This window comes from Pseudomonas sp. BF-RE-21 (genome assembly GCF_019947305.1).
Lineage (GTDB): Bacteria > Pseudomonadota > Gammaproteobacteria > Pseudomonadales > Pseudomonadaceae > Aquipseudomonas > Aquipseudomonas migulae.
Genome location: NZ_JAGYGF010000028.1, coordinates 1 through 55,930, shown reverse-complemented (window position 1 = coordinate 55,930; position 55,930 = coordinate 1). Strand labels below are relative to the sequence as shown.

61 protein-coding genes and 1 pseudogene (1 of these 62 cut by a window edge) are annotated in these 55,930 nt (G+C 59.9%); 55 read left to right on the top strand and 7 right to left on the bottom strand.

The genetic code is table 11. The features are described 5' to 3' along the window. From pseI to KGB25_RS18350, 44 genes are all read left to right on the top strand, one after another. Positions 1-141 carry the end of a pseudaminic acid synthase gene (gene pseI / locus KGB25_RS18565; RefSeq protein WP_223436165.1) on the top strand. 912 nt of this gene lie to the left of the window's left edge, so the window shows 141 of its 1,053 coding nt (coding positions 913-1,053); its start codon lies beyond the left edge, outside the window; the stop codon is at positions 139-141. Positions 142-369: 228 nt separating this feature from the next. Further along, positions 370-1,296, top strand: coding sequence for a ketoacyl-ACP synthase III (locus KGB25_RS18560; RefSeq protein ID WP_008035244.1), 927 nt, complete (start codon positions 370-372; stop codon positions 1,294-1,296). An 86-nt stretch (positions 1,297-1,382) separates the two neighbouring features. Beyond that, positions 1,383-2,675 (top strand): motility associated factor glycosyltransferase family protein, encoded by a 1,293-nt coding sequence (locus KGB25_RS18555; RefSeq protein WP_223436163.1) that lies wholly within the window; start codon positions 1,383-1,385, stop codon positions 2,673-2,675. Further along, positions 2,672-2,947 (top strand): hypothetical protein, encoded by a 276-nt coding sequence (locus KGB25_RS18550; protein WP_008044607.1) that lies wholly within the window; start codon positions 2,672-2,674, stop codon positions 2,945-2,947. The genes KGB25_RS18555 and KGB25_RS18550 overlap by 4 nt, the downstream gene beginning before the upstream one ends. A gap of 244 nt (positions 2,948-3,191) precedes the next feature. Continuing rightward, positions 3,192-4,037 carry a flagellin domain-containing protein gene (locus tag KGB25_RS18545; protein WP_008044606.1) on the top strand — a complete coding sequence of 282 codons (846 nt, stop codon included), beginning with the start codon at positions 3,192-3,194 and terminating at the stop codon, positions 4,035-4,037. A 72-nt stretch (positions 4,038-4,109) separates the two neighbouring features. Continuing rightward, a complete protein-coding gene (locus KGB25_RS18540; RefSeq protein ID WP_008044605.1) occupies positions 4,110-4,475 on the top strand; it encodes a flagellar protein FlaG in 366 nt (121 codons plus the stop codon). Positions 4,476-4,557: 82 nt separating this feature from the next. After that, positions 4,558-5,991, top strand: a complete 1,434-nt coding sequence (fliD, locus tag KGB25_RS18535; protein WP_223436161.1) for a flagellar filament capping protein FliD — start codon at positions 4,558-4,560, stop codon at positions 5,989-5,991. Between the two features lie 129 nt (positions 5,992-6,120). Beyond that, positions 6,121-6,516: a flagellar export chaperone FliS gene (gene fliS / locus KGB25_RS18530; protein WP_008044602.1), complete on the top strand. Its 396-nt coding sequence runs from the start codon at positions 6,121-6,123 to the stop codon at positions 6,514-6,516. Positions 6,517-6,526: 10 nt separating this feature from the next. Then, positions 6,527-6,823, top strand: a complete 297-nt coding sequence (locus KGB25_RS18525; RefSeq protein ID WP_008044601.1) for a hypothetical protein — start codon at positions 6,527-6,529, stop codon at positions 6,821-6,823. Positions 6,824-6,996: 173 nt separating this feature from the next. Beyond that, on the top strand, positions 6,997-8,472 hold the full coding sequence (locus KGB25_RS18520; RefSeq protein ID WP_008044600.1) for a sigma-54 dependent transcriptional regulator: 1,476 nt from the start codon (positions 6,997-6,999) through the stop codon (positions 8,470-8,472). A 110-nt stretch (positions 8,473-8,582) separates the two neighbouring features. Continuing rightward, positions 8,583-9,806 (top strand): sensor histidine kinase, encoded by a 1,224-nt coding sequence (locus KGB25_RS18515; RefSeq protein ID WP_411740539.1) that lies wholly within the window; start codon positions 8,583-8,585, stop codon positions 9,804-9,806. Positions 9,807-9,811: 5 nt separating this feature from the next. Next, positions 9,812-11,197, top strand: coding sequence for a sigma-54-dependent transcriptional regulator (locus KGB25_RS18510; RefSeq protein ID WP_223436159.1), 1,386 nt, complete (start codon positions 9,812-9,814; stop codon positions 11,195-11,197). A 214-nt stretch (positions 11,198-11,411) separates the two neighbouring features. Then, positions 11,412-11,741: a flagellar hook-basal body complex protein FliE gene (fliE, locus tag KGB25_RS18505; protein WP_008044594.1), complete on the top strand. Its 330-nt coding sequence runs from the start codon at positions 11,412-11,414 to the stop codon at positions 11,739-11,741. A gap of 15 nt (positions 11,742-11,756) precedes the next feature. Beyond that, entirely contained in the window at positions 11,757-13,544 is a 1,788-nt protein-coding gene (gene fliF / locus KGB25_RS18500) for a flagellar basal-body MS-ring/collar protein FliF (protein ID WP_008044586.1), read from the top strand. Next, positions 13,537-14,556, top strand: coding sequence for a flagellar motor switch protein FliG (fliG, locus tag KGB25_RS18495; protein WP_003184041.1), 1,020 nt, complete (start codon positions 13,537-13,539; stop codon positions 14,554-14,556). Before fliF ends, fliG begins: the two co-directional genes overlap by 8 nt. Before the next feature lie 7 nt (positions 14,557-14,563). Then, positions 14,564-15,364 (top strand): flagellar assembly protein FliH, encoded by an 801-nt coding sequence (gene fliH, locus KGB25_RS18490; RefSeq protein ID WP_192226040.1) that lies wholly within the window; start codon positions 14,564-14,566, stop codon positions 15,362-15,364. Continuing rightward, positions 15,354-16,712, top strand: coding sequence for a flagellar protein export ATPase FliI (gene fliI, locus KGB25_RS18485; RefSeq protein ID WP_192226042.1), 1,359 nt, complete (start codon positions 15,354-15,356; stop codon positions 16,710-16,712). Before fliH ends, fliI begins: the two co-directional genes overlap by 11 nt. A 6-nt stretch (positions 16,713-16,718) precedes the next feature. Next, positions 16,719-17,168, top strand: a complete 450-nt coding sequence (gene fliJ / locus KGB25_RS18480; protein WP_008024572.1) for a flagellar export protein FliJ — start codon at positions 16,719-16,721, stop codon at positions 17,166-17,168. 214 nt (positions 17,169-17,382) lie between these two features. Beyond that, entirely contained in the window at positions 17,383-17,682 is a 300-nt protein-coding gene (locus KGB25_RS18475; protein WP_223436157.1) for an STAS domain-containing protein, read from the top strand. A 5-nt stretch (positions 17,683-17,687) separates the two neighbouring features. After that, positions 17,688-19,391 carry a SpoIIE family protein phosphatase gene (locus tag KGB25_RS18470; RefSeq protein WP_223436155.1) on the top strand — a complete coding sequence of 568 codons (1,704 nt, stop codon included), beginning with the start codon at positions 17,688-17,690 and terminating at the stop codon, positions 19,389-19,391. Positions 19,392-19,421: 30 nt separating this feature from the next. Beyond that, the gene (locus KGB25_RS18465; RefSeq protein ID WP_223436153.1) at positions 19,422-19,790 is read left to right on the top strand and encodes an Hpt domain-containing protein; all 369 of its coding nucleotides are present in this window, start codon (positions 19,422-19,424) and stop codon (positions 19,788-19,790) included. A gap of 82 nt (positions 19,791-19,872) precedes the next feature. After that, entirely contained in the window at positions 19,873-21,252 is a 1,380-nt protein-coding gene (locus KGB25_RS18460) for a flagellar hook-length control protein FliK (RefSeq protein WP_223436151.1), read from the top strand. A 226-nt stretch (positions 21,253-21,478) separates the two neighbouring features. Then, positions 21,479-21,979 (top strand): flagellar basal body-associated protein FliL, encoded by a 501-nt coding sequence (gene fliL / locus KGB25_RS18455; protein ID WP_008039807.1) that lies wholly within the window; start codon positions 21,479-21,481, stop codon positions 21,977-21,979. 9 nt (positions 21,980-21,988) lie between these two features. Further along, positions 21,989-22,957, top strand: coding sequence for a flagellar motor switch protein FliM (gene fliM / locus KGB25_RS18450; protein WP_008024584.1), 969 nt, complete (start codon positions 21,989-21,991; stop codon positions 22,955-22,957). Positions 22,958-23,026: 69 nt separating this feature from the next. Then, a complete protein-coding gene (fliN, locus tag KGB25_RS18445) occupies positions 23,027-23,485 on the top strand; it encodes a flagellar motor switch protein FliN (protein ID WP_008039811.1) in 459 nt (152 codons plus the stop codon). Next, the gene (gene fliO / locus KGB25_RS18440; protein WP_223436149.1) at positions 23,486-23,929 is read left to right on the top strand and encodes a flagellar biosynthetic protein FliO; all 444 of its coding nucleotides are present in this window, start codon (positions 23,486-23,488) and stop codon (positions 23,927-23,929) included. Further along, positions 23,929-24,687, top strand: a complete 759-nt coding sequence (gene fliP, locus KGB25_RS18435; RefSeq protein ID WP_008039813.1) for a flagellar type III secretion system pore protein FliP — start codon at positions 23,929-23,931, stop codon at positions 24,685-24,687. Before fliO ends, fliP begins: the two co-directional genes overlap by 1 nt. Then, positions 24,684-24,953, top strand: coding sequence for a flagellar biosynthesis protein FliQ (gene fliQ, locus KGB25_RS18430; protein WP_008024593.1), 270 nt, complete (start codon positions 24,684-24,686; stop codon positions 24,951-24,953). The genes fliP and fliQ overlap by 4 nt, the downstream gene beginning before the upstream one ends. A gap of 3 nt (positions 24,954-24,956) precedes the next feature. Then, entirely contained in the window at positions 24,957-25,742 is a 786-nt protein-coding gene (fliR, locus tag KGB25_RS18425; protein ID WP_207285368.1) for a flagellar biosynthetic protein FliR, read from the top strand. Between the two features lie 3 nt (positions 25,743-25,745). Beyond that, positions 25,746-26,885: a flagellar biosynthesis protein FlhB gene (gene flhB, locus KGB25_RS18420; RefSeq protein ID WP_008039815.1), complete on the top strand. Its 1,140-nt coding sequence runs from the start codon at positions 25,746-25,748 to the stop codon at positions 26,883-26,885. Positions 26,886-27,141: 256 nt separating this feature from the next. Further along, positions 27,142-29,271, top strand: coding sequence for a flagellar biosynthesis protein FlhA (gene flhA, locus KGB25_RS18415; protein WP_008039816.1), 2,130 nt, complete (start codon positions 27,142-27,144; stop codon positions 29,269-29,271). Positions 29,272-29,282: 11 nt separating this feature from the next. Continuing rightward, complete coding sequence (flhF, locus tag KGB25_RS18410) at positions 29,283-30,611, top strand: flagellar biosynthesis protein FlhF (protein ID WP_008024604.1); 1,329 nt, start codon at positions 29,283-29,285, stop codon at positions 30,609-30,611. A 116-nt stretch (positions 30,612-30,727) separates the two neighbouring features. Further along, positions 30,728-31,558: a flagellar synthesis regulator FleN gene (fleN, locus tag KGB25_RS18405; RefSeq protein WP_008001746.1), complete on the top strand. Its 831-nt coding sequence runs from the start codon at positions 30,728-30,730 to the stop codon at positions 31,556-31,558. Continuing rightward, complete coding sequence (gene fliA, locus KGB25_RS18400; RefSeq protein WP_007894214.1) at positions 31,555-32,295, top strand: RNA polymerase sigma factor FliA; 741 nt, start codon at positions 31,555-31,557, stop codon at positions 32,293-32,295. Before fleN ends, fliA begins: the two co-directional genes overlap by 4 nt. 167 nt (positions 32,296-32,462) lie before the next feature. Then, the gene (locus KGB25_RS18395) at positions 32,463-32,834 is read left to right on the top strand and encodes a chemotaxis response regulator CheY (protein ID WP_008006721.1); all 372 of its coding nucleotides are present in this window, start codon (positions 32,463-32,465) and stop codon (positions 32,832-32,834) included. A gap of 22 nt (positions 32,835-32,856) precedes the next feature. Further along, the gene (locus KGB25_RS18390) at positions 32,857-33,645 is read left to right on the top strand and encodes a protein phosphatase CheZ (protein WP_223436147.1); all 789 of its coding nucleotides are present in this window, start codon (positions 32,857-32,859) and stop codon (positions 33,643-33,645) included. Between the two features lie 54 nt (positions 33,646-33,699). Next, positions 33,700-35,970 carry a chemotaxis protein CheA gene (locus KGB25_RS18385; RefSeq protein ID WP_223436145.1) on the top strand — a complete coding sequence of 757 codons (2,271 nt, stop codon included), beginning with the start codon at positions 33,700-33,702 and terminating at the stop codon, positions 35,968-35,970. Between the two features lie 50 nt (positions 35,971-36,020). After that, positions 36,021-37,151 carry a chemotaxis response regulator protein-glutamate methylesterase gene (locus KGB25_RS18380; RefSeq protein WP_008024614.1) on the top strand — a complete coding sequence of 377 codons (1,131 nt, stop codon included), beginning with the start codon at positions 36,021-36,023 and terminating at the stop codon, positions 37,149-37,151. Next, a complete protein-coding gene (locus KGB25_RS18375; RefSeq protein WP_008024616.1) occupies positions 37,151-37,891 on the top strand; it encodes a flagellar motor protein in 741 nt (246 codons plus the stop codon). Before KGB25_RS18380 ends, KGB25_RS18375 begins: the two co-directional genes overlap by 1 nt. A gap of 15 nt (positions 37,892-37,906) precedes the next feature. After that, a complete protein-coding gene (gene motD / locus KGB25_RS18370) occupies positions 37,907-38,797 on the top strand; it encodes a flagellar motor protein MotD (RefSeq protein ID WP_008024618.1) in 891 nt (296 codons plus the stop codon). A 39-nt stretch (positions 38,798-38,836) separates the two neighbouring features. Beyond that, on the top strand, positions 38,837-39,625 hold the full coding sequence (locus tag KGB25_RS18365; RefSeq protein ID WP_008039835.1) for a ParA family protein: 789 nt from the start codon (positions 38,837-38,839) through the stop codon (positions 39,623-39,625). Position 39,626: 1 nt separating this feature from the next. Then, positions 39,627-40,571: a CheW domain-containing protein gene (locus tag KGB25_RS18360; protein ID WP_223436143.1), complete on the top strand. Its 945-nt coding sequence runs from the start codon at positions 39,627-39,629 to the stop codon at positions 40,569-40,571. Positions 40,572-40,645: 74 nt separating this feature from the next. Continuing rightward, on the top strand, positions 40,646-41,131 hold the full coding sequence (locus KGB25_RS18355) for a chemotaxis protein CheW (protein ID WP_008024622.1): 486 nt from the start codon (positions 40,646-40,648) through the stop codon (positions 41,129-41,131). Then, complete coding sequence (locus KGB25_RS18350) at positions 41,132-41,524, top strand: DUF2802 domain-containing protein (RefSeq protein ID WP_008039837.1); 393 nt, start codon at positions 41,132-41,134, stop codon at positions 41,522-41,524. Positions 41,525-41,944: 420 nt separating this feature from the next. On the opposite strand, the gene KGB25_RS18345 is transcribed toward KGB25_RS18350, so the two are convergent. Both KGB25_RS18345 and KGB25_RS18340 read right to left on the bottom strand, forming a co-directional pair. Then, complete coding sequence (locus tag KGB25_RS18345) at positions 41,945-42,274, bottom strand: EscU/YscU/HrcU family type III secretion system export apparatus switch protein (protein WP_008026830.1); 330 nt, start codon at positions 42,272-42,274, stop codon at positions 41,945-41,947. Next, positions 42,271-43,845: a flagellar hook-length control protein FliK gene (locus tag KGB25_RS18340; protein WP_223436141.1), complete on the bottom strand. Its 1,575-nt coding sequence runs from the start codon at positions 43,843-43,845 to the stop codon at positions 42,271-42,273. The genes KGB25_RS18345 and KGB25_RS18340 overlap by 4 nt, the downstream gene beginning before the upstream one ends. Positions 43,846-44,041: 196 nt before the next feature. On the opposite strand from KGB25_RS18340, the gene ccmA reads away from it, so the two are divergent. The 10 genes from ccmA (at position 44,042) to KGB25_RS18290 (ending at position 51,434) form a co-directional block, all read left to right on the top strand. Then, positions 44,042-44,677, top strand: coding sequence for a cytochrome c biogenesis heme-transporting ATPase CcmA (ccmA, locus tag KGB25_RS18335; RefSeq protein ID WP_008026825.1), 636 nt, complete (start codon positions 44,042-44,044; stop codon positions 44,675-44,677). Then, positions 44,674-45,342, top strand: coding sequence for a heme exporter protein CcmB (gene ccmB / locus KGB25_RS18330; RefSeq protein WP_008026823.1), 669 nt, complete (start codon positions 44,674-44,676; stop codon positions 45,340-45,342). The genes ccmA and ccmB overlap by 4 nt, the downstream gene beginning before the upstream one ends. A gap of 78 nt (positions 45,343-45,420) precedes the next feature. Beyond that, complete coding sequence (locus KGB25_RS18325; protein ID WP_008026821.1) at positions 45,421-46,176, top strand: heme ABC transporter permease; 756 nt, start codon at positions 45,421-45,423, stop codon at positions 46,174-46,176. After that, positions 46,173-46,349, top strand: a complete 177-nt coding sequence (gene ccmD / locus KGB25_RS18320) for a heme exporter protein CcmD (protein ID WP_008026820.1) — start codon at positions 46,173-46,175, stop codon at positions 46,347-46,349. Before KGB25_RS18325 ends, ccmD begins: the two co-directional genes overlap by 4 nt. Further along, entirely contained in the window at positions 46,346-46,801 is a 456-nt protein-coding gene (ccmE, locus tag KGB25_RS18315; protein WP_008026817.1) for a cytochrome c maturation protein CcmE, read from the top strand. Before ccmD ends, ccmE begins: the two co-directional genes overlap by 4 nt. A gap of 3 nt (positions 46,802-46,804) precedes the next feature. Further along, on the top strand, positions 46,805-48,796 hold the full coding sequence (locus tag KGB25_RS18310) for a heme lyase CcmF/NrfE family subunit (protein ID WP_223436138.1): 1,992 nt from the start codon (positions 46,805-46,807) through the stop codon (positions 48,794-48,796). Continuing rightward, positions 48,796-49,350: a DsbE family thiol:disulfide interchange protein gene (locus KGB25_RS18305; RefSeq protein WP_223436136.1), complete on the top strand. Its 555-nt coding sequence runs from the start codon at positions 48,796-48,798 to the stop codon at positions 49,348-49,350. Before KGB25_RS18310 ends, KGB25_RS18305 begins: the two co-directional genes overlap by 1 nt. Further along, positions 49,347-49,820: a cytochrome c-type biogenesis protein gene (locus tag KGB25_RS18300; RefSeq protein ID WP_008026812.1), complete on the top strand. Its 474-nt coding sequence runs from the start codon at positions 49,347-49,349 to the stop codon at positions 49,818-49,820. The genes KGB25_RS18305 and KGB25_RS18300 overlap by 4 nt, the downstream gene beginning before the upstream one ends. Then, positions 49,813-51,015, top strand: a complete 1,203-nt coding sequence (ccmI, locus tag KGB25_RS18295) for a c-type cytochrome biogenesis protein CcmI (protein ID WP_223436134.1) — start codon at positions 49,813-49,815, stop codon at positions 51,013-51,015. Before KGB25_RS18300 ends, ccmI begins: the two co-directional genes overlap by 8 nt. 14 nt (positions 51,016-51,029) lie before the next feature. Further along, entirely contained in the window at positions 51,030-51,434 is a 405-nt protein-coding gene (locus tag KGB25_RS18290) for a hypothetical protein (RefSeq protein WP_008039842.1), read from the top strand. Between the two features lie 56 nt (positions 51,435-51,490). Here KGB25_RS18290 and KGB25_RS18285 read toward each other — a convergent pair whose 3' ends face one another. From KGB25_RS18285 to KGB25_RS18265, 5 genes and pseudogenes are all read right to left on the bottom strand, one after another. Then, positions 51,491-52,066, bottom strand: a complete 576-nt coding sequence (locus tag KGB25_RS18285) for a PIN domain-containing protein (protein ID WP_223436131.1) — start codon at positions 52,064-52,066, stop codon at positions 51,491-51,493. Continuing rightward, the gene (locus KGB25_RS18280) at positions 52,063-52,530 is read right to left on the bottom strand and encodes a helix-turn-helix domain-containing protein (RefSeq protein WP_008026802.1); all 468 of its coding nucleotides are present in this window, start codon (positions 52,528-52,530) and stop codon (positions 52,063-52,065) included. Before KGB25_RS18280 ends, KGB25_RS18285 begins: the two co-directional genes overlap by 4 nt. Before the next feature lie 81 nt (positions 52,531-52,611). Further along, positions 52,612-52,881: pseudogene (locus KGB25_RS18275) on the bottom strand (LysR substrate-binding domain-containing protein); the annotation flags it as partial. 39 nt (positions 52,882-52,920) lie between these two features. Then, positions 52,921-53,640 carry an SDR family oxidoreductase gene (locus KGB25_RS18270; RefSeq protein ID WP_008026798.1) on the bottom strand — a complete coding sequence of 240 codons (720 nt, stop codon included), beginning with the start codon at positions 53,638-53,640 and terminating at the stop codon, positions 52,921-52,923. A 186-nt stretch (positions 53,641-53,826) separates the two neighbouring features. Further along, positions 53,827-55,032, bottom strand: a complete 1,206-nt coding sequence (locus tag KGB25_RS18265; RefSeq protein WP_223436129.1) for an MFS transporter — start codon at positions 55,030-55,032, stop codon at positions 53,827-53,829. 214 nt (positions 55,033-55,246) lie between these two features. On the opposite strand from KGB25_RS18265, the gene KGB25_RS18260 reads away from it, so the two are divergent. Next, positions 55,247-55,864 (top strand): hypothetical protein, encoded by a 618-nt coding sequence (locus KGB25_RS18260; RefSeq protein WP_192226075.1) that lies wholly within the window; start codon positions 55,247-55,249, stop codon positions 55,862-55,864. The last annotated feature ends 66 nt before the right edge of the window (positions 55,865-55,930 follow it).

Sequence of the window (55,930 nt, the reverse complement as noted above, 5' to 3'; positions counted from 1 at the left end):
GAGCCCTTTTCTGTCGCTAATCTGCGAGCCATTCGTCCGGGGCTGGGGTTGGCTCCAAAACACGCGGAAACCCTTCTGGGCCGCCGTGCCCGTAAGGCTATCCCGCGCGGAACGCCGCTGGACTGGTCGTTGGTCGAATAACCCCTTATGGTGCCGATTCGGCAAAATAGAGTGACCTGCGAGTCATAACGCGCATCTTCACTGTATTGTATTAATCGGGAAGGTGGCGCCTGGCCTGTTTTTGGCCCAGTGATAGCCTTTTATTCTTCCCGCTGTCGCCTCAATGAGGCGGCGTTTTTCTCCGTTTGTCGGCGCCCCTCGAATCATTACGAGCGGTGGTATTGGGCTGTTTATTATTGGGAAGCCGTAATGATTGGCATAAAAAGCATTGCGAGCTACGTTCCTGTAGCCGGCGTGGACAATTACGCACAAGGTGCAAAATTCGAAAAGGATGAAGAATTCATCCTGGGCAAGATCGGTTCGGCCTTCCTGCCGCGCAAAGACGCTGGTCAGGAAACCTCGGACCTGTGTGTCGAAGCAGCCAATGCGCTGTTCGCCAACAATCCGGACTTGAAACGTGAAGACATCGACGTACTGATCGTCGTCACGCAGAACGGCGACGAAGAAGGCCTGCCGCACACCGCCGCCATCGTTCAGGACAAACTGGGCCTGCCGACCACCGTCGCCGCGTTCGATATTTCCCTGGGCTGCTCGGGCTACGTCTACGGCATCTACGCCATCAAGGGCTTCATGGAAGCCGCAGGCTTGAAGAATGGCCTGCTGATCACCGCAGATCCGTACTCGAAGATCGTCGACCCGGAAGACCGCAACACCACCATGCTGTTTGGCGATGCCGCCACTGCAACCTGGATGGGCGAAAACGCACCATGGCAACTGGGCAAGGCCAAGTTCGGCACCGACGGTTCCGGTGCGCCGCACCTGAAGGTGACCGACGGGGTGTTCTTCATGAACGGCCGTCAGGTGTTCAACTTCGCGCTGCTGAAAGTCCCGGCGCACTTGCACGAACTGCTGACCGATTCGCAGCTGACCGCTGATGATATCGATGCGTTCTGCATTCACCAGGGCAGTGCCGCGATTGTCGACGCCGTAGCGCGCCGCTTCGAAGGCGAGCCGGAGAAGTTCATCAAGGACATGGTCGAGACCGGCAACACCGTTTCGTCGAGTATCCCGTTGCTGCTGGAGAAACACGTACTGGACTCCACCTGGAAACGTGTGGCGTTGAGCGGTTTCGGCGTTGGTTTGTCATGGGGCTCGGCGATTATCTATCGCCCTTGATCCTTCAAAAGCCAGGCATAAAAATAGCGTTCAAGGTGTAACCTTGAGCGCTATTTTTTTTTTGCCCGAATGAAAAGCGAGGCTCCATGAGCGAGTTGTTTGAGCGCAACGGCGAGTTGATTCAGCGGCGTTGGCCCAAGGTCTGGCATCGACTGTCGGTGGAGAACAGCACCGAGTTGCGCGCTGATCTGGTGGACGGCCAGGGCTCGACATTGAGCATCAATGGCATTCAGTTGACCAGTCGCCATGACCGCACTCGCGAAGCGTTGATTCAGGCCGGCAGCCTGCCCGTCGACAGTCCGGTGGTGCATGTCTATGGCACCGGGCTGGGGGATTTGCAGCTGCAATTGCTGGAGCGAACCGGGCTTGAACGGTTGTACGTGCACATTCTGAACGGCGCGGTGTTTTCCCTGGTGCTGCAACTGCTCGATCAACAGTCGTGGCTCGCCGATTCACGAGTGGTGCTGCTGTACGCCGGCGATCTGGCGGAAATCCAGTTGCCGTACTTCGCGCTGCCTTCGGAGCTGGTGCTGGCGGACGACTACAACGCCAAGATCCGCGACCGGCTGATCAGCGAAACCCATTTGACCTTCAACAATCGCGAATTCAATGCCGACAATCCGGAGATTGCCGAGCGTTTGCAGGCGAGTGTCGAGCGTGTTCGCGCCGATGCCGATGCTGCGGAGCTGTTTGCCACCTGTTCCGGCAGGGAAGTGTTTGTCATTGCCACCGGACCCAGCCTGGAACAGCACTTCGACACGCTGCGCGCGGTACGCGAACAGGCGCAGCGGCCGTTGTTCATTTGCGTCGATACGGCCTACCGACCGCTTATCGAGCATGGGATCAAGCCGGATGTGGTGGTCACGATTGATCAGCGCATCTCGACGCGACATTTGCCGTGCGATGCCTCGCGCGATATCACGCTGGTCTACATGCCCATGGTTGATCCTGAGGTCTTGGGAGGCTGGCAGGGCAAGCGTTACGTGGCCTATTCCGCCAGCCCTGTCTATAGGGACATGCGCGAGCAGTTGCCCAAGGCCCAACTGTTTGTCGGTGGCAGTGTGATTCACCCGGCGGTGGACCTGGCGGTACACATGGGGGCCAGCCAGATCACGCTGTTCGGCGCCGATTTTGCTTTTCCGAACAACAAGACCCACGCTGGCTGGAATGACGGTGACCTTGGGCCGAACGTGGGCGCCGCCCGGCACTGGGTGCTCGATGGCCACGGTCAGCGAGTCAAGACGCAGCTCAATTTCCGCAGTTACTTGTGCGAGCTGGAACGGTACATCGCCGGGCATCCTCAGATGGCTTTCTATAACAGCAGTCGGGCAGGGGCGATGATCGTCGGCACGACGTTTCATCCGGAGCTCACGCGATGACTGAATCCTCCCTGATTGCCGAGGCGCTGCAGTGTTCTGTTTTGTTCCGTCTGGGGCGAGATGTCGAAGCGGCGCTGCTCATGGTCCAGATTTGCAGTGATGTGCAATCCGCAATGGGGCACGAGACTGTCGAGGTCCAATCCCGCTGGACGGCGTTGCTCTCCGACATGCAGGCCTGTCAGGAGGCGCAGGATTGGTTGGCGCTGGCCGATTATCTTGATTATGAGTTGCCCCAATTGCTGGAAGCGGCCACGGCCGGTCAAGGCTTTTGACAATGTGCCGGTACAGGCGAGTCCTCGCTGTCCCGTTACCGGCATTTCCCTGACGTCACTTTTTTGGATTGGCTTGCCGCCAAGCCCTTGTTTTATGGGGGGTGGCAGTGTGATGGCAAATTTTTTTCAAAATGGCCTAAAGCAACCTGCATTCGCGACGATAACTATTACGAAGGTTCTCTAGGCCATACCCGGCGGTTGCCAGGGCCGGAAGCCGCAGTACCCAACCAACGAGGAATTCGTCATGGCTTTGACAGTAAACACCAACACTACGTCGCTGAACGTTCAGAAGAACCTGAACCGTGCTTCGGACGCGCTTTCGACTTCGATGACTCGCCTGTCTTCCGGCCTGAAAATCAACAGCGCCAAAGACGACGCCGCCGGCCTGCAAATCGCTAACCGTATGACCTCGCAGATCCGTGGTCAGACCATGGCTATCAAAAACGCCAACGACGGTGTTTCGATCGCTCAGACCGCTGAAGGCGCTCTGCAAGAGTCGACCAACATTCTGCAACGTATGCGTGAAATTGCACTGCAATCGCGAAACGACTCCAACGGCACTGCTGACCGTACCGCTCTGGACAAAGAATACCAACAGTCGGTTGCAGAACTGACCCGTATTGCTCAGTCCACCAACCTGAACGGCAAAGCGCTGATCGACGGTACTGCTGGCGCGATGGAATTCCAGGTAGGTTCGAACACTACTTCCGACAACCAGATCACTCTGACCCTGTCGACCAGCTTCGACGCCAGCGCCCTGGGCATGACCGGTACTACCATCTCCGGTACTTCCAACTCGGGTAACCACAACTCTGTATTGTCCGCGATCTCGGCCATCAACATTGCCCTGGACAAAATCAACTCCACTCGTGCTGACCTCGGTGCTGCTCAGAACCGTTTCTCCACCACGATCTCCAACCTGCAGAACATCAACGAAAACGCCAGTGCTGCACTGAGCCGCGTACAAGATACCGACTTCGCTGCTGAAACTGCACAGCTGACCAAGCAAAACACCCTGCAACAAGCTTCCACTTCGGTTCTGGCCCAGGCCAACCAACTGCCATCCGCTGTACTGAAACTGCTTCAGTAATAGCTGGGTAAGTTTTGGCGGGGGAGTGCGCACGCGCGCTCTCTCGCTTTTTCAATTTAAGAGGTGATGGACATGGATATGAGCGTGAAGCTGAACTTGTCTTATCCTGCCGCGAAGCCGGCGACGACTGTTGCTGAACAATCGGTGGAAAAGCCTCGAGCCGATGCTGCCACCGTGGCAACGGTCAAGGATGAATCAAAAGACGCGCAAAGCGAGCAGGACAAACTGAAGATGGCCGTTCAGGAAATCGAAAAGTTCGTTCAATCGATCAAGCGCAATCTGGAGTTCTCGATCGATGAACCTTCAGGCAAGGTTATCGTTAAAGTGATCGCCAGTGAGTCGGGTGAAGTGGTTCGCCAGATCCCCAACGAAGAAGTGCTCAAACTGGCCAATAGTTTGAATGATGCAAGCAGCCTGTTGTTCAGCGCTAAAGTCTGACAGCTGGCACGAATTTTGTTGCTATGTTCTTTTGGGCGTTGTAATGGTCAAAAGGCCGGCGACACACTGAAGGGAGTCCCACATGGCAAGTCCAATTCTACCGGGTCTGGGGTTAGGCTCCGGTCTTGACACCACGGCTATCGTCAAAGCTTTGGTTGATGCTGATAAATCGGCCAAGCAAACCCAGATCAACCGGCAGACGAACACCAATACATCGCAGATTTCCGGTGTCGGGACCCTCAAGAGTGTGTTGGCGAATTTCCAGGCCGCGATCAAAAACCTTGGTGATACCAAGACCCCTCAGTTCCTGGGTTACAACGCCACGAGTTCCGATCCCAAAGTGCTGACCTCTGTCGCCAGCAACTCGGCGGTCAACGGCACGTATGTCATCAAGGTCAACTCCCTTGCGACTTCATCCAAGGTGGCGACCGCTGCGTTTCCCCTTGGCCCTACCAGTGCCATTCAGGACGGTACGCTCAATATCACTCAAAATGGCATTGCCCGACCGGTCACCATTCCTCCTGGTGCTACGTTGCAGACGGTGCGGGATGCGATCAACACCCAGCAAGGCGCCAATGGCTTCAGTGCCAACATTGTCACTGACTCCTTCGGTTCGCGTCTGGTCCTGGGCTCTACCGCGACCGGTTTGAATTCCGATATCACGCTCAGTGGTATTCCGGGCCTGGAAATTACCGCGGGCCAGAAAATGGGTCCCACGCCTGATGGGACTTCGGCGGGTGCCATCGGCGAACTCGCTGCGAATGCCAGCTTTACGGTTGACGGGCTGGCTATCTCCAGCAAATCCAACACTGTGGATAGCGCCATTTCCGGCCTGACACTGAATCTGGTGACGACGGGTACTTCCACTGTGACGGTCGGGCCGAACAGTGACGGTTTGAAAAAATCGATCCAGGCCTTTGTCGACGCTTTCAACCAGGTGGTCAGCACCGTCAGTACGCTGAGCAAGCCTTCCCTGGATAAAGATGGCAAGCCAACCATTCCCGCGGCATTGACCGGTGACTCGCTGGGTCGCAGTGTTCTGGCGTCGATCCGTGAGCCGTTGGCAAGTACCGGTGCTGGCGACAAACTGACCGTGCTTTCGCAGTTGGGTATTACCACTAACCAGAAAACCGGTGCGCTCGATTTTGACAGCACCAAGTTCTCTGCGGCGATGGATACGCAGAAACTGGGTGGTGAAATTCAGAAGCTGTTCCTGGGTGATCCTGCGGCGACTGGCGATGCGGCCAAGGGGCTGCTGGAGCGAATGAATTCGGCGATTACGCCTTATACCGTTACTGGTAACGAAGGCATCCTCGATGCGCGTTCGGCCAGCCTGGCGAAGGTTAAAACCAACCTGGCCAGCCAGCAGGAGGCATTGGATCGTCGAGTCGCGACTCTGACAACCGTGCTGACCAAGAAGTACAACGACATGGACACTCTTGTCGGCAAGCTCAAGGCAACGGCGAGCAACATTACCTCGATGTTTGAGGCGATGAACGCACAGAAAAAAGGCTGATAGCGCGTAGGCGCCAAAAGCCCGGCAGCGAATTCCGCTTGTCGGGCTTTTTTTGTTTCGATCTAAAGATTTTTGACGCGGTGTCGATACACTGGCTATACGAATCACAAAGTTTTGATGAGGTACAGCATGAACCCGATGTTAGCCCTTCGGCAGTACCAGAAGATTGGTGCTCAGGCCCAGACTTCCGAAGCCAGCCCCCATCGCCTGGTGCAAATGCTCATGGAAGGTGGGCTGGATCGCATCGCTCAGGCCAAGGGTGCCATGGAGCGCAAGGATATTCCCAACAAAGGCATTTTCATCGGCAAGGCGATCGCGATCGTCGGTGGCTTGCGTGAAGGCCTGGACCTGGAAAATTCGATTGAGTCTGTAGGTGAGCTGGACAAGCTGTACACCTACATGATGAAGCGCCTGGCAGAAGCCAACGTCAAAACCGATCCAAAGATTCTCGACGAAGTCGCCGATTTGCTTCGCACAGTCAAAGAAGGCTGGGATGCTATCGCCGCGCCGGGTCCGCAGTTTTAAGGAGATCACCATGAGTCTTGTATTGCAGCGTATCGAACACACCCGTGATGCCCTCGTCGGTGCCTTGGCCGAGCGCAATTGGGAAGCCATCGGTGAGTTGGATCTGGCTTGTCGTTCCTGCATGGAAGACGTCTTGAGTGAAGCTTCGGTAGACGAGGCCGCCTTGCGTGACAATCTTGAAGAGTTGCTAGGGGTGTATAAGCAGCTTCTGGAGGCGGCGACAGGGGAGCGACAAGCAATAGTTGATGAGATGTCGCAGATCCATCAAGCACAGAACGCTGCAAAGGTTTACCATCTGTTTGGTTAATTAATCCTCAGTTAATCCAAACATAGTGCGCCATAAATTTGACTGTGCACGGTTTTTTGACTTAACTAGTGGCTGGTTCCAGATTTCAGGCGTCTACAGGCATAACGTGTCTGCAAGCGTCTAGCTTGCCCCATCATTTCGGGCATTGAGTTGACTAGGGAAGTTGCTATTGCATGTGGCGTGAAACCAAAATTCTGCTGATTGATGACGATAGCGTCCGCCGCCGCGACCTGGCGGTGATTTTAAATTTTCTTGGCGAAGAAAATTTACCCTGCGGTAGCCATGACTGGCAGCAGGCTGTCGGCTCTTTGTCATCAAGTCGTGAAGTGATCTGTGTCCTCATCGGGACGGTCAATGCTCCTGGTGCACTTCCGGGCTTGTTAAAGACACTCTCTACCTGGGATGAGTTCCTTCCGGTTTTGTTAATGGGCGATAATTCTTCCGTTGACTTGCCAGAAGACCAGCGTCGCCGAGTGCTTTCGACCCTCGAAATGCCACCCAGCTACAGCAAACTGCTCGATTCGCTGCACCGTGCCCAGGTCTATCGAGAGATGTACGACCAGGCCCGCGAGCGCGGTCGTCATCGCGAGCCCAACCTTTTCCGCAGTCTTGTCGGCACCAGCCGGGCGATTCAACACGTCCGTCAGATGATGCAGCAAGTTGCCGACACCGACGCCAGCGTGCTGATCCTTGGCGAGTCGGGGACTGGCAAGGAAGTGGTCGCGCGCAACCTGCACTACCATTCCAAGCGTCGTGACGCGCCGTTCGTCCCGGTCAACTGCGGGGCGATCCCGGCCGAGTTGCTGGAAAGCGAATTGTTCGGCCATGAGAAGGGCGCGTTCACCGGGGCGATCACCAGTCGCGCCGGGCGTTTTGAGCTGGCCAACGGCGGCACGCTGTTCCTCGACGAAATTGGCGACATGCCGCTGCCGATGCAGGTCAAGCTGTTGCGCGTGCTGCAGGAACGCACTTTCGAACGCGTGGGCAGCAACAAGACCCAAAGCGTCGATGTGCGCATCATTGCGGCGACTCACAAGAATCTCGAAAGCATGATCGAGATCGGCACTTTCCGCGAAGATTTGTACTACCGCCTGAACGTGTTCCCGATCGAGATGGCACCGCTACGCGAACGTGTCGAAGATATTCCGCTGCTGATGAACGAGTTGATCTCGCGCATGGAGCACGAGAAGCGCGGTTCGATCCGTTTCAACTCCGCAGCGATCATGTCGCTGTGCCGTCACGGCTGGCCGGGCAACGTTCGCGAACTGGCCAACCTGGTGGAGCGCATGGCGATCATGCACCCGTACGGGGTGATCGGTGTGGTCGAGTTGCCGAAGAAATTCCGCTACGTCGATGACGAAGACGAGCAACTGGTCGATAGCCTGCGCAGCGATCTTGAAGAGCGCGTGGCCATCAACGGTCACACTCCGGACTTCACCGCCAACGCCATGCTGCCGCCGGAAGGCCTGGACCTGAAAGACTACCTTGGTGGTCTGGAACAGGGCCTGATCCAGCAGGCGCTGGATGATGCCAATGGCATCGTGGCGCGCGCTGCCGAGCGGTTGCGGATCCGTCGTACCACGCTGGTAGAGAAGATGCGCAAGTACGGCATGAGCCGTCGCGATGGTGATGAACAGGCGGATGATTGACGCCTGTTTTTCAAGTCGTTCATTTGTAGGCGGTTTTTTTTAGGCACGGGTATTGCTACATCCCTCGCAACGTTCCGTTTAACTGACGGTCAGCCAAGCGAGAGAGCCCGATGCCCCAAGCCGCCCAGATGTCTCCTGTCCCTGATGCTTCGGGACAAACGTCGTCCGTAGAGCAGGCAAGCCGGCTTGGCCTTGAGCAGGCTTTCGCGTTGTTCAACCAGATGTCCAGCCAGTTGACCGACTCCTACAGCATGCTCGAAGCCCGGGTCACCGAGCTCAAGGGCGAGCTGGCGGTGGTCAGCGCTCAGCGCATGCAGGAGCTGGCGGAAAAAGAACGCCTGGCCAACCGCCTGCAAAACCTCCTCGATCTATTGCCCGGCGGCGTTATCGTCATCGACGCCCAGGGCATCGTGCGTGAAGCCAACCCCGCTGCTTGTGAATTGCTCGGCCTGCCTCTCGAAGGCGAGCTGTGGCGTCATGTCATTGCCCGATGCTTCGCGCCGCGCGAAGACGACGGTCACGAAATCTCGCTCAAGGACGGTCGGCGTCTGTCGATCGCCACCCGCTCGCTGGATGCCGAGCCCGGCCAGTTGGTATTGCTCAACGACCTGACCGAAACCCGTCATCTGCAAGATCAACTGGCTCGCCACGAACGCCTGTCTTCCCTCGGTCGAATGGTTGCCTCGCTGGCTCACCAGATTCGTACGCCGTTGTCCGCCGCATTGCTTTACGCCAGTCATTTGACCGAGCAAGAACTGCCGGTTGCCACGCAGCAGCGTTTTGCCGGGCGCCTTAAAGAGCGTTTGCATGAGCTGGAGCATCAAGTGCGCGACATGCTGGTGTTCGCTCGTGGCGAGCTGCCGCTGACCGATCGCGTCACGCCGAAAATGCTGATGCAATCCTTGCAGGCAGCGGCGCTGACCCATGTGCAGGATTTGCCGGTTCGCTGGCAGTGCGACAGTCATGCGGGTGAGTTGCTGTGCAATCGCGACACGTTGGTCGGGGCGATTCTCAATCTGATCGAGAACGCGATCCAGGCCAGTGCCGGCGACGTTCGCTTGAAAGTCCATCTCTACACCCGCGACAACAACCTGCGTGTCTGCGTCAGTGACAGCGGCAGCGGCATCGATACGAAAGTGCTGGCGCGTTTGGGTGAGCCATTTTTTACCACTAAAACCACCGGGACCGGCCTTGGCCTGACCGTGGTCAAGGCCGTGGCTCGTGCCCATCAGGGAGAATTGCGGCTGCACTCGCGGTTGGGTCGCGGCACCTGCGCGCAGGTGATTCTGCCGCTGTTTTCTGATGAAAAGCGCAGTGCTCAGGGAGTGGAGTGAACGACATGGGGATCAAGGTTTTACTGGTCGAGGATGACCGCGCATTACGCGAAGCACTGACCGATACGTTGTTGCTCGCAGGGCATGACTACACAGCTGTGGGGTCGGCCGAAGAAGCGCTGGACGCCGTTGGAGCCGAGGCGTTCAACCTGGTGCTCAGTGACGTCAACATGCCGGGCATGGACGGCCATCAACTGCTCGGATTGCTGCGCGCTCGCCAACCGCAGTTGCCGGTGCTGCTGATGACGGCGCACGGCGCCGTAGAGCGCGCGGTCGATGCGATGCGTCAGGGCGCGGCGGATTATCTGGTCAAGCCGTTCGAGCCCAAGGCTTTGCTGGATCTGGTTGCGCGGCATGCGCTGGGCAACCTCGGCGCTGCCGACAGCGAGGGACCTGTAGCGTTCGAGCCGGCCAGTGCGCAGTTGCTGGAATTGGCCGCACGGGTGGCGCGCAGTGATTCGACGGTGTTGATCTCCGGTGAGTCCGGGACCGGTAAAGAAGTGCTGGCGCGTTACATCCATCAGCATTCTCATCGCGCCAGCCAGCCGTTCATTGCGATCAATTGCGCGGCGATTCCCGACAATATGCTCGAGGCAACGCTGTTCGGTCACGAAAAGGGTTCGTTCACTGGTGCCATCGCGGCGCAGGCCGGCAAGTTCGAGCAGGCCGACGGCGGAACCATTCTGCTCGACGAAATTTCCGAAATGCCCCTGGGTCTTCAAGCCAAGTTGCTGCGCGTGTTGCAGGAGCGCGAAGTTGAGCGGGTCGGCGCGCGCAAACCGATCACGCTGGATATTCGGGTCGTCGCCACCACCAACCGTGACCTTGCCGGTGAAGTGGCGGCAGGGCGTTTCCGCGAAGACCTTTACTATCGCCTGTCCGTATTTCCTTTGGCCTGGCGTCCGTTGCGCGAACGCACCGCCGACATCCTGCCGCTGGCCGAGCGACTGCTGACCAAGCACGTCAATAAAATGAAGCACGCGGCGGCGCGACTGTCGCCCGAGGCGCAGGCGTGCCTGATCGGCTATCCGTGGCCGGGCAATGTGCGGGAGCTGGATAACGCGATTCAGCGTGCATTGATTCTGCAGCAGGGCGGTGTGATCCAGCCGCAGGATTTCTGCCTGGCCGGGCCGGTTGCCTGTGCGCCGTTGCCGGCATTGGCCGCCGTGCCGGTGCGGGGCGTGGAAGTCGAGTCCGAGTCTGCCGGTGCATTGGGTGACGACCTGCGTCGCCGCGAATTCCAGATGATCATCGATACCTTGCGCTCTGAGCGGGGTCGTCGCAAGGAAGCGGCAGAGCGTCTGGGCATCAGCCCTCGCACCCTGCGCTACAAACTGGCGCAAATGCGTGATGCCGGAATGGATGTTGAAGCTTACCTGTTCGCCACCTGATTTTGCTTTGTGGGAGCGAGCCTGCTCGCGATGGAGTCAGGAGCGACGCGTTATCGTTCACGACCATCGCGAGCAGGCTCGCTCCTGCAGAAGTTTGTGAGCTGATAAAGGGCTTTTGTTCTGGGCGGCCACGGAGATGGCACCCTTGTTGCTAACACCTCACTACCCGCCGAGTGAGTGTCAAAAAATTGCGGGTCGTCAATGAGAGTAGACCATGAGCCAAGGTATTGAATTCAATCGGTTGATGCTGGACATGCGTTCCATGCAAATGGATGCCATGTCTGCGCCGAAATCGACTGCCGCCGTCCCTGAATTGAGCGGCAGCAGCTTTTCCGACATGCTCGGTCAGGCCGTCAATAAAGTGAGCGACACCCAGCAGGCTTCCAGTCAGTTGGCCAGTGCCTTCGAGATCGGCAAGAGTGGTGTCGACCTGACGGACGTGATGATTTCCTCGCAGAAGGCCAGCGTGTCTTTTCAGGCGTTGACCCAAGTGCGTAACAAGCTGGTTCAGGCATACCAAGACATCATGCAGATGCCGGTTTAAGGACGAGATTGAGTCATGGCAGAAGCAGTCGCCGATAATGTTCCGGCCAAGGCCACTCCGATAGACGGCAAACCGCCGCTGTTCGGCTTGTCCTTCCTGGAAAACCTCTCCGAGATGACCATGTTGCGTCAGGTGGGCCTGTTGGTCGGCCTGGCTGCGAGCGTGGCGATTGGCTTCGCCGTGGTGTTGTGGTCCCAACAGCCGGACTACCGGCCTCTGTACGGCAGCCTTGCCGGTATGGACGCCAAGCAAGTCATGGATACCCTGGCTGCCGCAGACATTCCCTATACCGTTGAACCGAACTCCGGTGCCTTGCTGGTCAAGGCCGATGACCTGTCCCGTGCGCGCCTGAAGCTCGCGGGCGCTGGTGTCACTCCCAGCGACGGCAACATCGGTTTCGAGATTCTCGACAAGGACCAGGGGCTCGGCACCAGCCAGTTCATGGAAGCGACCCGTTATCGTCGCGGCCTCGAAGGCGAACTGGCCCGGACCATCTCCAGCCTGAACAACGTCAAGGGTGCCCGCGTGCACCTGGCGATTCCGAAAAGCTCGGTGTTCGTACGTGACGAGCGCAAGCCGAGCGCTTCGGTGCTGGTAGAACTGTATTCCGGTCGCTCGCTGGAGCCGGGTCAGGTGGTGGCGATCATCAACCTGGTCGCGACCAGCGTTCCAGAACTCAGCAAGTCGCAGATCACCGTCGTCGACCAGAAGGGCAACCTGCTCTCGGATCAGGCGGAGAACTCCGAACTGACCATGGCCGGCAAGCAATTCGATTACAGCCGTCGCATGGAAAGCATGCTCACTCAGCGTGTGCACAACATCCTGCAACCGGTGCTGGGCAACGACCGCTATAAAGCCGAAGTCTCGGCGGACGTGGATTTCAGTGCTGTCGAGTCGACCTCCGAGCAATTCAATCCGGATCAACCGGCGTTGCGCAGCGAGCAGTCGGTCAACGAGCAACGCACCGCCAGCAATGGCCCGCAAGGCGTACCGGGTGCTCTGAGCAACCAGCCGCCATCGCCTGCCTCGGCGCCGCAAACCACCGGTGGCGCTACCGCGTCGGCCGGCATGGTGCAGCCAGGCCAGCCACTGCTGGATGCCAACGGTCAGCAGATCATGGACCCGGCCACCGGTCAGCCGATGCTGGCACCGTACCCGGCGGACAAGCGTCAACAATCCACCAAGAACTTCGAACTCGACCGCTCCATCAGCCACACCAAGCAACAACAGGGTCGTTTGAACCGCCTGTCGGTGTCGGTAGTGGTGGACGATCAGGTCAAGATCAACGCGGCCAACGGCGAAACCACCCGTGCACCGTGGAGCGCCGACGAATTGGCGCGCTTCACTCGTCTGGTTCAGGACGCCGTCGGTTTCGACGCCAGTCGTGGTGACAGCGTCAGCGTGATCAACATGCCGTTCTCCGCCGAGCGCGGTGAAGTGATTGCCGATATTCCGTTCTACTCCCAGCCGTGGTTCTGGGACATCGTCAAGCAAGTGCTGGGTGTCTTGTTCATCCTGATACTGGTGTTCGGTGTGCTGCGTCCGGTGCTCAACAACATCACCAATGGCGGCAAAGGCAAACAGCTGGCCGGCTTTGGCGGCGACGTGGAACTCGGTGGCATGGGCGGCCTGGATGGCGAACTGGCCAACGACCGCGTCAGCCTCGGCGGCCCGACCAGCATCCTGCTGCCGAGCCCGAGCGAAGGCTATGACGCACAGTTGAACGCAATCAAGAGTCTGGTGGCAGAAGATCCGGGTCGCGTGGCCCAGGTCGTGAAAGAGTGGATTAACGCAGATGAGTGATAACCGAGCCGCCGTCGCCAAACTGTCCCGGGTCGATAAAGCCGCAATCCTGCTGCTGTCCCTGGGTTCTACCGATGCCGCCCAGGTGCTGCGCCACATGGGGCCCAAAGAGGTCCAGCGTGTGGGTGTGGCCATGGCGCAGATGGGTAACGTGCACCGCGAGCAGGTCGAGCAGGTGATGAGCGAGTTCGTCGACATTGTCGGCGATCAGACCAGCCTGGGCGTCGGCTCCGACGACTACGTGCGCAAAATGCTGACTCAGGCGCTGGGCGAGGACAAGGCCAACGGCCTGATCGACCGGATCCTGCTGGGCGGCAACACCAGTGGCCTCGACAGCCTGAAGTGGATGGAACCGCGCGCCGTCGCCGACGTGATCCGTTACGAGCACCCGCAGATCCAGGCGATCGTCGTGGCGTATCTCGACCCGGACCAGGCCGGCGAAGTGCTGGGTAACTTCGACCACAAGGTGCGACTGGACATCATTCTGCGGGTTTCCTCGCTGAATACCGTGCAGCCAGCCGCCCTGAAAGAACTCAACCAGATTCTCGAGAAGCAGTTCTCCGGCAACTCGAATGCCTCGCGCACCACCCTGGGTGGCATCAAGCGTGCGGCCGACATCATGAACTTCCTCGACAGCTCGATCGAAGGTCAGCTGATGGACTCGATCCGTGAAGTCGACGAAGACCTGTCCGGTCAGATCGAAGACCTCATGTTCGTGTTCAACAACCTGTCCGATGTCGATGACCGCGGGATTCAGGCGTTGCTGCGTGAAGTCTCCTCCGATGTACTGGTACTGGCCCTCAAAGGCTCGGACGAAGGCGTCAAGGAAAAGATCTTCAAGAACATGTCCAAACGGGCGGCCGAACTGTTGCGCGACGACCTCGAGGCCAAAGGCCCGGTGCGCGTCAGCGACGTGGAAACCGCACAGAAAGAAATCCTCACCATTGCTCGCCGTATGGCCGAAGCCGGAGAAATCGTTCTCGGCGGGAAGGGCGGCGAAGAGATGATCTAAGGTCACTATGTCGTCCAAACATGATGAGTCCCAGACCGACCTGATCCGCGCCAAGGACGTCGCGGGTTTCGACACCTGGTCGCTGCCCAGTTTCGACCCGCCTGCACCGGAGCCCGAGCCGGAACCAGAGCCCGAGCCGCCGGAAATGGAGGAAGTGCCGCTGGAAGAAGTCCAGCCACTGACCCTCGAAGAACTCGAAAGCATTCGCCAGGAGGCCTACAACGAAGGCTTCGCCACGGGCGAGAAAGAAGGTTTTCACAGCACCACGCTCAAGGTCCGTCAGGAAGCAGAGGCGGTCCTGGCGCCGAAAGTCGCCGCGCTTGAGCAACTGATGGCCAACCTGTTCGAGCCTATCGCCGAGCAAGACACCCAGATCGAAAAGTCGCTGGTCGACCTCGTGCAGCACATCACCAAACAGGTGATTCAGCGCGAACTGGCCATCGACTCGACGCAGATCGAACACGTCATGCGCGACGCCCTCAAGCTGTTGCCGCTGGGCGTGGGCAATGTGCGGCTGTACATCAATCCGCAGGATTTCGAACAGGTCAAAGCCCTGCGCGAACGCCATGAAGAAACCTGGCGCATCGTCGAGGACGAAGCCTTGTTGCCTGGTGGTTGCCGGGTCGAGACGGAGCACAGTCGCATCGACGCCACCGTTGAAACGCGCATCGCCCGGGTCATGGACAAGCTGTTCGATCAATTGCACGAGCAGGCCCTGCACCCAGCCGCGCCGGACCTGAGCCTGGAGCTGCCGATCGAGGCCAAACCTGCCGTCGAAGCCGAGCCGGACGTTCCCGATGCGCCTTGATCGCACCAGCTTCGCCAAGCGCCTGGGCAGTTACGCCGAGGCCACGGAGCTGGCCGGCGCACCGATCCTCGAAGGCCGCTTGCTGCGCATGGTCGGCCTGACCCTCGAAGCTGAAGGCTTGCGCGCCGCCATGGGCAGCCGCTGCATGGTCATCAACGACGACAGTTACCATCCGGTGCAGGTCGAAGCCGAAGTCATGGGCTTCTCCGGCAGCAAAGTCTTTCTGATGCCGGTCGGCAGTGTCGCCGGCATCGCGCCCGGCGCCCGAGTGGTGCCGTTGGCCGATACCGGTCGCCTGCCGATGGGCATGAGCATGCTCGGACGGGTGCTCGATGGCGCCGGTCGTGCGCTGGACGGCAAGGGCGGCATGAAGGCGGAAGACTGGGTGCCGATGGACGGCCCGACGATCAACCCGCTCAAGCGTCACCCGATCAGCGAGCCGCTGGACGTGGGCATTCGCTCCATCAACGGTTTGTTGACGGTCGGTCGCGGTCAGCGGCTCGGGCTGTTCGCCGGTACCGGCGTCGGCAAGAGTGTGCTGCTGGGCATGATGACCCGCTTCACCGAGGCCGACATTATCGTCGTCGGGCTGATCGGTGAACGGGGTCGAGAAGTTAAGGAATTCATCGAGCACATCCTCGGTGAAGAAGGGCTCAAGCGTTCGGTGGTCGTGGCGTCCCCGGCGGACGATGCGCCGCTGATGCGTCTGCGCGCCGCGATGTATTGCACGCGGATCGCCGAGTATTTCCGCGACAAGGGCAAGAATGTCCTGTTGCTGATGGACTCGCTGACTCGTTTTGCCCAGGCCCAGCGGGAAATCGCCCTGGCCATTGGCGAGCCGCCGGCGACCAAGGGTTATCCGCCGTCGGTGTTCGCCAAGTTGCCGAAACTGGTGGAACGGGCCGGTAACGCTGAAAAGGGCGGCGGTTCGATCACCGCGTTTTATACCGTGTTGTCCGAAGGCGATGACCAGCAGGATCCGATCGCCGACTCGGCGCGGGGTGTGCTTGACGGGCACATCGTCCTGTCCCGACGTCTGGCTGAGGAAGGGCATTACCCGGCCATCGACATCGAAGCGTCGATCAGCCGGGTCATGCCGTCGGTGGTGTCGCCGGAACACATGGCCCGCGCCCAGTATTTCAAACAGCTGTGGTCGCGTTATCAGCAGAGCCGCGATCTGATCAGTGTCGGCGCCTACGTCGCTGGCGGTGATCGCGAGACCGACCTGGCGATTTCCCTGCAGCCGCAGCTGGCCAAATACTTGCGCCAAGGGTTGAACGACAGCATCAGCCTGGGCGAAAGCGAATCCTATCTGGGCTCGATCTTCGCGCCTGCGGCTGGCGGTTAATCGATCATGGCCCAGAGTCGGGCAGGGCGTCTGGCGCCGGTGGTCGAAATGGCCGAAAAGGCCGAGAAAACCGCCGCTCAGCGGTTAGGCCATTTTCAGGGCCAGGTTCGAGTGGCAGAAAGCAAACTCGCCGACCTTGAAGCCTTTCGACTCGACTATCAGGAGCAATGGATCGTGCGCGGCAGCAGCGGCGTCTCGGGCCAGTGGCTGCTGGGTTATCAGGGCTTCCTCGCGCAACTGGGCACCGCCATCGATCAGCAGCGACAAAGCCTGGCGTGGCATCAGAACAATCTGAACAAGGCACGGGAAACCTGGCAGCAGGCATTTGCCCGGGTCGAAGGCTTGCGCAAACTGGTTCAGCGTTACGCTGACGAGGCGCGACAGCTGGAAGACAGGCGCGAACAGAAGCTGATGGACGAGTTGTCCCAGCGGTTGCCGCGTGAGAGTCCGTACTGATTCAGGTCGACCGCGTTATCGTTTTTCGCGGGCAAGCCTCGCTCCTACAGGTTTCGCATCGTCCATGATTTCGTGAACGGCACAAATCCCGCAGGAGCGAGGCTTGCCCGCGAAGGCGTCCTCAAAAACTCCGCCCCTTTCCAGCCTTGCCCCCATCTCCGTCAAGTGCTAAACCTTGTACAAGTATGTTCACCAATGACAAGGATGCCGTTCAATGTCAGTCGTTACAGAAGTCTCTCCGGATGGGCAAAAACTGACGATATCGATCAGAGGACGATTCGATTTCGCCAAACATCAGGAATTTCGGGAGTCCTACGAGAACAAGGAACTCTCTGCAGTGGTCGTCGATTTGAAAGAAGCGACCTACCTCGACAGTTCTGCACTGGGCATGCTGCTTCTGCTGCGTGATCACGCCGGTGGCGACGATTCCGACATTCGCGTCGTCAACAGCAGTACAGACGTGAAGAAGATTCTCGCCATCTCCAACTTCGACAAACTGTTCGACATCAGTTGATCAACGTGCAGCCGCTCGAGCCGCTGACGATCCTGATCGCCGAAGACAGCGCGGCCGACCGCATGCTGCTGTCGAGTATCGTCCGTCGTCAGGGCCATGAAGTGCTTACGGCCACCAATGGCGCCGAAGCGGTCGAAGCGTTCTGCCAGCAACGACCGCAACTGGTCTTGATGGACGCCATGATGCCGGTGATGGACGGTTTCGAGGCGGCACGGCAGATCAAGGCGCTGGCCGGGGAAACCCTGGTGCCGATCATCTTCCTGACGTCGCTGAGCGAAAGCGAAGCCTTGGCGCGCTGTCTGGAGGCTGGCGGTGACGACTTTCTGGCAAAACCCTATAACCAGGTGATCCTCGCCGCCAAAATCAAGGCAATGGACCGCTTGCGCCGGTTGCAGGCCACCGTGCTGGAGCAGCGCGACCAAATTGCCAGGCACCACGATTACCTGCTCAACGAGCAGCGTGTGGCCAAGGCCGTGTTCGACAAGGTCGCCCATTCCGGCTGCCTGAACGCCCCCAACATCCGCTACCTGCAATCGCCTTATGCGCTGTTCAATGGTGATTTGCTGCTCGCGGCGTTCACGCCGGCCGGCGACATGCACGTGCTGCTCGGCGATTTTACCGGCCATGGCTTGCCGGCCGCCGTCGGGGCGATGCCGCTGGCCGAGGTCTTCTACGGCATGACCGCCAAGGGTTACGGCCTGTCGGAAACCCTGCGCGAGATGAACGCCAAGCTCAAGCGCATCCTGCCGGTGGACATGTTCTGTTGTGCGACGCTGCTGTGCCTGAGTTTTCAGCGGCGCTCGGTGGAGGTCTGGAACGGTGGGATGCCGGACGGTTACCTGCACAGTATTGCCAGCGGCGAGCGCACACAGCTGACCGCTCGGCATTTGCCGCTGGGCGTGCTGAGCCCGCAGACGTTCGACGACCGCACCGAAGTGTTTCCGATGGCGGTCGGGGATCGGGTGTTCCTGTTGTCTGACGGGGTGATTGATACGTGCGATGCCAATGAGCAGTTGTTCGGCGTCGAGCGATTGCAGCGGGTGTTTGCGGCCAATCGTCGGCCCGATCAGCTGTTCGAGGAGATCGAGCAGGCGCTGCGGGATTTTCGCGGTGAGGCCCGCGACGATGTCAGCATGGTCGAAGTCAGCCTGTTGGAGGCTGCACAACTGAGTCCGCCGGCCCTGGTGTATTCCGACAGCGGTCAGTCCTGCCCGCTGGACTGGTCGGTGAGTTTCGAGTTTCGTGCGGCCACCCTCAAGCGCTTCAATCCATTGCCGTATCTTTTGCAGTTGCTGCTGGAAGTGCATGGTTTGCGCGCCCAGAGCGGTGCGCTTTACAGTGTGCTCGCGGAGTTGTACTCCAATGCACTGGAGCACGGCGTGCTGGGGCTGGACTCAAGCCTGAAACGCGATGCCTCCGGTTTTGCCCGCTATTATCAACAGCGCAATGCACGTCTGGACGAGCTGCAGGACGGCTATGTGCGGCTGCATTTGCAGGTTGCGCCCAAAGGCGAGGGCGGTTGCCTGACGATTCGTGTCGAAGACAGTGGCAAGGGTTTTGATGTCGACAGGGTGATGGCGCGCCCCCTCGATGGTGCCCGTCTGTCGGGACGCGGGGTCAGTCTGATCCGCCAGTTGAGCCGTAACGCCAACTGGTCCGACGATGGTCGTAGTGCCCGCGTGGAATTTTTCTGGGAGGCTCTGGCATAATCCGCGCATTCTTGATCAAGGAGTGAGCAAGTGGCTGACACACATCTGGATCGCGACGTGCTGAGCGCGTTGCAAGAGGTCATGGAGGATGAGTATTCGACGTTGCTGGATACTTTTCTTGCCGATTCCACAGAGCGCTTGAGTCAGCTGCACAAGGCTGACGATGCCGAGACGCTCGGTGCCACTGCGCACAGTTTCAAGGGCAGTTGCAGCAACATGGGGGCCATTCGCCTCGCGCAGTTGTGCAATGAGCTCGAGCAGCGAAGCAAACAGGACTCGCTGGAAGGCATCGAGGAACTGATCAGCGAAATCGATAGTGAATTCGCGATTATCCGCACCCTCTACGAAGCAGAGCGCCAGCGCTCTCTCGCTGACAGTGCGACCGTCCGGCGTTTTTAGCGCCGTTCGAACAAAACTGGCGCAACCCTTGCAACAATCTCCGCAACTGTACCAACGATCCCAGTGCAGCGGAGACCGTTTCATGCCCGTTACCCCCAATATTCTTCTTCAGGCCGCCGCTCAGGCCAAGACTCAAGCCGCCTCCGCCAATCCACCGGCGCTGTCCGCTGAGCCCGGGGACAAAGCCTCCAGCTTCGCTCAGGTCTACGCCAATCAAGCCCAGAACAAGCCCTCGGCGGCCACCGATGGAGCGCCGAAGTCGGTGCGCGATAAAGCCCCGGACAGCCCCGATAAAAAGAGCGTCGGCAACGACAATGCTGCCGCCCCGGAACCGACGGTTGCCGATAGCGGCAAAACCTTGCCCGCCGATAAACCGGCACCGGCCGACGACAAGGCTGCCAGCGATGATGCCGCAGCTGCCGCGGATACCGCAGAAACCCCGGTAGTCGTCGACACGGCGCCGGTTGATCCGGCTCTCGATCCGTCATTGCTGCCAGCGTTGCAAGCCGTGGTGGCAGCTCCGGTTCCGCAAGCACCGCCAGTGGTGGTCACTGAGCAGCCGCAAGTGCAGGCGCCTCCTGTTGCTGCGCCAGTGGCGGCGGTACAGGTTGCCGCGCCGGCGGATGACGCGTTCGATCCTGAAGCCGATCCGCTGGATGCGCTGCCGGCCGTGCGCATGGCCATGGAGCAGGGCGGTCATATTTCCGCTGCCAGTCAGACGCAACCCAAGGCAGCACCGACGGCTGCTCAGGCCCAGGCTGATGGCGAACCCACCTCGGCGCAGAACTTTGCCGCCGGCATGGCGGGCATGCTCGATGTGCAGGCGGACAAGGACAGTACCAGCCAGGGCGGTGAGAAAACCTTCAGTGGGTTGATCGATGACGGCCTCAAGGACTTGAAATCGGCGAGCAGCGATACCCGCGTCGACGACTTCGCCAACCGTCTGGCGGCACTGACTCAGGCAGCTACACCGAAAACCGCCAACGCGGTACCGGTGAATCAGCCGATCACGATGAATCAAAGCGGCTGGACCGAAGAAATCGTGAACCGGGTCATGTACCTGTCCAGCGCCAATCTCAAGGCGGCCGATATCCAGTTGCAACCGGCCGAACTGGGTCGTCTCGACATTCGGGTGAACATGGTGCCGGACCAGCAGACCCAAGTGACCTTCATGAGCGCGCATCCAAGCGTTCGCGAAGCGCTCGATGGTCAGATGCACCGCTTGCGTGACATGTTCGCGCAGCAGGGCATGGGGCAGGTCGATGTCAACGTGTCCGATCAGTCGCGTGGCTGGCAGGGGCAGGGTCAGGAACAACAGGCTCAGCAGGGGCAGGGCGGGCGCAGTAACGCCAGCGGTGGTCGCCTCGATGGCGTGGATGAAGAGCTCGCGCCGACCGTTGCCGAAGTCGCGGCCAGCACCACCAGTGTCATCGGCTCCAGCGCCGTCGACTACTACGCCTGAATTAGTCAGGCACCAAACCCTGTGGGAGCGAGCCTGCTCGCGATGAGGCACTGACAGTCAATATCTTCATCGACTGTTGCACCGCAATCGCGAGCAGGCTCGCTCCCACATTTGTTTTGTGGTGAATCGTCATCCGCCGTCCCCTGTCTCCCGACACTTCTGGCATAACACTTGCTCTTGCCTTGCCGTGCGACTGTGAAAACCCGAATAGTGACGGATTATTGGCATGGCGAAGAGCGAAGCAGTAGTAAAAGACCCCGCAACCAAAGGCAAAATCAAGCTGATCATTGTGATCGTGGTGGCCCTGCTGCTGGCGATCGGCTTGTCCGTGGGAGCGACCTGGTTCTTCATGCACAGCGCTCAGAGCAAGCCTGCCGCCGTGGTTGAAACTGCCCCGGCCGGCAAGCAACCAGCGGTTTTCGAGCAAATGGCGCCGGCCTTCGTGGCCAACTACAACCAGAACGGCCGCCAGCGCTTCATGCAGGTGAGCATCACCATGCAGGGTCGCAATCAGGCCGACCTGGAAGCCCTGAAAGTCCACATGCCGGTCATCCGCAACAACCTTGTCATGCTGTTCTCCGGGCAGGATTTCGCGACCCTGGCGTCGCCGGTCGGTCAGGAAATGCTGCGCCAGAAAGCCACGGCCAGCGTCCAGGAAGTGGCGCAGAAAGAGCTCGGCAAAGTGGTCATCGAACAGTTGCTTTTCACTAATTTCGTACTGCAGTAGGAACACGACATGGCCGTGCAGGACCTGCTGTCCCAGGATGAGATCGATGCGCTGTTGCATGGTGTCGACGATGGTCTGGTACAGACCGATACCGCTGCCGAACCCGGCAGTGTCAAAAGCTACGACCTGACCAGCCAGGATCGCATCGTCCGTGGACGCATGCCGACCCTGGAAATGATCAACGAGCGTTTCGCCCGCTACACCCGCATCAGCATGTTCAACATGCTGCGCCGCTCGGCGGACGTTGCCGTCGGTGGTGTGCAGGTGATGAAGTTTGGCGAATACGTGCACTCGCTGTACGTGCCGACCAGCCTCAACCTGGTCAAGATCAAGCCGTTGCGCGGCACGGCGCTGTTCATCCTCGACGCCAAACTGGTGTTCAAACTGGTGGACAACTTCTTCGGCGGCGACGGCCGTCACGCGAAGATCGAAGGGCGTGAATTCACCCCGACCGAACTGCGTGTGGTGCGCATGGTGCTGGAGCAGGCTTTCGTCGATCTGAAGGAAGCCTGGCAGGCGATCATGGAAGTGAACTTCGAGTACATCAACTCGGAAGTGAACCCGGCCATGGCCAACATCGTCGGCCCGAGCGAAGCCATTGTGGTGTCGACCTTCCACATCGAACTCGATGGCGGTGGCGGCGACCTGCACGTGACCATGCCGTACTCGATGATCGAGCCGGTACGCGAAATGCTCGACGCCGGCTTCCAGTCGGACCTCGACGATCAGGACGAGCGTTGGGTCAATGCCCTGCGCCAGGACGTGCTCGACGTCGACGTGCCGATCGGCGCCACGGTTGCCCGTCGCCAGTTGCGCCTGCGCGACATTCTGCACATGCAGCCGGGGGACATTATCCCGGTCGAAATGCCGGAAGAAATGATCATGCGCGCCAATGGCGTGCCTGCGTTCAAGGTCAAGATGGGCTCGCACAAAGGCAACCTCGCGTTGCAAGTGATCGAGCCGATCGAGCGCCGTTGACCGGCGCCTCTACATATTCGCTTTTAACTGACGGCTGCCCTCTGATGGGTTGCCCGCCGAGGACACATGATGGCTGACGATATGAATACCCAGGACGACCAGGCGCTGGCTGACGAATGGGCTGCGGCCCTGGAAGAAACCGGTGATGCCGGGCAGGACGACATTGACGCCTTGCTGGCGGCTGACGCTGCTGGTTCGTCGTCGAACCGTCTGCCGATGGAAGAATTCGGCAGCGTGCCGAAAAACAACGATCCGGTAACCCTGGACGGTCCGAACCTGGACGTGATCCTCGACATCCCGGTGTCGATTTCTATGGAAGTCGGCAGCACCGACATCAACATCCGTAACCTGCTGCAGCTCAACCAGGGTTCGGTGATCGAGCTCGATCGCCTGGCCGGTGAGCCGCTGGACGTGCTGGTCAACGGTACGTTGATCGCTCACGGTGAAGTGGTGGTGGTCAACGAGAAGTTCGGCATCCGCCTGACCGACGTGATCAGCCCAAGCGAACGCATCAAGAAGCTGCGCTGAGTGAAAAAGCTTTTGGGGTTGTTTCTGGCCTTGCCGTTCAGTGCGTTGGCGGCCGAACCGGTTGCTAATGCTGCCGTGGCTGCCGCACCTGCTGTCAGCAGCGGTGTGGCGGGCCAGTTGACGCAATTGGTGCTCGGTCTGCTGCTGGTGCTGGGGTTGATCTTCTTCCTCGCCTGGCTGCTGCGCCGGGTCCAGCAGGCCGGGCCGGCGGGCAAGGCGCAGGTGATCGAGTTGATCGGTTCCCGGGCGCTGGGTCCGCGTGACCGATTGATGCTGGTGCAGGTTGGCAACGAGCAGATTCTGCTCGGTTTGAGCCCCAGCACCATCACCGCGCTGCATGTGCTCAAGGAGCCGGTGCACGTACCGGTCACCGAGAAAGCGACCCCGGAATTTGCCCTGCGCCTGATGGAACTGATGGGCAAGGATCAGAAGGATAAGAAGTAATGGGTGCGCTACGCATCATCTTGACGCTGGCCCTGATGCTGGCCGCGCCGCTGGCCTTCGCCGCCGATCCGTTGTCGATCCCGGCGATCACCCTGGGCACCAACGCACAGGGCGCTCAGGAATATTCGGTCAGCCTGCAAATCCTGCTGATCATGACCGCGCTGAGTTTCATTCCGGCGTTCGTCATGCTGATGACCAGTTTCACGCGGATCATCATCGTCTTCTCGATCCTGCGTCAGGCCCTGGGCCTGCAGCAGACGCCGTCGAACCAGATCCTCACGGGCATGGCGCTGTTTCTGACCCTGTTCATCATGGCGCCGGTGTTTGACCGGGTGAACCAGGATGCCTTGCAGCCGTATCTGGCGGAAAAACTCACCGCGCAGGATGCCGTGGCCAAGGCTCAGGTGCCGATCAAGGACTTCATGCTGGCGCAGACGCGCAGCAGTGATCTGGAATTGTTCATGCGCCTGTCCAAGCGCACGGACATCGCCACGCCGGATCAGGCGCCGCTGACCATTCTGGTGCCGGCCTTCGTCACGTCCGAGCTGAAAACCGCGTTCCAGATCGGCTTCATGATCTTCATTCCATTCCTGATCATCGACCTGGTCGTCGCCAGTGTGCTGATGGCCATGGGTATGATGATGCTCTCGCCGCTGATCATTTCCCTGCCGTTCAAGATCATGCTGTTCGTGCTGGTGGATGGCTGGGCGCTGATCATCGGGACATTGGCGAGTAGCTTCGGCGGTGTTTCGCCATGACGCCGGAAGTTGCGGTAGACATCTTTCGTGAAGCGCTCTGGCTGACCACCATGATGGTCGCCGTGCTGGTGATTCCGAGTCTGCTGGTGGGTCTGCTGGTCGCGATGTTCCAGGCGGCTACGCAGATCAACGAACAAACCCTGAGCTTCTTGCCGCGCCTGCTGGTCATGCTGGTGACGCTGATCGTTGCCGGTCCGTGGCTGGTGCAGACGTTCATGGAATACATCCTGCAGTTGTACGGCAATATTCCTCGGGTCATCGGCTAAGCCATGCAGTCACTGCTGCAACTGACCGATACCCAGATCAGCACCTGGGTGGCGACGTTCATGTTGCCCCTGTTTCGCATCGGTGGCTTGCTGATGGTCATGCCGGTTTTTGGTACGACCCTGGTGCCCCAGCGGGTGCGTCTGTATTTCGCCCTCGCGATCACGGTCGTGATTGCGCCCGGGTTGCCACCAATGCCGCCGGTCAATGCGCTGGACTTGAGCGGGTTGCTGCTGATTGCCGAGCAGATCCTCATCGGCGCGGTGATGGGGTTCGCCCTGCAACTGTTCTTCCAGGCCTTCGTGGTCGCCGGGCAGATCGTTTCGATTCAGATGGGCATGGGCTTCGCGTCGATGGTCGACCCCACCAACGGCGTGTCGGTGGCGGTGATCGGGCAGTTCTTCACCATGCTGGTGACGCTGTTGTTCCTGGCCATGAATGGCCACTTGGTGGTCTTCGAAATTCTCACTGAAAGTTTCACCACACTCCCGGTCGGTAGCGGCTTTATGGTTTCACAGTTCTGGGACCTGGCCGGCAAGCTCGGTTGGGTGCTGGGTGCGGCATTGTTGCTGGTGTTGCCGGCGATCACCGCGCTACTGGTGGTCAACATCGCGTTTGGCGTGATGACCCGCGCCGCGCCGCAACTGAACATCTTTTCCATCGGCTTCCCGCTGACCCTGGTGCTCGGGCTGTTCATTGTCTGGGTCGGGCTGGCGGACATCATCAATCAGTACCAACCGCTGGCTACCGAGGCCTTGCAGTGGTTGCGCGAACTGGCACGGGCGCGCTGAGTCATGGCTGAGAGCGAAAGCGGTCAGGACAAAACAGAAGACCCCACGGAGAAACGTAAAAAGGACTCCAGGGACAAGGGCGAAATTGCGCGCTCCAAAGAGCTCAACACCTTGGCTATCATGCTTGCCGGTGCCGGTGCGCTGCTGATTTTCGGCGGGGCTTTGGCGCAGGACATGATGGAGCTGATGCGCATGAACTTCACGCTGTCGCGGGAAGTGATTCTGGATCAGCGCAGCATGGGCACCTTCCTGCTGCACTCGGGGCAGATTGCCCTGTTGGCGATTCAGCCGGTGATGATCACCTTGTTGCTGGCGGCATTTCTCGGCCCGATTTCCCTCGGTGGCTGGTTGTTCGCGGCAGGCTCGATGGCGCCGAAATTCAGTCGCATGAACCCCGGTGCGGGGCTGAAGCGGATGTTCTCGGCCAAGGCGCTGGTGGAACTGCTCAAGGCCCTGGCGAAGTTTTTCATTGTGCTGTTCGTCGCGCTGGCGGTGTTGAATTCCGACATCGACGACCTGATGCGCATTGCGCACGAGCCGTTGGAAATGGCGATCATTCACAGCCTGCAAGTGGTCGGCTGGAGCACCCTGTGGATGGCGTGCGGCTTGATCATTATCGCCGCCGTCGACGTGCCGGTGCAGCTCTGGGAAAGCCACAAAAAGCTGCTGATGACCAAGCAGGAAGTGCGCGACGAGCACAAGGATCAGGAGGGTAGGCCGGAGGTCAAGCAGCGCATTCGCCAGTTGCAGCGCGAGATGTCCCAGCGCCGGATGATGGCGGCCATCCCCGAGGCCGATGTGGTCATTACCAACCCGACTCACTATGCCGTGGCGCTCAAATACGACCCGGACAAGGGCTCGGCACCGATGCTGATTGCCAAGGGCAGTGATTTCCTGGCCCTGAAAATCCGTGAAATCGCCGTGGCCAACGAAGTGCTGCTGCTGGAGTCTCCGGCCCTGGCGCGTTCGATCTATTACTCCACGGAGCTGGAGCAGGAAATTCCTGGCGGGCTTTATCTGGCCGTCGCTCAGGTATTGGCCTACGTCTACCAGATCCGACAGCACCGCGCGGGCAAGGGCAAGCGGCCGGATCCGCTCAAGGATGACTTGCCGATTCCACCGGATCTGCGCCGCGATTCCTGAGGTTTGCGCTAGTCGTGCCGACGCCTTCGCGGGCAAGCCTCGCTCCTACAGGGTTTGCGTCGTCCACAAAAACATCTGTGCCATCCATCCTGTAGGAGCAAGGCTTGCCCGCGAAAGCGTCAGCCCGGACGACACAACTCCCCCCAGAAACCCCTCTGTTCCAAGCGCTCGGCAAAAGTTGGAAGGCTTCTTGCAGTAGCCGCCCTGCGTCTGCTTCAGGCGTCAAAAGTTTGCTTTAAAGGAACGGGGAAAACCGGTGGATCGCTCTCAGTTACTCAACAGTGCCCGCACAAACGTTGCCGACTTAAGTCGGGGCAATCTGGGCGTGCCGTTGTTGCTGCTGGTCATGCTGGCCATGATGATGCTGCCGGTGCCGCCGTTCCTGCTGGACGTGTTCTTCACGTTCAACATCGCGCTGTCGATCGTCGTGCTGCTGGTCTGCGTCTACGCGTTGCGGCCGCTGGATTTCGCGGTGTTCCCGACCATTCTGCTGGTGGCAACGTTGTTGCGACTGGCGCTGAACGTGGCCTCCACGCGAGTGGTGATGCTTCACGGGCAGGACGGCCACGCCGCCGCCGGTAAGGTGATCCAGGCGTTCGGTGAGGTGGTGATCGGCGGTAACTACGTGGTCGGTATCGTGGTCTTCGCGATTTTGATGATCATCAACTTCGTCGTGGTAACCAAGGGTGCCGGGCGGATTTCCGAGGTGAGCGCACGTTTCACCCTCGATGCGATGCCCGGCAAACAAATGGCGATCGACGCCGATTTGAACGCCGGCCTGATCGATCAGAACCAGGCCAAGATGCGCCGGATGGAAGTGGCCCAGGAGGCCGAGTTCTATGGTTCCATGGACGGTGCCAGCAAGTTCGTGCGTGGCGACGCCATCGCCGGTTTGCTGATTCTGTTCATCAACCTGATCGGCGGCATGGCGGTCGGTATCTTCCAGCACGGCATGACCTTCGGTGATGCGGGCAGGGTTTACGCGTTGCTGACCATCGGTGACGGTTTGGTGGCGCAATTGCCATCACTGTTGTTATCTACAGCTGCAGCGATCATGGTGACCCGTGCTTCCGGTTCGGAAGACATGGGCAAGCAGATCAATCGCCAGATGTTCGCCTCGCCCAAGGCGCTGGCCGTGGCAGCGGGCCTGATGGCAGTGATGGGCCTGGTGCCCGGCATGCCGCACTTTTCCTTTCTGACCATGGCGGCCCTGGCGGCCGGTGGCGCGTACCTGTTCTGGAAGAAGCAGAACATCGTCAAGGTTCAGGCCCTGCAAGAGGTCAAGCGTCAGCAGGAATTGCTGCCATCACCGGCTCGCGCTCAGGAAACCAAGGAGCTTGGCTGGGACGATGTGACGCCGATCGACATGATTGGCCTGGAAGTCGGCTATCGTCTTATTCCGCTGGTGGACCGCAATCAGGGTGGTCAGCTGCTGGCGCGGATCAAGGGTGTGCGTAAAAAACTGTCCCAGGATCTGGGCTTCCTGATGCCGACTGTGCATATCCGTGACAACCTCGACCTCGCGCCGAGCGCCTATCGCCTCACCCTGATGGGGGTGATCCTGGCCGAAGCGGAGATTTATCCGGACCGCGAGCTGGCGATCAACCCTGGTCAGGTCTACGGTTCGCTCAACGGTATTACCGCCAAAGATCCGGCTTTCGGGCTGGAGGCGGTCTGGATCGAAGTGAGTCAACGCGCACAGGCACAATCCCTCGGTTACACCGTGGTCGATGCCAGTACGGTAGTGGCAACCCATTTGAACCAGATTCTGTACAAGCACTCCAGTGAGCTGATTGGCCACGAAGAAGTGCAGCAACTCATGCAATTGCTGGCCAAAAGCTCGCCAAAACTGGCAGAAGAGCTGGTGCCGGGCGTGGTTTCGTTGTCGCAGCTACTCAAGGTGCTCCAGGCGTTGCTGGCGGAACAGGTGCCCGTACGGGACATTCGCAGCATCGCCGAGGCGATCGCGAACAACGCCGCCAAGAGTCAAGATACTGCCGCGCTGGTGGCCGCTGTCCGCGTCGGCGTATCTCGTGCAATCGTCCAAAGCATTGTGGGGACTGAGTCGGAGCTGCCAGTTATCACCTTGGAGCCAAGGTTGGAACAAATATTGCTCAATAGTCTTCAGAAGGCAGGACAAGGCTCGGAAGAGGGCGTTCTGCTGGAGCCAAGCATGGCTGAAAAACTGCAACGCTCGTTGATCGATGCGGCGCAGCGTCAGGAAATGCAAGGTCAGCCGGTGATTCTGCTGGTGGCCGGCCCGGTTCGCGCGATGCTGTCGCGATTCGGCCGACTGGCAGTCCCGGGTTTGCATGTGTTGGCTTACCAGGAAATCCCTGACAACAAGCAAGTGACCATCGTTGCGACAGTAGGGCCCAACGGCTGAGGTAGTGGTTTATGCAAGTTAAGCGTTTTTTCGCCGCCGATATGCGTCAGGCCATGAAGCTGGTTCGTGATGAGCTGGGCGCTGATGCCGCCATCATTGGCAACCGCCGGATCGCCGGTGGTGTCGAGCTGACGGCCGCTCTGGATTACAAACTGTCGGCGCTGGCCCCGCGTGTTCCGAACATGGAACTCGAGGATGAGCTGCGCAAGACCCAGTCGCGGATCGTCACCGCCCAGGCCGAACTGAGCCTGCGCAGCGATGGCGAGAGCGACAAGTCCACCAATCGCCAGTTGTTCGCCGGCCTGCCGCTGACTGCCGCCGAGCCACTGATCGAGCCGACCTACGCTGAACCTCGTCGCCCGGCACCGGCCCCCGCGCCTGCCGCGACCGGTGTTGATCCGCGTGCCTTCGACTCGATGCGTTTCGAACTCAACAGCTTGCGCGAACTGATGGAAGTACAGCTCGGTTCGCTGGCCTGGAATCAGTTGCAAGGCAGCCGCCCGGCCCAGGCCAACCTTTGGCGCCGCCTGCAACGCATCGGCTTGTCCGGTCCGTTGTCCCGCGATCTGCTGGAGCTGATTACCGACATTGATGAACCTCGTCAGGCCTGGCGCATGTTGCTGGCGCACCTGGCGCGGATGATCGCCACACCGGAAGTCGAGCCACTGGAAGAGGGCGGCGTGATTGCCATGGTCGGCCCCGCTGGCATGGGCAAGACCACCACCCTGGCCAAGCTCGCGGCCCGTTACGTGCTCAAGTACGGCGCGCAGAACATCGCGCTGGTGAGCATGGACAGCTACCGCATCGGTGCCCAGGAACAACTCAAGACCCTCGGCCGGATCCTCAATGTGTCGGTGACGCACGTCGATCCGGGCCAGTCCCTGGTGCAGGCGCTGGATCCTTTGCTGCGCAAGCGCGTGGTGCTGATCGATACCGCGGGCCTTCAGGCCAGCGATCCGGCATTGCGCATGCAGCTCGAAAGCCTCGCCGGTCGTGGCATCAAATCAAAAAATTATCTGGTTCTGGCAACCACCAGCCAAAAACAGGTTCTAACCGCCGCTTATCACAGTTACAAGCGCTGCGGGCTGGCTGGCTGCATCCTGACTAAACTGGATGAGACGGCAAGCTTGGGCGAGGTGTTGAGCCTGGCGATCAGTCATGAATTGCCGGTGGCTTACCTGACTGATGGACCGCGTATTCCGGATGATCTGCATCTGCCGCGGCGTCATCAGTTGGTCAGTCGCGCCGTTAGCGTGCAAATGCAGGAAGAACCCAGCGAAGAAGCCATGGCTGACATGTTCGCTGATATTTATCACAGCCCGACCAAGCAGGTTGGCTGAGGTATTAATGAACAGTTTTTGTACCTACATCGATGGTCTGCCATGCATTGTTCAGTTGATGAACGCGCAGCCAGTAATGTGGCCTCCGTCTATGCAAGACAAGGTAAAGAAATAACATGGGCAGCATGCATCCCGTACAGGTGATCGCGGTGACCGGCGGCAAAGGTGGCGTCGGGAAGACTAATGTGTCAGTGAACTTGTCCCTGGCTCTAGCTGAGCTCGGCCGGCGCGTCATGCTGCTGGACGCCGATCTGGGGCTGGCGAATGTCGACGTCCTGTTGGGACTGACACCCAAACGTACCCTGGCCGACGTCATCGAAGGCCGCTGTGAGCTGCGCGACGTGTTGTTGCAGGGGCCAGGCGGCATCCGCATCGTCCCGGCCGCGTCCGGCACACAAAGCATGGTTCATCTGAGTCCGGCCCAGCATGCCGGCCTGATCCAGGCGTTCAGCGATATCGGCGACAACCTTGACGTGCTCGTGATCGACACCGCTGCGGGTATTGGTGACTCGGTAGTCAGTTTTGTTCGCGCCGCGCAAGAAGTCTTGCTGGTGGTCTGCGACGAGCCGACTTCGATCACGGATGCCTACGCCCTGATCAAACTGCTCAACCGCGACTACGGCATGAACCGCTTCCGCGTCCTGGCCAACATGGCCCAGAGCCCGCAGGAAGGCCGCAACCTGTTCGCCAAGTTGACCAAGGTCACGGACCGCTTCCTCGACGTCGCCTTACAATACGTCGGTGCGGTGCCGTACGACGAAAGCGTGCGCAAGGCTGTGCAGAAGCAGCGCGCGGTCTATGAAGCCTTCCCTCGTTCCAAGTGCTCCCTGGCTTTCAAGGCCATCGCACAAAAGGTCGATACCTGGCCGCTGCCTGCCAACCCGCGCGGGCACCTGGAGTTTTTCGTCGAGCGCCTCGTGCAACAAACGGCAGGACCCGTGCTATGACAGCCAGCGGTTACAACCTCTACAAGAAGTCGGCGCGTGACGCGCAGTACGAGCTGATCGAGCGTTACGCGCCACTGGTCAAACGCATTGCTTACCACCTGCTGGCGCGACTGCCAGCCAGTGTCCAGGTCGAAGACCTGATCCAGGCCGGGATGATCGGCCTGCTTGAAGTATCCACCAAATATGACGCCAGCAAAGGCGCGAGTTTCGAGACGTACGCGGGCATCCGGATCCGCGGCGCCATGCTTGATGAAGTGCGCAAAGGGGACTGGGCGCCACGTTCGGTCCACCGCAATACCCGCATGGTCAGCGACGCAATTCGCTCGATTGAAGCTAAAACCGGCCGTGACGCTAAAGATCACGAAGTTGCGGCCGAACTCCAATTGAGTCTCGACGATTACTACGGGATTTTGAACGACACCCTGGGCAGCCGCTTGTTCAGTTTCGACGACCTGTTGCAGGACGGCGAACACGAAGGGCTGCATGAGGATGGCGCGAGTGCTCATCTCGAGCCGTCGCGCGATCTGGAAGATGAACGCTTCCAGGCAGCGCTGGCGGACGCGATTGCCAATTTGCCGGAGCGTGAGCGACTGGTGTTGGCGCTGTACTACGACGAAGAGTTGAATCTCAAGGAAATCGGTGAGGTCCTGGGGGTCAGCGAATCTCGGGTCAGCCAGTTACACAGCCAGTGCGCGGCCCGTTTGCGGGGGCGTTTGGGGGAGTGGCGAGCGCGCTGAAGGCAGTGTGGGGACACTGCGAACTTGGCTGGTGTGGTGTTGAACTGCGCCGGTCTCGATCTGTTGTGCTCCAGACAGTCATTGAGTGCTTTGCCGGATTGATTGAAATGGCGCGTCCAGGTGCTGGGCGCGTTTAAGACTGCTTGGAGGTCGAATTGGACAAGAACATGAAAATCCTCATCGTTGATGACTTCTCAACGATGCGGCGGATCATAAAAAACCTGTTGCGTGACCTTGGGTTCACCAACACGGTCGAGGCTGACGATGGCATCACCGCCATTCCGGTTCTCAACAGCGGAAGCATCGACTTTCTGGTAACGGACTGGAACATGCCTGGCATGACCGGTATCGATCTGCTGCGCCACGTGCGCGCCGATGAAAAGCTCAAGCACCTGCCAGTGCTGATGGTGACCGCTGAAGCCAAGCGCGAGCAGATCATCGAAGCGGCCCAGGCCGGCGTAAACGGCTATGTGGTCAAACCCTTCACGGCCCAGGCGTTGAAAGAAAAAATCGAGAAGATTTTCGAACGCATCGGTTGAGAAACTGCGCCACGGGGAAGCTATGGACCAAAACGAATCTTCACAGGGCGATTTTGAATCGACCCTGAAAAAACACGCGGTCGAACTGGTCGAAAGCCTTGAAAAAGGCAGGTTCGGTGACGCTGTGCAACTGATCCATGAGCTCAACCAGACCCGTGACCGCGGCCTGTATCAGGAAGTGGGCAAGCTCACCCGCGAGTTGCACAGTGCGATCGTCAATTTTCAGATTGACCCGCACATGCCGCAAGCCGAGGAAGTGTCCCAGATCACAGATGCCACCGAGCGTCTGGGTTACGTTGTCAAGCTGACAGAGGCCGCAGCCAACCGCACCATGGATCTGGTCGAAAACTCCACGCCGCTGGTCAACAGCCTGAGCGATGAAGCTCAGGCGCTGAGCACGGACTGGGGGCGGTTCATGCGTCGCGAAGTCGGGGCTGAGGAGTTTCGTGAACTGGCACGGCGTGTCGATGGTTTCCTGGCACGCAGCAGCGCGGACAACCGTGCGGTGTCGAGCAACCTTAACGACATTCTGCTCGCTCAGGATTACCAGGACCTCACCGGTCAGGTGATCAAGCGTGTGACCCAATTGGTCACCGAAGTCGAAAGCAACCTGCTCAAGCTCGTGCTTATGGCCAGTCAGGTGGACCGCTTTGCGGGCATCGAACATGACCGTGAAGCGATGCTTGCAGAAAAAGATCCGCAAAAACATCTCTCTCAGGGTGAAGGTCCGCAGATTCATGCCGATAAAAGAGAAGACGTTGTGTCCGGTCAGGACGATGTGGACGATTTGTTATCCAGCCTAGGATTTTAGATTTTTAGCATTTTAGGTTTTTTAGGTTTTTAGACCTTTAGGAGCACCCCCTTAATGAGCTTCGGCGCCGATGAAGAGATCCTTCAGGATTTCCTGGTTGAGGCCGGCGAGATTCTAGAGCAACTGTCCGAACAGCTGGTCGAGCTTGAAAGCCGACCGGATGATGCGGACTTGCTCAATGCAATTTTTCGCGGTTTTCACACTGTAAAAGGGGGCGCCGGCTTCCTCCAGCTCAACGAGCTGGTGGAGTGCTGTCACATCGCCGAGAACGTGTTTGACATCCTGCGCAAGGGTGAACGTCGCGTCGATTCGGAATTGATGGACGTGGTTCTCGAAGCGCTGGACGCGGTGAACGGTATGTTCAGCGAAGTCCGCGAGCGTGGCCCGATAACGGCCGCCACGCCTGAATTGCTTGCAGCCCTGGCCCGTCTGGCCGAGCCGCAAACCGCCGATCAAGCCGCACCTGTGGCTGAAGTGGTGGAAGAGCCGGCTGCCGAAGCCGAATCAGGCGACATCACTGATAACGAATTCGAACAACTGCTGGACTCGCTGAACGCCGTCAAGGCTCAGGCTGAGGCCCCGGCCGCTGCTCCGCTGCCGGCCGGCGATGCCGCGACCAGCGATGAAATCACCGATGCCGAGTTCGAGTCGTTGCTCGATCAGTTGCACGGCAAAGGCCAGTTCGCCGTCGACGCGGTGGCAGCACCCGCTGCGCCTGCCGCACCGGCTGCGCCGAAAGCGCCAGGTGACAGTTCCGACATTACCGACGATGAGTTCGAAGCACTGCTCGATCAGCTGCACGGCAAGGGCAACTTTGCGGTCGATGCACTGGAATCGGCCATTGCCTCGGTACCGACCCCGGCTGCGCCAACCGCAGCAGCGGCTGGCGGCGATCTGATCTCGGATCACGAGTTCGAATCGCTGCTCGACGAATTGCATGGCAAAGGCAAGTTCACTGAGGTCGGCACCGGTTCCGCTGCCTCTTCGGTAGCAACGCCCGTCGCCAAGGCCCCGGCACCTGTCGCCAAGGCGCCCGAGCCAAAAGCCGAAGCAGCGAAGCCTGCTGCCGCCGCTGCACCAAAACCTGCCGCCGCTGCTGCACCGGCGCCTGCCCGTGCAGCGGCCGCGCCGCCTGCGGAAAAACCGGCCAGCGAAGCCGAGACCACCGTGCGGGTCGACACCGCGCGTCTCGACGAAATCATGAACATGGTCGGCGAGTTGGTACTGGTGCGTAACCGCCTGGTTCGCCTGGGTGCCAACAGCGCCGATGAAGCCATGTCCAAAGCCGTGTCGAACCTCGACGTGGTCACGGCCGACTTGCAGACCGCGGTCATGAAGACCCGGATGCAACCGATCAAGAAAGTCTTCGGGCGCTTCCCGCGTCTGGTTCGCGACCTGGCTCGCCAGCTCAAGAAAGAGATCAACCTGGAGCTGGTCGGCGAAGAAACCGACCTCGACAAAAACCTTGTCGAGGCCCTGGCCGACCCGCTGGTCCACTTGGTGCGCAACTCGGTCGACCACGGTATCGAAGAGCCGGCCGATCGCGAAGCGATGGGCAAACCGCGCAGCGGCAAAGTGATTTTGTCCGCTGAACAGGAAGGCGACCACATCCTGCTGTCCATCTCCGATGACGGCAAGGGCATGGACGCCGACGTGTTGCGCGGCATCGCGGTGAAGAAAGGTTTGATGGACAAGGATGCGGCGGATCGCCTCAGCGAGTCCGACTGCTTCAACCTGATCTTCGCACCGGGTTTCTCGACCAAGACCGAGATCTCCGACGTGTCGGGTCGTGGCGTGGGCATGGACGTGGTGAAAACCAAGATCGCCCAGCTCAACGGCACCATCAATATCTACTCGACCAAGGGCAAGGGCTCGAAGATCGTCATCAAGGTCCCGTTGACCCTGGCGATCATGCCGACGCTGATGGTCATGCTCGGCAACCAGGCGTTCGCGTTCCCGCTGGTGAACGTCAACGAGATCTTCCACCTCGACCTGTCGACCACCAACGTGGTGGACGGCCAGGAAGTGGTGATCGTGCGGGACAAGGCGCTGCCACTGTTCTACCTCAAGCGCTGGCTGGTCAGCTCCGCCGCTCACGAAGAGCAGCGCGAAGGCCATGTGGTGATCCTTTCGGTGGGCACCCAGCGGATCGGCTTCGTTGTCGATCAACTGGTCGGCCAGGAAGAAGTGGTCATCAAGCCATTGGGCAAAATGCTCCAGGGAACCCCGGGCATGTCGGGCGCCACCATCACCGGTGACGGTCGCATTGCGCTGATTCTCGATGTTCCGAGCATGCTCAAGCGTTACGCCGCACGGCGTATTTGATTCTGGGGGAGCGGGGCGACGAAGCCTCGCCCCCGCCTAACGGAGTGTTTATGGTAGTCAAAGTCCTGGTGGTGGACGATTCGGGGTTTTTCCGCCGCCGCGTCTCGGAAATTCTTTCAGCGGATTCGAATATCCAGGTCGTCGGTACGGCGACCAACGGAAAAGAGGCGATCGATCAGGCCCTGGCCCTCAAGCCGGACGTGATCACCATGGACTACGAGATGCCGATGATGGATGGCATCACGGCGGTGCGGCACATCATGCAGCGCTGCCCGACCCCGGTGTTGATGTTCTCCTCGCTGACGCACGAAGGCGCCCGGGTCACCCTGGACGCGCTGGATGCCGGCGCGGTGGATTTCCTGCCGAAGAATTTCGAAGACATCTCGCGCAATCCCGAGAAGGTCAAGCAACTGCTGTGCGAGAAGATTCTCAGCATCTCGCGCAGTAACCGTCGTGTCAGCGCCTACAGCGCGCCGGCACCGGTCGCTGCACCCGCGCCGACACCTGCGCCTTCCAGCATCGGCAGTTATGGCAGCAGCGCACCTGCTCGTCCGGCACCGGCACCGATCCCGGCTCGCACATTCGCAGCCAGCCCATCGTCGCCAGCGCCGAAACGCAAAGCCTACAAACTGGTTGCCATCGGTACGTCCACGGGCGGCCCGGTTGCCCTGCAACGGGTTCTGACCCAGCTGCCGGCCAATTTCCCGGCCCCGATCGTGTTGATCCAGCACATGCCGGCCGCCTTCACCAAGGCGTTCGCCGAGCGTCTGGACAAGCTCTGCCGCATCAGCGTCAAGGAAGCCGAGGATGGCGACATCCTGCGTCCGGGCCTGGCGCTGCTGGCGCCGGGTGGCAAGCAAATGATGATCGACGGCCGTGGCGCGGTGAAAATCCTGCCGGGCGACGAACGTCTGAACTACAAGCCGTGCGTGGACATTACGTTCGGTTCGGCTGCCAAGTCCTACGGTGACAAAGTTCTGGCGGTGGTACTGACCGGCATGGGCGCCGACGGTCGTGAAGGCGCGCGCCTGCTCAAGCAGGGCGGCAGCTCGATCTGGGCTCAGGATGAAGCCAGCTGCGTGATCTACGGCATGCCGATGGCCATCGTCAAAGCCGAACTCGCCGATGCGGTGTACGGTCTCGACGACATTGGCAAGCACCTGGTCGAGGCGTGCATCTGATGGACGTACTCAGCCTTATCGGGATCATCATGGCGTTCGTCGCCATCATCGGTGGCAACTTCCTTGAAGGCGGCCATCTCGGCGCGCTGGCCAACGGTCCGGCAGCGTTGATCGTGCTCGGCGGGACCGTCGGCGCGGCGCTGCTGCAATCGCCGATGAGCGCGTTCAAGCGCGCCATGCAGATTGTTGGCTGGATCCTGTTCCCGCCGCGCGTGGACCTGGCCGGCGGTGTTGACCGCGTGGTGAACTGGAGCCTGACCGCCCGCAAGGAAGGTCTGCTCGGTCTGGAAGGTATCGCCGACGCCGAACCCGACGCCTACTCGCGCAAAGGCCTGCAACTGTTGGTGGACGGCGCTGAGCCGGAAGCGATTCGCAGCATTCTGGAAGTGGATTTCTACACCCAGGAAAGCCGCGACATCGAAGCCGCCAAAGTCTTCGAAAGCATGGGCGGCTACGCGCCGACCATCGGCATCATCGGTGCGGTGATGGGGCTGATCCACGTCATGGGCAACCTGGCCGATCCGTCGCAACTGGGTAGCGGCATCGCCGTGGCCTTCGTCGCCACCATCTACGGCGTCGCCAGTGCCAACCTGGTGCTGTTGCCGATTGCCGCCAAACTCAAATCCGTTGCATTGCGTCAGTCGCGTTATCGCGAAATGTTGCTGGAAGGCATCCTGTCGATCGCCGAAGGTGAAAACCCTCGCTCTATTGAGTTGAAGCTTCAGGGCTTCATGGATTGATGGGAGTAATGGACTATGGCACGCCGTCGACAACCTGAAGAACATGTAAACCATGAACGCTGGCTCGTTTCCTATGCCGACTTCATTACGTTGCTGTTCGCCTTTTTCGTGGTGATGTACTCGATTTCTTCGATCAACGAAGGCAAGTACAAGATCATCTCGCAAGCGTTGATCGGCGTGTTCACCGATTCGGATCGTTCGCTCCAGCCGATCCCCATCGGTGAGGAGCGTCCGAAAACCGTGACCCCGGCCAAGCCGCTGGTCAAGGACAGCGAACAGGTCGACGCCGGCATCGCCGGTGCCAGCGACCCGCTGAAAAGCATTGCCGATGACATCAGCGCCGCGTTCGGCGACTTGATCAGCTCCAACCAGATGACCGTTCGCGGCAACGAGCTGTGGGTCGAGATCGAACTCAATTCCAGCCTGTTGTTCGGCAGCGGCGATGCCATGCCCAGCGACATGGCGTTCAACATCATCGATAAGGTCGCAGTGATCCTGAGGCCGTTCGACAACCCGATTCACGTCGAAGGTTTCACCGACGATCAACCGATCCGCACCGCGCAATACCCGACCAACTGGGAGCTGTCCTCGGCCCGTTCGGCGAGCATCGTGCGGATGCTGGCGATGCAGGGGGTAAATCCTGGTCGTTTGGCGTCGGTGGGTTACGGCGAATTCCAGCCGGTGGCCAACAACGCGACCGCCGAAGGCCGTGCGCGCAACCGTCGTGTGGTGTTGGTGGTGTCACGAAATCTTGATGTCCGTCGCAGCCTCACAGGCACCGGAACCGCTCATGCGCAACCGGATGCCGCGTTGAAGCGTGCTGGCACACAAACTGCACCTGCACCAGTCAAGTCGCCGGGACGAGAGAGCGCCGTCAATTCTCCGTCACCCGCATTAACACGTTGAGCTATTTCCCGGTCGAATCGACCGGGAGGAACAATCCGAATGAGAGTCTGGGCCGTTGCCAATCAAAAGGGTGGTGTTGGTAAAACCACTTCCTCTATCGCTTTAGCCGGGTTGCTGGCTGAGGCGGGCAAGCGCGTGGTCGTGGTCGATCTCGATCCCCACGGCTCGATGACCAGCTACTTCGGTTACGACCCCGACAGCCTGGAACACAGCAGCTACGACCTGTTCCTGCACCGGGGCAGCGTGCCGCAAGGCTTGCCCGGTCAGTTGCTGTTGCCCACCAGTCACGCGAGTATTTCCCTGTTGCCGTCCAGCACCGCGCTGGCGACGCTTGAGCGCCAGTCGCCGGGGCAGAGTGGTTTGGGCCTGGTGATTGCCAAGAGCCTGGCGCAATTGTGGCAGGACTTCGATTACGCGGTGATCGACAGCCCGCCGTTGCTCGGCGTGCTGATGGTCAATGCCTTGGCGGCCAGTCAGCAATTGGTGATTCCGGTGCAGACCGAGCACCTGGCGGTCAAAGGCCTGGAGCGCATGGTCAATACGCTGGCGATGATCAACCGTTCGCGCAAGCAGCCATTGGCATTCAACATCGTGCCGACCCTGTTCGACCGGCGCACGCAAGCGTCGCTCGGGACCTTGCGGGTGTTGCGCGACAAGTATCCGGAAGAAATCTGGCAAGGCTACATCCCGGTCGATACGCGTTTGCGCGACGCCAGCCGTGCCGGCGTGACGCCTTCGCAATTCGACGGCAAGAGTCGCGGCGTGCTGGCCTATCGCGCGCTGCTCAAGCACTTGCTGACGCAACAATCCGTTGCGCAGGTGGCGTGAGATGAATCGCCCGGTAAAAATCACTTCCCGTCCGCAACTTGCGCTCCAGTCCTATCTGGACAGCTTGTTGATGGACGCAACCGAAGAGTTGCCGCCGGAAGTCGAAGCGATTCCCGAGGTGGTCGAGGTTGAGGCGGCGCTGGACGAATTCCAGGCCGCGGTGCTTGAAGAACAGGCGCGCGATGCGCAGAAGCCGGCCGAGAAACCGCCAACCGTTGCCGCGCCGGTCACCGCACCTGTGGTGAAAGCCCCGGTGGCGCTGATGGAAGCGCCGGTCCCGGCCCTGGCGCCGGTATCGACCATCGCACCGCTGCTGCAAGCGCTGGTACCGCCGACCGCTCCGCTGCAGCAAGAGCTGGTACCTCCGACCGCACCGCAGTTGCAAGCGCTCGTGCCGCCGATCGTCGAAGTCCATCTGCCGCCGAGCAACACGCCGCCGCCAGTGGAAACCAACGGCCGTCCTGCATGGGCCGCCGAGCCGTTCGAATGCCTGTTGTTCGATGTCGCCGGGTTGACCCTGGCGGTGCCGCTGGTGTGCCTGGGCTCGATTTATTCCCTGGCCGGTCAGGAACTGACACCGTTGTTCGGTCAGCCGGAATGGTTCCTCGGGATTCTGCCGAGCCAGGCCGGCAACCTGAAAGTGCTCGATACCGCCCGTTGGGTCATGCCCGACCGCTATCGCGATGACTTCCGTCAGGGCCTGCAATACGTTATTTCGGTTCAGGGTTACGAGTGGGGGCTGGCAGTGCATCAGGTCAGCCGCTCGTTGCGCCTGGACCCGAACGAAATCAAATGGCGCACCCACCGGGGTCAACGGCCATGGCTGGCGGGCACGGTGATTGAACACATGTGTGCGTTGCTCGACGTTTCCGAACTGGCCGAGTTGATCGCCAGCGGTGGGGCGAAGCACATGGGCGGCGGCAAGCCGTCCCACAAACCGACATAAAAAACACGCGGGGCAAGTGACTTGCCATCGCACTGAACACACACCGCTAGGGCGGTTTTTCGAGGGGTCAGGGTATGAATGATAAGGCGTCGTCTGCAAAAGGTTCCGAAGATCCGATCCTGCAATGGGTAACCTTCAAGCTGGACAATGAAACCTACGGCATCAACGTGATGCGCGTTCAGGAAGTCCTGCGTTACACCGAAATCGCCCCGGTCCCGGGTGCCCCGAGCTATGTGCTGGGCATCATCAACCTGCGCGGCAATGTGGTGACCGTGATCGACACCCGTCAGCGCTTCGGCCTGATGAATGCCGAGATCAGCGACAACACCCGGATTGTCATCATCGAAGCCGACAAGCAAGTGGTCGGGATCATGGTCGACAGCGTGGCTGAAGTGGTTTACCTGCGTCAGTCGGAAATCGAAACCGCGCCGAACGTGGGTAACGAAGAGTCCGCCAAGTTCATTCAAGGCGTGTGCAACAAGAACAACGAATTGCTGATCCTGGTCGAGCTGGACAAGATGATGAGCGAAGAAGAATGGTCGGAACTGGAGAGTATCTGATTGATTCTTGAGGTTGCGGTCATTGTCCTGTTCCTCTTCTGGGCAGGCACGCTGGCAATGTTTCTGGCGTACATTCGCGGTCAGCGGCGGATCGCTGCGCAACAGGCCGAGGGCGATGCGCTGCGCGATCAGCGCATCAAGGACCTGGGCAAACGCGTTGACAACTACCAGAACGGCAGCGTGCGCATGGGTGAAGACCTGCACGAGCTGCGCGCGGTGGTCGGGCCGTTGCCGGACAAGCTGGCTCAGCTTGAACAGCGCGACCCGTCGAGCCTGTCGTTTGCCCAGGCAGCGCGCCTGGTCGGAATGGGCGCGAGCGTCGATGAACTGACTCAGTCCTGCGGCTTGACCCAGGCTGAGGCGGAGTTGATGAGCAAGCTGCACAAGAACTGACAGCGCTTTTGTAGGAGCCGGCTTGCTGGCGATAGCGTCCGAAAGGGCGCTGCAAGACTCAAGGCCGCTTCGCCGGCAAGCCGGCTCCTACAGAGTTTGGTGTGTTCCCGGATTTTTCACACGACGGCGCACTTGTAGGAGCTGGCTTGCCAGCGATGGCGTCCGAAAGGGTGGTGCAAGCCTCAGGACCGTCTCGCCAGCAAGCCGGCTCCTACAGGTCAGTGGTGTTCACAGGTTCGTGCTACACCACAAAAAACTGTAGGAGCCGGCTTGCCAGCGATGGCGTCCGAAAGGGCGGTGCAAGCCTCAGGGCCGCCTCGCCAGCAAGCCGGCTCCTACAGGTCAGTGGTGTTCACAGGTTCGTGCTACACCACAAAAAATTGTAGGAGCCGGCTTGCTGGCGATGGCGTCTTCGAAACCTCAGTAATCATCCCCGCGATCGGTGATGTCCTTCTCGATCATCGGCGCACTCGGGTCATGCCCTGCCGGAAACTTGCCTTTCAAATTCCAGGCAAACGCAATGATCTCGGCGATCGTGCGATACAACTCCTCCGGAATACTGTCCCCAAGCTCCATCCTCGCGAGCAATTTCACCAGCTCGGCATTTTCGTAGATCGGTACTTCATAATCGCGGGCAATCTTGAGGATTTCTTCCGCCAGTTCTTCGTCGCCCTTGGCCGTGAGGGTAGGGGCGTGGGTGCCGTCGTATTTGAGGGCGATGGCCTGGCGTGGAGTATCGGGATTTCTCATGCGGTTTCGTCGACCCAGCGTTGTTCCAGACGGGTTTGAGGACCTTGCGGCGGTGTGCCAAGGTGGCAATCGAGATCGCCGACATTCAGGCCAGATGCCAGCAAGCGTTCGCGCAGCCCGACAAGATTGCTCTCGATCAGACTCGCGGTGTACGGCCGCTCGGCCCACAGCTGGCTGGACAGACTGCCGTTGATCAACTGCGCCTGAATCTGCAGCGGCCCCAACGGCTCCATGTCGAATGCCAACTCGACGCGCCACAGTTGTTGCTTGGGCTCGCGTTCGTCACGGCGTTCATTGGGTTGTTCTTTCTCCGGTGCTTCCTCGCGCTGGAACTTGACCTGCAACGGCACGATGTCTTGCATATTGCGCATCGGGATTTCCAGCTGCCAGGTGCTCATCAGCCGACCGTCGTCTGTGACGCCGGTTTGCTCCAGGCTCGACAGTTGATGGCTTTGCAGGCGTGAAACTGCCGCTGCCGCCAGACGCAGCAAGTGCTCCAGATCACCTTCGCCGTCCGCGCTCTGCAGGAAGCGTTCCGGCAAAGGAAAGCTGGTCGGCTGCGGTTTGGCGCTGACCTGGCCAAGCATGCCCAGGGCGCTACGCACAAAGCTAGGCATGGTCTGGGCCAGCGTGTTGGCAGCGATGATCGCATTGAGGTTGGTGTTGGCCGGCAACCCCGGTGTCAGTTGCGCGATCAACTTCAGCAAATCACCTTTCATGTCCGGTGCCAGCGTAGGATTCGTCCCGGCGAGCAGTTTCGCTTCAAGGAACAGCCCGCTATTGGCCAGCGCCTGGGCCAGGCCTTTTGGCGTGCTGAGTTGCTGCACGTCCGGCAGGCCGGCGAGCAACTTGTCCACGGCGACACGCAGGTCGCTGGACGTCTGATTCGAGGCTGGCAGGTTTTGCAGCAGTTTCAGTAATCCGTCCAGCGAGCCCTGGCGGCTCTGTTGGCTGACCAGTTGTTGAGTGACTGCCAGTTGTTCCTGGCGGCTGCTCAGCGGGACGAATTTCAGGGTCTGGGTGTCTTGCACCAGCGCGCTCAGCAAGGTGCCGATGCGCAGCGGCGTCGGGCTGTCGATGTTCAGGGTGCTGCCGCTCAGCGCCGTGTTGAGCAGGCTCACCATTGAACGAAACACCGTCGGCTGGCCCGGCACTTGCGGCAGCACCTGGGAGGTCAGCACTTTGCCTTGCAGCAGGGTGCCCACCGGCAGTTGTGTGGTATCGATGCGGGTGAGGGTGGCGACGCTGGAGGCAATGGCTTGTTGCACCGTCACGGCGAGGTTGCCGGCCGATGGCTGGGTAATTGCCAGGTTCGTGCCCTGTGGCAGCGGTTGGCTGCTGGTGGCCTGAACCGTGGTCTGACGGCCGCTTTCAAGGGTGACCTTGAGCAGCAGTTGAAAGGACTGATCCGCCTGCTTCAGCGACAGCACTTCGGCTTTGGCGGTCTGCCCGACGGTAATCAGGCCCTCCATCGGCGTCAGCAGCTTGAGCAGTTCGCCACTCACCACCTGCGGTCGCGATGTCGCGGGCGTGGTCGGTGGTAGCGGGAGGATGTTCATTTCGCCTGTCATACGCGGTCACAACCTGAGGAAATTGCCCTCTTTAGAGTGGGGCATGGCATGTATAATGCCGCCCGTCTTTCACAGAGTGGCGAAAACATTGCATTTGTTTGACGCAGCTCTCTAGAACAGGCCGCCAATGCATCTATGCTGCATCTCTTTAGCGGCCGTTCCGCCGCCGACTTGAACCGTAAAGGCCCGTGATCTCTTGACCAGTCCTGTCCTGCAAACCGTTGCCCTTGCTTGTGAGCGAGACCTTCGACTGCTCTTCGAAAATCTCGAATTGAGACTGGCCAGTGGCGAAATGTTGCAAATCAGCGGCCCCAACGGCAGTGGCAAAACCAGCCTTTTGCGTTTGCTTTCGGGCCTGATGCAACCGACCGCCGGTCAAGTGCTGCTCAATGGCCAGCCGCTGAACGAACAACGCAGCGAACTGGCGCGCAATCTGCTGTGGATCGGTCATGCCGCGGGCATCAAGGATCTGCTGACCCCCGAAGAAAACCTCAGCTGGCTCTGCGCGCTGCATCAACCGGCCTCCCATGAAGCCATTTGGGCAGCGCTTGCTGCTGTCGGACTGCGCGGTTTCGAAGATGTTCCGTGCCACACCCTGTCCGCCGGTCAGCAACGCCGCGTGGCCCTGGCACGGTTGTATCTGGACAGCCCGCCGCTGTGGATCCTCGACGAGCCGTTCACTGCGCTCGACAAGCAAGGCGTGGCGCAACTCGAAGAACACCTGGCCGCGCACTGTGAGCGTGGCGGCATGGTGGTACTGACCACGCACCACACGCTGAGTCGAATGCCGACCGGCTATCGCGACATTGATCTGGGGAATTGGGCCGTATGAGTGTTTTCGGCCTGTTGGTCGCCCGTGAGGCTCGCTTGTTGTTCCGCCGTCCGGCGGAATTGGCCAATCCGTTGGTGTTCTTCGCGATCGTGGTTTCGCTGTTCCCGTTGGCGGTCGGTCCCGAGTCTCAATTGTTGCAAACCTTGTCTCCGGGACTGGTCTGGGTGGCAGCCCTTTTATCGGTTTTGCTCTCGCTGGACGGGCTTTTCCGCAGTGATTTCGAAGACGGTTCCCTTGAGCAGTGGGTCCTTTCGCCGCACCCCCTGCCTCTTCTGGTTTTGGCCAAGGTACTGGCACACTGGGCCTTCTCTGGTCTGGCACTGGTTTTGCTCGCTCCACTGCTGGCGTTGATGCTCGGTTTACCCACCGCCTGTCTGCCCGTGTTGCTGCTTTCCCTGTTGCTGGGTACACCGGTGCTGAGCCTGCTCGGTGCGGTGGGCGCGGCCCTGACGGTAGGCTTGAAGCGGGGCGGCTTGTTGCTGGCGCTGCTGATTCTGCCGTTGTACATCCCGGTGTTGATTCTCGGCAGTGGTGCCTTGCAGGCGGCATTGCAGGGCATGCCGGCGATCGGTTATCTCCTGTGGCTTGGTAGCCTGACCGCCCTGGCGATAACCCTGACACCTTTTGCAATAGCTGCTGGCCTGAAGATCAGCGTCGGCGAATAATGAGGTCTGGTTAAATTTTAACCAGTAAAGACCCTAGGCTGCTTGTGATAACGAGCAGCAACCGTGATGGAAACAGTAATGAACTGGACCTGGTTTCATAAGCTCGGCTCACCCAAATGGTTTTATGGCATCAGCGGCAAACTGCTGCCGTGGCTGAGCATCGGAGCGTTGCTGCTGATCAGCATTGGTGTCGTTTGGGGCCTGGCCTTCGCGCCGCCGGACTACCAGCAAGGCAACAGCTTTCGCATCATCTATATCCACGTTCCCGCCGCCATGCTGGCGCAGTCGGTCTACGTGATGCTGGCGGTGTGCGGCATCGTCGGGCTGGTGTGGAAAATGAAACTGGCCGACGTCGCCCTGCAATGCGCGGCGCCCATCGGAGCCTGGATGACCGCCGTGGCGCTGGTCACCGGCGCGATCTGGGGCAAACCGACCTGGGGTTCGTGGTGGGTCTGGGATGCACGACTTACGTCCATGCTGATTCTGCTGTTTCTGTACTTCGGTCTCATTGCGCTGGGCAACGCCATCAGCAATCGTGACAGCGCGGCCAAGGCCTGCGCGGTGCTGGCGATTGTCGGCGTGATCAACATCCCGATCATCAAATACTCGGTGGAGTGGTGGAACACCCTGCACCAGGGCGCGACCTTCACCCTCACCGAAAAACCGGCGATGCCGGTTGAAATGTGGCTGCCATTGCTGCTGACGGTGCTGGGTTTCTACTGTTTCTTCGGCGCGGTTTTGCTGCTGCGCATGCGCCTTGAAGTGCTCAAGCGCGAGGCCCGCGCCAGTTGGGTGAAAGCCGAAGTGCAGAACAGCCTGGAGGCCGCTCGATGACTTTTGCTTCATTCGGCGACTTCCTCGCCATGGGCCATCACGGCCTGTATGTCTGGTCAGCCTATGGCATTAGCCTGGCGGTGCTGGCCCTCAACGTGGCGGCGCCGATCCTGGCCCGCAAGCGGTATCTGCAACAAGAGGCGCGTCGTCTGCGCCGGGAGAACGGCAAGTGAATCCGCTGCGCAAAAAGCGTCTTATCATCATTCTCGCGATCCTGGTCGGTGTCGGCGCTGCCGTCGGTCTGGCCCTGAGCGCCCTGCAGCAGAACATCAATCTGTTTTACACCCCGACGCAAATCGCCAACGGCGAAGCGCCGCAAGACACGCGTATCCGTGCGGGCGGCATGGTCGAGAAGGGGTCGCTGCAACGTTCCGGCGATTCGCTGGACGTGAAATTCATCGTTACCGACTTCAACAAGTCCGTGACCATCAGTTACCGCGGCATCCTTCCGGACCTGTTCCGCGAAGGGCAGGGCATCGTTGCGCTGGGCAAACTGAACGCCGATGGCGTGGTGGTGGCTGACGAAGTGCTGGCCAAGCACGATGAGAAGTACATGCCGCCAGAAGTGACCAAGGCTTTGAAAGACAGTGGTCAATCTGCTCCAACGCCCGCGAAGGAGGGTTGATCGATGACATCTGGAATCTTCATTCCTGAACTCGGCCATCTGGCCATGATTCTGGCGCTGTGTTTCGCGCTGGTTCAGGCCGTGGTGCCGTTGCTCGGTGCCTGGCGCGGTGATCGTTTGTGGATGAGCCTGGCCCAGCCGGCCGCCTGGGGGCAGTTCGCGTTTCTGCTGTTCGCTTTCGGTTGCCTGACCTACGCGTTCATGGCCGACGACTTCTCCGTCGCCTACGTCGCCAGCAACTCCAACAGCGCCTTGCCGTGGTACTACAAGTTCAGTGCAGTGTGGGGCGCGCACGAAGGTTCGTTGCTGTTGTGGGCATTGATCCTCGGCGGCTGGACTTTCGCCGTGTCGGTGTTCTCCCGGCAGTTGCCGCAAGTGATGCTGGCGCGGGTGCTGGCGGTGATGGGCATGATCAGCACCGGTTTCCTGATGTTCCTGATCCTTACCTCCAACCCGTTCGCACGGATCCTGCCGCAGATTCCGGCGGACGGTCGTGACCTCAACCCGCTGCTGCAAGACATCGGCCTGATCGTTCACCCGCCGATGCTGTACATGGGCTACGTCGGTTTCTCCGTGGCCTTCGCGTTCGCCATCGCGGCATTGCTCGGCGGTCGACTCGATGCGGCGTGGGCGCGCTGGTCGCGTCCATGGACCATCGTCGCCTGGGCCTTCCTCGGCATCGGCATCACCCTCGGTTCGTGGTGGGCTTACTACGAACTCGGCTGGGGCGGCTGGTGGTTCTGGGACCCGGTGGAAAACGCCTCCTTCATGCCTTGGCTGGTGGGCACTGCGTTGATCCACTCGTTGGCGGTCACGGAAAAACGTGGCGTGTTCAAGAGCTGGACCGTGTTGCTGGCCATCGCTGCGTTCTCGTTGAGCTTGCTGGGTACATTCCTGGTGCGTTCCGGCGTGCTGACCTCGGTTCACGCCTTTGCCTCCGATCCCGAGCGCGGCGTGTTCATCCTGATTTTCCTGCTGTTCGTGGTCGGCGGCTCGCTGACGCTGTTTGCCCTGCGCGCGCCGGTGGTGAAGAGCCATGTCGGCTTCAACCTCTGGTCTCGCGAAACCTTGCTGCTGGGCAACAACCTGGTGCTGGTGGTAGCGGCGTCGATGATCCTGCTGGGCACCTTGTACCCGCTGATTCTCGATGCCATGACCGGCGCAAAACTGTCCGTAGGCCCGCCGTACTTCAACGCGCTGTTCATTCCGTTGATGGCGTTGCTGATGGTGGTGATGGCGGTTGGCATGCTGGTGCGCTGGAAAGACACTCCGGTCAAATGGCTGATGAGCATGTTGACCCCGGTGTTGCTCGGCAGCGCCGCGCTGGCCGTGGTGGCTGGCGTCGCTTATGGCGATTTCAACTGGGCAGTGATCGCGACGTTCATGCTGGCCGCCTGGGTGTTGCTGGCCGGTATCCGCGACATTTTCGACAAGACCCGCCACAAAGGCCTGATCAAAGGCCTGCCGACCCTGACTCGCAGCTATTGGGGCATGCAGCTTGCGCATTTGGGTATCGCCGTGTGTGCGCTCGGTGTCGTGCTGTCGAGCCAGAACAGCGCTGAACGTGACCTGCGCCTGGCACCGGGCGAGTCCATGGACCTGGGCGGTTATCAGTTCGTGTTCGAAGGCGCCAAGCACTTTGAAGGCCCGAACTTCACCTCCGACAAAGGCACCGTACGGGTGATCCGCGACGGTAAGGAAATCAGCGTGTTGCACCCGGAAAAACGCCTGTACACCGTGCAGAACTCGGTGATGACTGAAGCCGGGATCGACGCCGGGTTCACCCGCGACCTCTATGTCGCACTCGGCGAACCGCTGGGTGATGGCGCCTGGGCCGTGCGCGTGCACGTCAAACCGTTCGTGCGCTGGATCTGGTTCGGCGGTCTGCTGACCGGTTTGGGCGGGCTGCTGGCGGCGCTGGATCGTCGTTATCGGGTCAAGGTGAAAAGCCGCGTGCGTGAAGCATTGGGCATGACTGTACCGGGGGTTAGTTGATGAGTGTTGATAGCAAACGCTGGCTTGTAGTCGCGTTGATTGTCTTTGTGCTTGGATGCTTTGCTGCTGTTGTAGTTATACAACTGAATAAGGGCGACCCGACTGAATTACCTTCGGCAATGATCGGCAAGCCGTTCCCGGAGTTTTCCCTGCCCGCGGTGCAGGGCGACAAGACCCTGACCAAGGCAGATATTCTCGGTAAACCGGCGCTGGTCAACGTGTGGGGCACCTGGTGCATTTCCTGCCGGGTCGAGCACCCGGTGTTGAACAAACTGGCCGAGAAGGGCGTGGTGATCTACGGCATCAACTACAAGGACATCAATGCGGATGCCTTGAAGTGGCTGGTGGAGTTCCACAACCCGTATCAACTGGACATCCGTGACGACGAAGGCACGCTGGGCCTGAACCTCGGCGTATACGGCGCTCCGGAAACCTTCTTCATCGACGCCAAGGGCATCATCCGCGACAAATTCGTCGGCGTGATCGACGAGCAGGTCTGGCGCGAAAAACTGGCGGCCAAGTATCAGGCGCTGGTGGACGAGGCCAAGCCATGAAGCGCTGGATAGCTGCCGCTGTATTGGGCTTGAGCATGGCCGGCGTGGCGCACGCGGCCATCGACACCTATGAGTTCGCCAAAGAAGGTGATCGCGAGCGTTTTCGCGAGCTGACCAAAGAGCTTCGTTGCCCCAAGTGCCAGAATCAGGACATCGCCGATTCCAACGCACCGATCGCCGCCGACCTGCGCAAAGAGATTTTCCGCATGCTGGGCGAGGGCAAGGACAATCAGCAGATCATCGATTTCATGGTCGATCGCTACGGTGATTTCGTCCGCTACAAACCCGCACTCAACGCCAAGACTGCCTTGCTCTGGTTCGGCCCCGCCGGCCTGCTGCTGGGCGGTTTTGTGATCATCGCCGTGATCGTCCGCCGCCGTCGCGTCCAACGCGCTGATGCCAAGGATGAGCTTTCTGCCGAGGAGCGCGAGCGCCTCGATCAACTGTTGGATAAAACCAAGAATGATTGATTTCTGGCTCGCTGCAGGTCTGCTGCTTCTGGTTGCCCTGAGTTTTCTGCTGATCCCCGTTCTGCGTGGCCGCCGCGCCCAGCTTGAAGAGGATCGTACCGCCCTGAACGTAGCGCTGTATCAAGAGCGCGTGGCTGAGTTGCAATCCGAGCAGGAAGAGGGCGTGCTCAACGCAGCGCAACTGGAAACCGGTCGCGCCGAAGCTGCTCGTGAGTTGCTCGCCGACACCGAAGGCGCCGATGCACCGCGCGCGGCACGTCTGGGCAAACCGTTGCCATTGCTGGCGGCGATTCTGGTGCCGGTGTTGGGGCTTGGGCTCTACCTGCATTTCGGCGCCAGCGACAAGGTTGAACTGACCCGCGAATTCTCCCAGGCACCGCAGTCGATGGAAGAGATGACCCGCCGTCTGGAACGCGCCGTCGCCGCTCAACCGGATTCGGCCGAAGGCCTGTACTTCCTGGGTCGTACTTACATGGCGCAGGATCGTCCCGCCGACGCGGCGAAGATCTTCGAGCGCACGGTGAACCTGGCCGGTCGTCAGCCGGAACTGCTCGGCCAATGGGCGCAAGCCCAGTACTTCGCCGATGGCAAGAAGTGGTCGGACAAGGTTCAGGCCCTCACCGACGAAGCGCTGAAAGCCGATCCGAAGGAAGTCACCAGCCTTGGCCTGCTCGGTATCGCCGCGTTTGAAAGCGCGCATTATCAGGACGCCATCGATTACTGGAATCGCCTGTTGGTGCAACTGCCGCCGGAAGACGGCTCCCGCGCCGCGCTGCAAGGCGGTATTGCCCGGGCTACCGAGAAACTCGAAGCCAGCGGCGGCAAGGTTGCCCAGGCGCCTGCGCCCAAGGTTGCGGCGCTGCTCAAGGTCAGCGTCGATCTGGCGCCAGAGCTCAAGGCCAAGGTTCAGCCGGGTGACAGCGTGTTCATTTTCGCCCGCGCCACCTCGGGGCCTCCCGCACCATTGGCCGCCAAACGCCTGACCGTGGCCGACTTGCCGGCGACCGTCGAACTGGGCGATGCCGACGCAATGATGCCGCAGTTGAAACTGTCGAACTTTCCTGAAGTCCAACTGGTTGCGCGTATCTCACGGGCCGGCCAACCGACTGCCGGCGAATGGATCGGTCGCAGCCAGCCTCTGGCCAGCAGCACCACCGCGGCGCAAAAACTGACCATCGACAGCCCAGACAAATAACAGGAACCACCGCCATGACCGCCATTGCTCGTATTACCCTGCTCAGTCTGGTTTTGGGGTTAAGCGCGTGTGCGGTCCAGCGCCCCGAGCCGACGTCGCTGCCACCGATCCCGCCGTCGCAGCCCCGCCCGACGCCGTCAACGACACCGACGCCAGGTAAGCCAAGTATTCCGGCCAAGCCCGCCAAACCGATGCCACGCACCTCGGCCAGCTTCGCACCGCCACCGGGCGGTAACAGCCATTGGGATCAAAAGCTCGGCGTATATGTGCTCGATGACCAGACCAACACCTTCTACCGCCAGCGCACGTACTACCGCTGGAACAACGGCTGGAGCCGCTCGATCAGCCCGAACGGGCCATGGGAAGACACGGACATCCATGGCGTACCCGGTGGGCTGGGACGGCAATTCGGGCAGTAAATGGAAACGGCGATCTACGGATCGCCGTTTTGCTGTCTGGAGTCTGTGAAGGACGTTCAGAGAATGGCGCGGTACTCGGTCAATGCCTTGCTCGATTGAACCAGGCCCTGACGCAGCAGAAGTTCAAGGTAACTACTGACATCCATCGGCGACAGCTTCAGCTGCTTGCGCTGCCGTTGTGCCGCCTCGATCACTGCCGCCGGATCGAGATCAAAAAGGTTATCGACGAACTCGTCAGGATGCTGAGCCTCAATACCGAAGGGGCTCAGGGCGGTGCAGGGGAAATCTTTCTGGTTGAAGGTGACGATGACGCTGGCATTACAGTGAATGGCAACAGCCAGGACGTGTCGATCATCGACGTCGGGTAGCGTCAATCCTTCAATAAGCTCTTCGTAACCGGACACGCAAGCGTCGGGTAATGCCTGATCCATCAGTTCGGACGTGCGGTTCAGTTGTCCTGTGGTCAGATCCGGACGGTTTTTGAGCAAATTGCGTTTCCATTCGTTGTGTATCTCCATTGTCCATTTCGCTCTAAAACGTCCGGAGAGTGCAAGCCACATCAAAAAATCTCTCAGGGGCGCGGGGTACAGCACACATGCGTCATATACAGCGGTAAAAGAGGAGTGCCTCACTCGTATCCTGTCCTTAACGCTTGTGCCTGCTCGGCGAGCAGCATCATTGCTTGCTCGCTGGCGGTATCGCGCCGGTTTTTATAGTCCATCAAATCGGCAAAGCGCACACGTCGGTGCTTGCCGGTTTTGTGGTAGGACAAGTCGCCGGATTCGAGCAGTTTGATCAGGTGCGGGCGTGAGACGTTAAGCAGATCAGCCGCTTCCTGCGTCGTCAGTTCAGCGTGAACCGGGACTACTTTGACAGCATTGCCCGCAGCGAGCGCTTCTAGGATATCGACTAGCAAACGAAGAGCCGAAGTGGGTAATTCGACGCTGTGAGCCTCATTCTGTTCGTCGAAAATCTGGATGCGCTGTGTTTCGAATTGAGTGGCAAGGTAGGCCGCCAATGCGCGCTGACCTTCAATAGCAGCCTGCACTTCGCGCTCCAGCGGGAGGTTTATCGTCGGATGGAGGGTGGGTGACATGATGGTTCCAGCCTTCTGAGTAAGCGAAGCTGGCAGGCTATTCGAAATAATCGAAAATCGCAATAAACGAAACAGGTGCTCTCAGACCCTTTTTACCAACAACCCCTGCACATACTCCACAAACGCCCGAGCCTTGGCGCTGGCCATCCGCCCGGTTGGAAACACCGCCCACAGCTCCTGAACCGGCAGCGTCCACTTCGTCATCACCTCCCTGACCACTCCGCTGGCCAGCTCCGGTGCAAACATCCATGCCGACGCCATGGTCAGCCCTTGATGGGCCAGCGCCGCTTCACGCAGACCTTGCGCGGCGCTGACACGAATCCTGCCGCTGACGGTGACGGTTTGTTCTTCAAGCAGCCGGACCGCTCCTACAGGGACCTGTGTTGTGGGTCAGAACGCCGCTTTGCCTATTGAAGAACCACCGTCTACAAACAGCGTCTGGCCGGTGATGAATCCACTCTGTTCGGACAGCAAAAATGCAATCGCGGCGGCAATTTCTTGCGGTTGTCCCAGACGCCCCATCGGCACACCGGCCAGATAACGCGCCTCGCCCTCGCTTCCCGGCGGGTTGTTGGCGCGGAACAGTTCCGTTTCCGTCGGTCCCGGTGCCACGGCGTTCACCGTCACGCCGGTTTGCGCCAGTTCCAGCGCCCAGGAGCGCGTGAAGCTGATCAACGCCGCTTTTGCCGCTGCGTACGCCGTGCGCTGGGTAATCCCGAGCACCGTCAGGCTGGAAATGTTCACCACCCGACCCCAACCCTTGGCGCGCATGTTCGGCAGCAGCGCCTGGGTAGCCTGCAACGCTGAATGCAGGTTGACCCGCATTACGTCATCGAACGTATCGAGGTCGATTTCTCCCAACACTTGCGGGCGTACCAGGCCGACGTTGTTGACCAGCCCATCGAACTCGTAAGTCCCGGCCAGGTCCGCCAGCACTTCCTGAGTGAGTGCCCTGTCGCTCAAATCCAGCGGAAACAGGATGCCGGGAAAACTCAGGTCAGGCGTGCGGGCAATGCCGACCACCCGGTGTCCGGCGCGGTCCAGGTGTTCGGCCACCGCGCGGCCAATACCTTTGCTGGCGCCGGTGATGAGAAAAGTACGTCGGGTCATTGCACACTCCTTGAACAAAACATGCCGCAGGTCAGGCGGCATTTGAACCGGTCAACCGCGAACCACATCCCGCATCGCTTCAGGCTCCGGACGCTGAGTGTAAACCGGGAATACCTCGGGGTGATTGCTGACGCAGAGCGAAAGCATTCATTCTCGGGGAGACTTGCCCGCGAAGCTTTTGGATGTCTATGCCGTCGCCAGTGAACGCTCCTGTGAAACACCCAAAAACCGCAACAACGCCAGCAGTGGAAACGCGCTACCCACAATCACGATCCACAACCAGCCGCCGTGTTCGTACACCGCACTGGCTACCGAGGAGCCAAACGCGCCGCCGATGAAGATGCTGGTCATGTACAACGCGTTCAGGCGACTGCGGCTTTTGGCGTCGAGGGCGTAGACCGCCCGTTGGCCGAGGACCATGTTCATCTGTACGCAGAAGTCGAGCACCACGCCGGTGACGGCGAGGCCGATGACGCTGTAGGCCGGATGGATGAATGCTGGCAGGAAGCTCAGGCTGGCGAACAGCAGCGCCAGCAGCGAAGCGATGCGGGTGTGGCCAGCATCGGCGAGTCGACCGGCGATGGGCGCAGCGATGGCACCGATGGCGCCGACCAGGGCGAAAATCGCGATCTGGGTTTGCGACAAGCCATGATTACGCGCCAATTCCAGCGGCACGGCGGTCCAGAACAGGCTGAACGTGGCGAACATGCAGCCCTGATAAAACGCGCGCTGGCGCAATACCGGTTGCTGGCGCAGCAGCGTCCACAGCGAACCGAGCAACTGACCGTAGGAGGCGCTGTGATCAGGCTGGCGCTTGGGAATGGTCATGGCCAGCACGATGCTGATGGCCGCCATCAACCCCGCCGCAATCACAAACATCGCCCGCCAGCCGAAGTGGTCAGCCACGACGCTGGACACCGGTCGCGCCAGCAGGATCCCCAGCAGCAAACCGCCCATGATCCCGCCGACCACTCGACCGCGAGACTCCTCCGGCGCCAGGTGCGCGGCCAGTGGAATCAGGATCTGTACCGACACCGAGCTGAAACCCACCAGCAACGAGATCAGCAGAAACACATTCGGCTGATCGGTGAACGCGGCGCCCAACAGACTGGCAATCGCCACCACGGTGGTGGTGATCATCAGTCGGCGGTTTTCCAGCAGGTCACCCAGCGGCACCAGGAAGAACAGGCCCAGCGCGTAGCCAATCTGGGTCAGCGAAACGATCAGGCTGGCCATGGTGCTGGTCAGGCCGATGTCGGGCGCGATCAGGCCGATGATCGGTTGCGCGTAGTAAATGTTGGCAACGATGGCGCCGCAGCAGAAGGCAAACAGCAGCACCATGCCTTTGGTCATTGTCGCGGCGCCGTGGGGCGCCTGAGTCGCTGAGTTCATAACGTGTCTCGCTGAACAGAAAGGAATGCGTGAAGGCTAAGTGGCAGGCCGAGTCGGCGGAAGAGGGATTGGAGTGATAGCAATCATTCCTTTGCGGAATGAGTGGCGCTGGAACCTGCGCCTGAATTTCAAGATCCGATGATACATTCACTTACATCTTGTTCGATAGCGTGCTTATGTTCTCTCTTACGACCCATCACCGGAAGGCACTTTCATGAACGCGATGTTCCGTTACCTGATTCGCGGCACTTTGATCGGATTGTTCATGGCAAGCCTCGCCCAGGCTGCAGACGCACCGGGCATGCGCATCGGCGTACGCGGCGAGATCACCGGGGTCAGCCCCGACGTGTTGAAAGTCCACGTCAACAGTGGCGAAAACGTGGTCATCAACCTGACCAAGGACACCAAAATCCGCGCCGTCACCCTGGCCAATATCGAAGACATCAAACCGGGCAGCTACATCGGCTCGGCGGCCATTGCGCAGGAAGATGGCTCGCTCAAAGCGCTGGAAGTCCACGTCTTTCCGCCGGAGCTGGCCGGCAGTGGCGACGGCCATCGACCCTTCGACCTGGTCAAGGGCAGCAGCATGACCAACGGCAGCGTCGGTGATCTGGTGGTCAGTAATGGTCGGGTGTTGACCGTCAACTACAAGGGCGGACAGCAGAAGATTCTGGTGCCGGAAGATGTGCCGATCGTGAACCTGGTGCCTGGGGATCGCAGCTTGCTGAAGGTGGGTGTGAAGGTCGTGACGTTCGTGACCCAGAGTGCCGATGGAACGCTGACCGCCCAATCCATCTCGGCTGGCAAGGATGGCGTCACACCGCCGATGTGATGACAGGTGAAGTTCCCTGTGGGAGCGAGCCTGCTCGCGATGGCGGTGTATCAGTCACCATCAATG

Excerpts from the sequence above, each read along its gene's own strand:
- KGB25_RS18560 (WP_008035244.1), top strand. The coding sequence starts at position 370 with ATGATTGGCATAAAAAGCATTGCGAGCTACGTTCCTGTAGCCGGCGTG.
- KGB25_RS18555 (WP_223436163.1), top strand. The coding sequence starts at position 1,383 with ATGAGCGAGTTGTTTGAGCGCAACGGCGAGTTGATTCAGCGGCGTTGG.
- KGB25_RS18550 (WP_008044607.1), top strand. The coding sequence starts at position 2,672 with ATGACTGAATCCTCCCTGATTGCCGAGGCGCTGCAGTGTTCTGTTTTG.
- KGB25_RS18545 (WP_008044606.1), top strand. The coding sequence starts at position 3,192 with ATGGCTTTGACAGTAAACACCAACACTACGTCGCTGAACGTTCAGAAG.
- KGB25_RS18540 (WP_008044605.1), top strand. The coding sequence starts at position 4,110 with ATGGATATGAGCGTGAAGCTGAACTTGTCTTATCCTGCCGCGAAGCCG.
- fliD (WP_223436161.1), top strand. The coding sequence starts at position 4,558 with ATGGCAAGTCCAATTCTACCGGGTCTGGGGTTAGGCTCCGGTCTTGAC.
- fliS (WP_008044602.1), top strand. The coding sequence starts at position 6,121 with ATGAACCCGATGTTAGCCCTTCGGCAGTACCAGAAGATTGGTGCTCAG.
- KGB25_RS18525 (WP_008044601.1), top strand. The coding sequence starts at position 6,527 with ATGAGTCTTGTATTGCAGCGTATCGAACACACCCGTGATGCCCTCGTC.
- KGB25_RS18520 (WP_008044600.1), top strand. The coding sequence starts at position 6,997 with ATGTGGCGTGAAACCAAAATTCTGCTGATTGATGACGATAGCGTCCGC.
- KGB25_RS18515 (WP_411740539.1), top strand. The coding sequence starts at position 8,583 with ATGCCCCAAGCCGCCCAGATGTCTCCTGTCCCTGATGCTTCGGGACAA.
- KGB25_RS18510 (WP_223436159.1), top strand. The coding sequence starts at position 9,812 with ATGGGGATCAAGGTTTTACTGGTCGAGGATGACCGCGCATTACGCGAA.
- fliE (WP_008044594.1), top strand. The coding sequence starts at position 11,412 with ATGAGCCAAGGTATTGAATTCAATCGGTTGATGCTGGACATGCGTTCC.
- fliF (WP_008044586.1), top strand. The coding sequence starts at position 11,757 with ATGGCAGAAGCAGTCGCCGATAATGTTCCGGCCAAGGCCACTCCGATA.
- fliG (WP_003184041.1), top strand. The coding sequence starts at position 13,537 with ATGAGTGATAACCGAGCCGCCGTCGCCAAACTGTCCCGGGTCGATAAA.
- fliH (WP_192226040.1), top strand. The coding sequence starts at position 14,564 with ATGTCGTCCAAACATGATGAGTCCCAGACCGACCTGATCCGCGCCAAG.
- fliI (WP_192226042.1), top strand. The coding sequence starts at position 15,354 with ATGCGCCTTGATCGCACCAGCTTCGCCAAGCGCCTGGGCAGTTACGCC.
- fliJ (WP_008024572.1), top strand. The coding sequence starts at position 16,719 with ATGGCCCAGAGTCGGGCAGGGCGTCTGGCGCCGGTGGTCGAAATGGCC.
- KGB25_RS18475 (WP_223436157.1), top strand. The coding sequence starts at position 17,383 with ATGTCAGTCGTTACAGAAGTCTCTCCGGATGGGCAAAAACTGACGATA.
- KGB25_RS18460 (WP_223436151.1), top strand. The coding sequence starts at position 19,873 with ATGCCCGTTACCCCCAATATTCTTCTTCAGGCCGCCGCTCAGGCCAAG.
- fliL (WP_008039807.1), top strand. The coding sequence starts at position 21,479 with ATGGCGAAGAGCGAAGCAGTAGTAAAAGACCCCGCAACCAAAGGCAAA.
- fliM (WP_008024584.1), top strand. The coding sequence starts at position 21,989 with ATGGCCGTGCAGGACCTGCTGTCCCAGGATGAGATCGATGCGCTGTTG.
- fliN (WP_008039811.1), top strand. The coding sequence starts at position 23,027 with ATGGCTGACGATATGAATACCCAGGACGACCAGGCGCTGGCTGACGAA.
- fliP (WP_008039813.1), top strand. The coding sequence starts at position 23,929 with ATGGGTGCGCTACGCATCATCTTGACGCTGGCCCTGATGCTGGCCGCG.
- fliQ (WP_008024593.1), top strand. The coding sequence starts at position 24,684 with ATGACGCCGGAAGTTGCGGTAGACATCTTTCGTGAAGCGCTCTGGCTG.
- fliR (WP_207285368.1), top strand. The coding sequence starts at position 24,957 with ATGCAGTCACTGCTGCAACTGACCGATACCCAGATCAGCACCTGGGTG.
- flhB (WP_008039815.1), top strand. The coding sequence starts at position 25,746 with ATGGCTGAGAGCGAAAGCGGTCAGGACAAAACAGAAGACCCCACGGAG.
- flhF (WP_008024604.1), top strand. The coding sequence starts at position 29,283 with ATGCAAGTTAAGCGTTTTTTCGCCGCCGATATGCGTCAGGCCATGAAG.
- fleN (WP_008001746.1), top strand. The coding sequence starts at position 30,728 with ATGGGCAGCATGCATCCCGTACAGGTGATCGCGGTGACCGGCGGCAAA.
- fliA (WP_007894214.1), top strand. The coding sequence starts at position 31,555 with ATGACAGCCAGCGGTTACAACCTCTACAAGAAGTCGGCGCGTGACGCG.
- KGB25_RS18395 (WP_008006721.1), top strand. The coding sequence starts at position 32,463 with ATGAAAATCCTCATCGTTGATGACTTCTCAACGATGCGGCGGATCATA.
- KGB25_RS18390 (WP_223436147.1), top strand. The coding sequence starts at position 32,857 with ATGGACCAAAACGAATCTTCACAGGGCGATTTTGAATCGACCCTGAAA.
- KGB25_RS18385 (WP_223436145.1), top strand. The coding sequence starts at position 33,700 with ATGAGCTTCGGCGCCGATGAAGAGATCCTTCAGGATTTCCTGGTTGAG.
- KGB25_RS18380 (WP_008024614.1), top strand. The coding sequence starts at position 36,021 with ATGGTAGTCAAAGTCCTGGTGGTGGACGATTCGGGGTTTTTCCGCCGC.
- KGB25_RS18375 (WP_008024616.1), top strand. The coding sequence starts at position 37,151 with ATGGACGTACTCAGCCTTATCGGGATCATCATGGCGTTCGTCGCCATC.
- motD (WP_008024618.1), top strand. The coding sequence starts at position 37,907 with ATGGCACGCCGTCGACAACCTGAAGAACATGTAAACCATGAACGCTGG.
- KGB25_RS18365 (WP_008039835.1), top strand. The coding sequence starts at position 38,837 with ATGAGAGTCTGGGCCGTTGCCAATCAAAAGGGTGGTGTTGGTAAAACC.
- KGB25_RS18360 (WP_223436143.1), top strand. The coding sequence starts at position 39,627 with ATGAATCGCCCGGTAAAAATCACTTCCCGTCCGCAACTTGCGCTCCAG.
- KGB25_RS18355 (WP_008024622.1), top strand. The coding sequence starts at position 40,646 with ATGAATGATAAGGCGTCGTCTGCAAAAGGTTCCGAAGATCCGATCCTG.
- KGB25_RS18345 (WP_008026830.1), bottom strand. The coding sequence starts at position 42,274 with ATGAGAAATCCCGATACTCCACGCCAGGCCATCGCCCTCAAATACGAC.
- KGB25_RS18340 (WP_223436141.1), bottom strand. The coding sequence starts at position 43,845 with ATGACAGGCGAAATGAACATCCTCCCGCTACCACCGACCACGCCCGCG.
- ccmB (WP_008026823.1), top strand. The coding sequence starts at position 44,674 with ATGAGTGTTTTCGGCCTGTTGGTCGCCCGTGAGGCTCGCTTGTTGTTC.
- KGB25_RS18325 (WP_008026821.1), top strand. The coding sequence starts at position 45,421 with ATGAACTGGACCTGGTTTCATAAGCTCGGCTCACCCAAATGGTTTTAT.
- ccmD (WP_008026820.1), top strand. The coding sequence starts at position 46,173 with ATGACTTTTGCTTCATTCGGCGACTTCCTCGCCATGGGCCATCACGGC.
- KGB25_RS18310 (WP_223436138.1), top strand. The coding sequence starts at position 46,805 with ATGACATCTGGAATCTTCATTCCTGAACTCGGCCATCTGGCCATGATT.
- KGB25_RS18305 (WP_223436136.1), top strand. The coding sequence starts at position 48,796 with ATGAGTGTTGATAGCAAACGCTGGCTTGTAGTCGCGTTGATTGTCTTT.
- KGB25_RS18300 (WP_008026812.1), top strand. The coding sequence starts at position 49,347 with ATGAAGCGCTGGATAGCTGCCGCTGTATTGGGCTTGAGCATGGCCGGC.
- ccmI (WP_223436134.1), top strand. The coding sequence starts at position 49,813 with ATGATTGATTTCTGGCTCGCTGCAGGTCTGCTGCTTCTGGTTGCCCTG.
- KGB25_RS18290 (WP_008039842.1), top strand. The coding sequence starts at position 51,030 with ATGACCGCCATTGCTCGTATTACCCTGCTCAGTCTGGTTTTGGGGTTA.
- KGB25_RS18280 (WP_008026802.1), bottom strand. The coding sequence starts at position 52,530 with ATGTCACCCACCCTCCATCCGACGATAAACCTCCCGCTGGAGCGCGAA.
- KGB25_RS18270 (WP_008026798.1), bottom strand. The coding sequence starts at position 53,640 with ATGACCCGACGTACTTTTCTCATCACCGGCGCCAGCAAAGGTATTGGC.
- KGB25_RS18265 (WP_223436129.1), bottom strand. The coding sequence starts at position 55,032 with ATGAACTCAGCGACTCAGGCGCCCCACGGCGCCGCGACAATGACCAAA.
- KGB25_RS18260 (WP_192226075.1), top strand. The coding sequence starts at position 55,247 with ATGAACGCGATGTTCCGTTACCTGATTCGCGGCACTTTGATCGGATTG.